We start from the raw sequence: 57,671 nt of genomic DNA on the forward strand, positions 1-57,671 counted from the left end.
GAAGCTCCATTTGTTGCCGCGCTGCTGATCGTCGACGACGAGATTGCCGTTCTTCAGGCCGATCTCGTTGAGGTTCTGCCCGTCGAGGCCGGTCATGCTGAGGCTGTCGAGCCAATCGAGACCGGCGAGCAGCCCGCTCTGAGCCGAATCGGACGCGCCCGCGGAGGGCTCGGCGGCAGCTGGCGGCGAGGCAACCGGCGGCGGGGCTGCGGGTGTCGGACGCGGGAATGTCGGCGGCATCCCCGCCTCCCGCTTGGAGGCAACGCCGGTGGCCAGCGGTTTTGCGGTGTCACCGGCGGACACGGTGACATTGCCGTCCGGCGTGATGCGCACCGACAGCTCCGCGTCGACCAGATTGAGGCTCTCCGCCCGCAACTGGCCCATCAAGAGCGCGGTTCCCGACAGGCGCACTTCGGCCTTGGGCGCGCTCGCAACCACCGCATGGTCGCGGTCGCGGACGATGATGTCGCGGATGCGCACCGCGATCCTGACGCGGCCGGCGCGCTCGATCTGCGTTCCGCCGACCTCGACCGTGTTGCCGTGGCCGATGTTCTCCTCGATCGCCGCGGCGAGCCACGGCGTCGCCATGTCGAGATTGATCGGGCCGGCGCCGAGCCGCCACCACAGCCCGCCGAAGCAGGTCGCGAACATCGCGATCAGCACCACGAGGACCAGTCCGATGCGACGGATCCAGCGCTCGCCGTTCAACCAGCGCCGCATGCCGGAGCAGAAATCGGTGAAGCGATGCAGGTTGGTGTGGGAACGCGCCAGCAATTGCCGCGCACGGTTGCCCGCCGCCTCATCCTGCTCGTCCCACGCAGCGTCGTCCTCCCATTGCGAGAGGTCAGCCCCGGCGCGCGGATTTGGACCCTGCGGCGACGTGTTCCTTGCCATTGCCTCTCGGTGCTGATGGCGAAGCTGATCGCCGCCATCGGGGCGCCCGTCGATCCGTATCGAGCGCTCCTGTGCCGGCATCGCCGCCTATCCTCGCCTAATCATGTTACTCGCCGATGGCCCCCAGAGCGGACCAAACCAACCAATCAAAAGCCAATTCAGCAAGCGGACGGGTCACGCGTCGAATTCCTTGTCACCATACTCCGTGGCCATCAAACTTGCCCAGCGGCCGGTGCGAATCCGGCCGCCGCCAATAAGACCGCAATACCCCAATGGTTGAGCTTCGGAAAGCGACGAAAGGAAGGCGTATGTCCAAGAAAACGCGCAAGAAATCCTCCAACACAACCGGGAAGCGGGTCGCAACAAAGGTTGCGCGCGCTGCAAGCGCAAGCACTGGGAAGTCCGCGACGAAAACCCGCACGGCGGTTGCGAAGAAGGCAGCCAAGAAAACGACCAAGGCGACCGCAGCGGGTGTTCGAAGCAAAGCCTCGCACAAGGCGGCATCGAAACCGTTAAAGCGAGAGCCGGCCGCGACCGTGACCAGTTCGTCCGCCGTCACACTTGCCGAGGGCGCCGCGGCGCCTGGCTTCAACCTGCCGCGCGACGGCGGGGACAGCGTTTCGCTGAAGGATTTTGCCGGCAAGAAGCTGGTGCTGTTCTTCTACCCCCGCGCCGACACCCCCGGCTGCACCCGGGAGGCGATCGATTTCACCCGGCTCAAAAGCGAGTTCGTAGCGGCAGGGACCGAAGTGGTCGGCATTTCCGCCGACACGGTTAAGGCGCAGGAGTCATTTCGAAACAAACACCAGCTGTCGGTGCCGTTGGTCTCGGACCCAGCCCACCAGATGCTGGAGGCCTATGGCGCCTGGGGTGAAAAATCCATGTATGGCAGGACCTTCATGGGAATTATTCGCATGACGGTTCTGGTCGATTCCGGTGGAAAAATTGCCCGGATCTGGCGTCATGTGAAGGTCGACGGCCACGCCGAAGCGGTATTGGAGGCTGCCCGGGCGCTCTGATCGGACGGGTTCCGTTTCCTGAAAATTAACCATGACGGGCTCAAATCGGCCCCGCAAATTAGCCGTACGGAGCTTGGTCCGACCGGCCGCGGGAGTACCGATGTCGAGCCGGTCCGGACACCACAAACACCATCATCCGCAGGACCATGGCCGGACGCCGGTACGCCGTCCGGCAGCCCATCACCCCGCACCTGCCGCCGCGGCGGTGGCGGCCTCCGGCGAGGGCTATACACTGGTCCATGCCGGCAAGCAGGTCCGGTTCGGGCCGGTGGTGTTCTGGATCATTGTCGGCACCGTGGTGCTGCTCGGCATGTGGTCGGCGGCGACCGCGACCTATTTCGCGTTCCGCGACGACGTGCTGACCCGGCTGATCGCGCGCCAGGCCGAGATGCAATACGCCTATGAGGACCGCATCTCGGAGCTGCGCGCCAAGGTCGACCGCACCACCAGCCGCCAGCTGCTCGACCAGGAGCAGTTCGACCAGAAGCTCGACCAGATCATGAAGCGGCAGTCGACGCTGGAATCGCGCGCCACCGCGCTCGGCGCGATGCCTGACGTCACCAGCACCGGATCGATCAAGCCGCAGGGCCGCGCCGAGGCGGCGCCGTCCTCGGGCACCCTGAAACCCTCCCCGATCAGCGACACCGTGATCTTCGTGGCGCCGCCGGATCGCGAGGCACGGCTGGAATCGCGCGCGCCACTGATCGCCAAGACGCAGCCGAACCAGTTCGCCAAGGCCCAGGGCGTCGACAACGTGCTGGTCCGCCTGCAGACCTCGCTTGACCAGGTCGAGCGGCGCCAGGTTGCCGCGCTCGCCTCGGTCGAGGACAGCATCGATTCCAGGGTGCGCCGGATGCGCGGCGTGATCTCCGATCTCGGCCTCAACATGGCGCAGCTCGAGGCGGCGACGCCGCGCTCCGGCATGGGCGGGCCCTTTGTCCCTGTGAAACTCTCTGCCGACGCCGGCGCGTTCGAACGCCAGCTCTATCGCATCAACATCAACCGGGCACAGATGCAGCGACTGAACCAGACGCTGGCGCTGGTGCCTTACCGCAAGCCGGTGGTCGGTGAAGTCGAATTCACCAGCGGCTTCGGCGTGCGCTCCGACCCCTTCCTCGGCCGGCCGGCAATGCATACCGGCCTCGACTTCCGCGCCGCGCAAGGCGATCCGGTGCGTGTCACCGCCAACGGCAAGGTGGTGTCGGCGGGCTGGGCCGGCGGCTATGGCCGCATGGTCGAGGTCGATCACGGCAACGGGCTCTCGACCCGCTACGGCCATCTCTCCGAGATCGGCGTCAAGGTCGGTGAATACGTCAAGATCGGCCAGGTGATCGGCGCCGTCGGCTCGACCGGCCGCTCCACCGGTCCGCATCTGCACTATGAAACCCGCATCGACGGCGAAGCGGTCGATCCGCAGAAATTCCTCCGCGCCGGCGTCCGGCTCAGCGCCGGCTAGCTCAATCTCACGATGATCGATCTGAAGATCGGCGCAAGCGGTCTCGCTTGCGCCGATCTTGTTTGTGGTTTCAGCGGCGGCCGCCGCCCATGCCGCCGGGCGGTCCGCCACCGCCGAATCCGCCGCCGGGCCCGAACGGACCACCACCGCCGCCGCCAGGGCCGTTGCCCTGGTCGTTGCCGCGCTTCTTGACCTGCGCGCCCGCGAGCGACGTTCCGGCAAGCCAGAACGCTGCCAACAGCGCGCGGCGCGAAATGACCGGCGGGCGCTTCACGCTGCACCGCCTTCGTCGGCATCGTCATCGACCGGACCATCCGGCCCCTCGCGGTAGATGTAGATGCCGAAATTCAAGCGATAGTCGCCGCCCTTGTCTTTTGCGAGCGCGCGGTTGGCCTCGCGGTTGGCGACCTTGAGCGCCTCCATCGCCAGCTCGCGCGAGCGGCCCTCGAGCCGTTTCGCCAGCTTCGCCGACAGGCCGTCGTAATGCACCGCGCGTTCGAGGAAGCGCGGCGCGGCCGACGACACGTTCATCTCGGCGGCCGCCACGTGATCATGCAGGTTGCGGCCGAGATAGTGCCATTTGCGGTCGTCGTCGCCATGCGGCACGAAGGCCTCCTCGACCAGCATGATCTCGTCGTCGTCATTGATGGTGACGAGCTTGCGGTCGAGCCATTCGTCCAGCACGGCGCGCGGCCGCACATCCTTGGTGATCGATTCGACCAGCGTCTCGAACGACGGCGCGCCTCCGTCCGCGGTGCGCGGCAGCGGCAGCGGATCGCCCTTGGCATCGGTGAACTCGGGCCCGGCCAGCCAGCGCGCGATGATCGCGCTGGTGCGCGACAGCGTCGCCGGCACCGCATTGACCGGCGCGCCGGCGCCGCGCAGCCGCGCCACCTCCTTGCGGTGGATGCCGGTCAGCAGGCTGACGCGGCTGTCGGTCTGCTCCTTGCCCTCGAGCGCGAAGTCGTGCTCGGCGACGTTGACATAGAGCTCGCGCAGGAGCTGGGTCAGCGCCGGAAACGTCATGCCGCCGCGGATGCAAAGCCGCACCAGCGGGCGCAACATCCGCGCCAGCGGCGCATGCAGCTTCGCTGCGGCGATCGGAGCGAACGATCCCACCTTCGACTTCGGGGCCTTGGCATTCATGCCTAACTTTTAGCCGTCCGCGCCGTGGGACACAATCCCACCTCACTTGACGTGTGATATTTTCCCACTTGTGGGAAACAAAATCATCTCCGGACAAGGTTCGCGCGCTCGCCAGCGGGTGTCACGGAGTCCGGCACTGCCGCCATCGCCACGGACCGCTCCATGACGTCTGCCCGATTCGACCTTGCGATCGCGGAAGCCTGCCGGATCGCCCAGGTTCCGTTTGAGGAGTTCGTGTCGACGGTGATGGCGGGCGGCTATCCCCGCCTGCCGGGCGTTGCGCCCGGAACGCCGCGCCGCTTCGACGAAACCGACCTGCTCGCGCTCTATCGTTACCTCGATGAAACAGACATGAACTCGCCGATCATGCGGGGCGGCCTGCGCCGCACCGTCGACTGGTTCAAGCACAAGCTCAACGCGGCGACCTCGCTCGAATTCATCATCGCCTTCCTGCGCTCGATTCATCTGCTGCCGACCAGCGTTAAGCTGATCGAGAACCGGACCGAGGGCCTCGAATACATTCCGACCGACTTGCGCCATCTCGAATTGTTCGGCGATTTCCTGCTCGAGCCCGGCTTCTACAGCTATCAGGACACCTCGGCCCTGACCCGGTTGCCGCCGCCGCGGGTCGATGCGCGCGACTACGACGTCATTCTCGTCGACACTCCGACCCGGGTTGCGATCCAGCGCCGCCCGGGCGCAAAGGTGATTTGCGTCGTGCACGACCTGTTGCCGATCACCGATCTCGAGCTGGACGACATCGCGACACGCCTGTTCCTGTCGCGTCTTTACACCAGCGTGAATCAGGCTGACGAGCTCGCCTTCGTCTCGAACTACAGCATGAACCGCTTCCGCGCCCTGCTCCCGCAATATGCGCACATTCCGGTGTGAGTGGTCTATCCGCGGACCCGTTTCGACGTCGCGGAAGCGCCGCTTGCGGCGGCGCCAACCGCCGTCCCGGCACGGCCGAGCTTCGTCGTCATCGTTTCAAACGAGCCCCGCAAGAACCTCGCCGCCGTCATCCGCGCCTTCCGCAAGTTGCCGGAGGCCGATCTCGTCGTGATCGGCTATGCCGGTGGCGCCAACCAGGCGCGCAACCTGCCGAAGAACGTCCGTTTCTCCGGCTATGTCGACGAGCACGAGAAGGCGGCATTGATCGCGGACGCGCACGGCCTGATCATGCCGAGCCTCGCCGAAGGCTTTGGCGTCCCGATCATCGAGGCATTCGCGGCCAACACTCCTGTGCTGTGCTCCGATATTGCCGTGTTCCGCGAGGTCGCGGGCGAGCTTGCCGACTATTTCGATCCGTTCTCGACCGACTCGATCTGCGCCTCGGTGCGACGCGTGCTGGCGCAGCAGGAGCAATGGCGCGACCGGATCCGCGCGCGGCGGGCCGAGCTGGCCGAGCGCTTCGGCCACCACACCCAGGCGCGCGACCTGCTGTCGCATCGTGCTGCCCCGGACGTCGCGGCCGCTGCTGCGGCGCTCACCGCCGCTATGGCGACCTTCAACGGTGCAACCGCGCACGGCGTGTAACCGGTCATGAGCACCGATTCCGACGCCATTGGTCTCGCAATCGAACCGCCAGCACGATGGCGCGATCGCGTCCGCACCTGGTCCGCCTCAGTCGCCTATGTCCGCGCCACCGATACCCTGATCGCCCTGGCCACGGCGTCGCTACCCTGGTCGACCACGGCACTCGCCGTCTTCATGCTGCTCTGGCTTGTCGCCGTGATCCCGACCATCGACTGGGAGCAGTTCGTGCTCGACCTCGCGCGGCCTTCCTTTGCGTTGCCGATCGCGCTGGTCGCACTCGCCGTGATCGGTGTGGCGTGGTCGGAGACGAGTTGGGCCGAGCGGCTGCAGGGCATCAAGCCGCTCGGCAAGCTGCTGCTGCTGCCGTTCCTGCTCGGCTACTTCCAGCGCTCGCAGCGCGGGCTCTGGGTGTTCCTGGCCTTCCTGGTGTCCTGCACGGTGCTGATGATCCTGTCCTGGATCGTGCTGGCGCTGCCGCAGCTCAAGCTCGCGCACACCGCATCCGACGGCGTGCCGGTCAAGAACTACCTCGACCAGAGTCAGGAGTTCGCGCTCTGTGCGTTCGCGCTGGCACTGCCGGCATTGACGACGCTGCGGGCCCGGCAATGGCGCTTCGCTGCCGGCGCCATCGCGCTGATGCTGCTGTTCGTCGCCAACATGCTTTATGTCGTCTCGGCGCGGGCCGCGCTGGGCTACATGCCGGTGCTGTTGATCCTGTTCGCGTCGCTGCATCTGTCGCGGCGCGCCACGCGGCTGCTGTTCGCCGGCGTCGCGGTCACCAGCCTCGTGGTCTGGACCACGTCTCCCTACCTCCGCCAGCGCATCGCCGACGTCGGCATCGAGTATCGGGCCCACGATACGTCAGGCATCGCTTCCACGGCGCAGCGCCTGACCTATTGGCGGAAGTCGGTGAAGTTCATCGGCGAGGCGCCGTGGCTCGGGCACGGCACCGGCGCGATTAGGCGCATGTTCACGCAGGATGCCGTCGGACAAGCCGGCCTTGAGGCCGAGCTGATCAACAACCCGCACAACCAGACCCTTAATGCGGGGGTCCAGTGGGGGCTGATCGGCATCCTGCTGCTCTACGCGATGTGGATCAGCCACGTCAGGCTGTTCGCCGGCCGCGATCTCGTGAGCTGGATCGGACTCGCTGTGGTCGTGTAGAACATCACAAGCTCGCTGCTCAATTCGCATCTGTCCGATTTTCACGAGGGCTGGATGTACGTGATCGGCGTCGGCGTCGCCGGCGGCATGGCGCTCCGCGCCCGCCGGCCGGAAAGGATTTTGGCGGACAATGCCGCGGCAGGCGGGTTGAAGCGGCTTGTATAATCCGGAGCTGCATCTGCTCGCGCCGTGTGTGCCTCACCGGTGGCGCAACAAATTCAGCGTCGTCCCGGCGTAGGCCGGGACCCATTACCACCGAAGACGATTGTTGCGCGACGCTAGGGCCACAGCTTCCTCACCAACCCAATCCTGTGGTTATGGGTCCCGGCCTACGCCGGGACGACGGTGGTGTTTGCCGAGCGAGCATCGGCTTCATCACTCCCCGCCTACCGCGACGCTTCGTGCCCGACCTCACCGGTGATGACGTCACCGAACAGCTCCCACGCATCGCCGTTGAAGCGCATCAGCTGCATCTGCTCGATCGGGAAGTAGTCGTCGGGAGAGGTGTTGACCATGACGCCCGGCAGCATCAGGTCGGAGTGGAAGTTCTTCAGGTTGGCGGCCTGCTTCATCACGTTCTCGCGCGTGAGATTGTCGCCGCATTGCTTCAGCACCTGCATCATCGCCTCGGCCTGGACATAGCCATAGAGGTTGTTGGCATTGGCCTTGTCGCCGTCGGGATAATACTTGTCCATGAAGGCGCGCCAGCTTTGCACCGCCGGATCCTTGTCCCAGGTCGGATCGGTCGGGTCCTTCAGGTAGGCGGTCGAGATGATGCCCTTGGAGAACTCGAGGCCGGCCGGTTTCAGCACCGAGGCGACCGAGGTCGCGGTGTTGGCGAGGAAGAATTTCGGCTTCCAGCCGAGCTCGCCCACTTTCCGGATCGCCTGCGCCGAGCCCTTCGGCGCCGCCCAGGAGAAGAAGATGTCGGCGCCGGAATCGTGCAGCGCGACGATCTGCGAATCGATCGAGGGATCGGAGACCTCGTAGGACTTGTCGGCGATGATCATGCCGACCTTGTCGCCGAGCCCGTCCTTCAGGCCCTTGAACTGATCCTTGCCGGCATCGTCATTCTGCCAGAACACCGCGATCTTGCTGTCGGGGAATTTGTCGCGAATGTACTTTGCGTAGATGCGGCCCTCGCTCTGGTAGTTGGGCTGGAAGCCCATCGTCCAGGGAAAGTTCTTGGGATCACCGAACTTGGTGCCGCCGGAGGCGACGAACAATTGCGGCACCTTCTTGGCATTCATGTATTTCATGATTGCCGAATTGGACGGCGTGCCGAGCGGCTGGAAGATCAGCAGCACCTCGTCGCTCTCGACCAGCTTGCGCGCCTGCTCGATCGCCTTCGGAGGCGAATAGGCGTCGTCGTAGCTGATAAAGTTGATCTTGCGGCCGTTGATGCCACCCTGCTCGTTGGTCATCTTGAAGAACGCGGCCTCGGTCTTGCCGATCACCCCATAGGACGACGCCGGGCCGCTGTATGGCATGATGTTGCCGATCTTGATTTCGCCATCACTCGCGCCGGGATCGTATTTCTTCTGCGCGGTGGCCGAGGTCGCGATCAGTGCCGCACTTGCGAACGCCGCGATTGCGCCAATATATCCGAAACGAGCCGGCATCGTTTTCTCCCGATTTTTGTCGTTGGTTTTGGCGGCAAGTCTCGCAAGAGACGCATGTGCTGGCAAGCGCTGGGTTTTTCCGTTGGGCGAAACGGCATTGTTGCCTGGCGCTATTTATGATTGAAGGCGATCTGGGGATCACGAGTCGAGGCGTTCTGATTGCGTAAACCGGACATCCGTACCGGTCCGCGGCATCCGCATCTTGCGGCCGCGGGCTATGAGATCACGCGCCGCCTCAGCGAGTCTGCGCTGGCGAAGCGTGGCCTGCACAAGGCCAATGGCGCGTTCGCGCAGCGCACGATCGCCTCGATCCGCGAAAAGCTGCAGCGCGGCGAGACCGTCTATATCGCAGGCCTCGCCTGCCCCGGCACGCACAATACCGGCGTCGCGCTGGTCGAGATCACCCAGAAGGACGGACCGCGCCTGATCGTCAACAACGAGGAAGAGCGCTTCTCCGGTAACAAGCACACCAACGAGTTCCCGCAACACGCGCTCGACGACATGCGCAAGGTGTTGCAGCGGATGGGCCGCGACATCGGCGATATCGCCGCCTTCGTCACGACATGGGACTATCCGGCGCTGCTGGCGATGCTGATCCGCACCTCGCTCGAGGAAGCGCCGGCCAGCCTCAAACTGCTGCGCGCCCCGATCGCACCGGCGATCAATCTGCGCCAGCTGGATCAGGTGCGGCGGCTGTCGCACCGGCTCGGCAGGATGTACGGGCTCGACAAGCAATTGCCGCTGATCTGCATGCCGCATCACGACAATCACGCCTGGTACTCGTTCACGGCCTCGCCATTCGCCGATGCGCGCGAGCGTGTCGCGATCGCGGTGCTCGACGGTACCGGCGACGTCGGCTCGATCTCGCTCTATGTCGCCGAGAACGGCGAGATGAAGCAGCTCTATTGCAACGAGAGCCTGTTCGACTCGCTCGGTGCTTTCTACACCGTGATCTCATCCAGCCAGGGCGGCTGGACTTGGCTGTCCAGCGAGGGACGCTACATGGGCGCCGCCGCCTGGGGCGACATGAACCGCGCCACCAATCCGTATTATCAGCGCTTGAAGGCGGTGCTGCAGCTCGGGCCCAACGGCAGCGTGCAGCTCAATCGCGCGATGGCCAATTGGTACGCCGATCCCGCCGACAATCCCTATCGTCAGCCGCTGATCGACATTCTCGGCCCGCCGCTGCGCCCGGACCAGCTCTGGAATCCCGACGCCGTGCTGCGCGTCGAGGACATCAATCACCGCCCCGACACCAAGGACCGCGTTGATAAGGCAGCCGCGACGCAACTGGTGTTCGAGGACGCGATGATCCATGTCATCGACCATCTCCTGCGCACCACCGGCACCGACCGCCTGGTGCTGACCGGGGGCGTCGCGCTGAACGCGCTCGGCAACATGCGGCTGCTCGAGCATTTCGACGAGGCGTGGTTCGAGCGGGCGCAGCAGCGCAAGACGCGACTGCATATGTGGGTGCCGCCGGTGCCCGGCGATCCCGGCGTGCCGATCGGCGCCGCCTGGCTGTTCGCGCATATGGCGGGCGCGCCGCGCGGCGCGCCGCTGTCGCACGCATTCTATTGCGGCCTGCCACCCTCGAACGCCGGCATCACCGCGGCGCTGCATGCCGACGACATCGCCTCGACCGAGATCGGCAATGTGGCGACGTCAGAAGGGCGCGATGCGGTTGCCGACCTGATGGCATCCATGGTCGCGCAAGGCGGCGTGATCGCGATCTATCAGGGCGCCGCCGAAACCGGCCCGCGCGCGCTCGGCCATCGCTCGATCCTCGCCAATCCCTGCGATCCCGAGGTGCGCGAGCGGCTCAACGAGCGGGTCAAGTATCGCGAGGCGATCCGGCCGCTGGCGCCGATGGCGACGCTGCAAGCTGCGCGCGATTATTTCGAGCTGGAAGACGGCGCCTCCGACGCTGACTACAACGCCTATAACTACATGGTGCTCACGGCGCATTCGAAGCCCGAGGCGCGCGCGAAGATTCCGGCGGTGGTGCATGCCGACGGCACCGGCCGCATCCAGATCGTGCGCGAGGCCGACGATCCCCTCACCTATGCCTATCTGAAGGCGCTCGGCCGTCATATCGGCGTCGAGATGTCGGTCAACACCTCGTTCAACGTCGCAGGTCCGATCGCGCAGACGCCGGCGCAGGCGATGGACACGCTGCGCCGCTCCAAGGGGCTCGATGCCGTGGTGTTGGTCGCCGACGACGGCACCGCCTACGCCGCCTGGCACGGCGGCGAGCGCGACAGCGGCCGCTTCAGCGGATGGTATGCGGCGTGGAAGCAGGCGCGCGGCTGAACCAAACCAGCACGCGGCCGTCGATCAAGAGCAGCGCGCTCGCGATCACCAGCGCGCCGATCACCTCGCGCAGTGCGATCGGATCGCCGAGCACGAGATAGCCGAGCAGCATCGCGGTGACCGGAATCAGCAGCGTCACCAGCATCACATTGGTCGCTCCGGAGCGCTGCAGGATCTGAAAGAACACGATATAGGCCAGCGCCGTCGACAGCGCCGCGAGCCCGAGCACGGCGAGCCATGTCGCGGGATGCGGCATCGGCAACAGCCACGGCCGATCGACGACGGCGGCGATGGGCGCCATCAGCACCGCCGAGGCCATCATCTGGAACGTCGCGGTGCCCAAGGGCGGCACGCGCTGCGGCAGCCGCCGTCCGACCAGCGCCGCGATGCCGTAGCTGAAGGCGCCCGCGAGGCACAGCAGGATGCCGATGCCCTGCCGGCTCTCGAAGCCGAGCGCATCGCCATGCAGGATCGCAACCCCGATCAGCCCGACCAGAACGCCCGCCACGCGGCGCGCTTGCAACCGTTCCTCGCCGGCCGCCGCCATCACGACCACCGCGAACAGCGGCGTCGTCGCGTTGAGGATCGAGGCCAGCCCGCTCGGAATATAGGTCTGCCCGAACACGATCAGCGCGAACGGCAGCACATTGTTGAACAGCCCCATCGCAACGAACGGCGCCCAGCCGGACAGGCTGCGCGGGAATTCGATTCCGGCGGCCCGCAGCAGCGGCAGCAGGATGATCGTGCCGAGCACGACGCGCAACAGCACCAGGGTCAGCGGCGGCAATTCGCGCAGGATCACGCCGTTGAAGAAGAACGAGCCGCCCCAGAGTACCGACAGCAGGACAAGCAGCCCCCAGTCGCGGCGATCGATCCAGTTGTCGGCGGAAGGCATGTCGGGCACTCACCTGCAGTCGGACAGGTGACTAGGGCAGCGCCGCGAATATTCCCACCCGATTTCCGACAATGGCGGCCCGCCTATTTCGGCCGCGACACGATCTCGATCATCTGGCCCTCGTCGGCGTCGGGCGCATGGGCCTTCGCCTTGTCGTAGGCGGCGAGCGCGGCGCGGCTCACGGGCACGCCGGGCAGCAAGGTCTCGGCGAGCCGCACGGCGTAGTCGGCATCCTTGTGGCGCAGCGCCGCGGTGAACGATGCGCCGGAGAAGTTGCGGTCGATCATCCGCTTGGAGTGGCGGATCACCTGCGGGCTCGCCACCGCGCCGGTCGCCAGCGCCTCGGCCACCAATTGCATGTCGAGGCCCGCCTGCTCGGCGATCGCCACGCCCTCGGCGAGGCTTGCGATCTGCACCGCGCCGATCAGGTTGTTGATCAACTTGAACACAGTGCCGGTGCCAACCGCGCCGAAATGGCGGATCGTGCTGCCAATCGGCGCTAGGAACGGCCGCGCCCGATCGAGATCGGCGGGATCAGCGCCCACCAGCAGCGTCAGCTTGCCGGCCGCCGCCGCCTCCGGCAGGCCGGTGACCGGGCAATCGATGTAGACCAAGCCACGGCTCTGCAGTTCGCGCGCCATCTCGACCGTGTGCTGGTACGAGACCGTGGAGCATTCGATCGCGAGCGTGCCGGCCTTCATGTTGGCGGCGGCGCCGTCCCTGGTCAGCCAGACCGCGCGCGAGGCTTCGTCGTCGGCGACCATGGTCACGACAGCATCGGCGTCGATTGCGGCATCCTCCGGCGAGGTCGCCCACAGCGCGCCGCGAGCGATCAGGTCCGCGGCCTTGGCCTTGCTGCGGTTCCACACGGCGACCGTGAAGCCGGCATCGAGGTAACGGCCGGCCATGCCGTGGCCCATGCGTCCCAATCCGATGAAAGCGACGCGCGGCATGGGCTAATCCACATCCTCAACGGAGCCGGGCCCGGTGCCGAAGGCACGCTGCGCCAAGGTCGCCGCCATGAATTCATCGAGGTCGCCATCGAGCACCCCCGACGTGTCGGAGGTCTGCACACCGGTGCGCAGGTCCTTCACCATCTGATAGGGCTGCAACACATAGGAGCGGATCTGGTGACCCCAGCCGATGTCGGTCTTGGCGGCCTGATCGGCGGCAGCCTGCTCCTCGCGCTTCTTCAGCTCGATCTCGTAGAGCCGCGCGCGCAGCATGTCCCAGGCCTGCGCCCGGTTCTTGTGCTGGGAGCGGCCGGCCTGGCAGACCACCGCGATGCCGGTCGGGATGTGCGTCAGGCGCACCGCCGACTCGGTCTTGTTGACGTGCTGGCCGCCAGCGCCGCCCGACCGCATGGTGTCGGTGCGAACATCGGACTCCTTGATCTCGATCTTGATGGAGTCGTCGATCACCGGGAAGATCTGCACCGACGAGAACGAGGTGTGCCGCCGCGCGTTGGAATCGAACGGCGAGATGCGCACCAGGCGATGCACGCCGGCCTCGGTCTTCAGCCAGCCGTAGGCGTTGTGGCCGCTGATCTGGATGGTGGCGGACTTGATGCCGGCCTCTTCACCCTGGGATTCTTCGAGGAACTCGATCTTGAAGCCGTGCTTCTCCGCCCAGCGCGTGTACATGCGCAGCAGCATCTGCGCCCAGTCCTGGCTCTCGGTGCCGCCGGCGCCGGCATGGACTTCGAGATAGGAATCGAACTTGTCGGCCTCGCCCGACAGCAGCGCCTCCAGCTCGCGCCGGGCGACCTCCTTCTTGAGATCCTTGAGCGCCTTCTCGGCCTCGGCGACCACGCCCTCATCGTTCTCGGCCTCGCCGAGCTCGATCATGCCGATATTGTCCTCGAGCTCGCGCTCGACCTTGCCGATGCCTGAGAGCGCGTCCTCCAGTGAGGTACGCTCCTGCATCAGCCGCTGGGCCTTCTGGGGATCGTTCCAGAGATTGGGGTCTTCTGCGAGCTTGTTCAGCTCAGCGAGGCGTGCCGTCGATTGTTCGACGTCAAAGATGCCTCCTCAGCAGCCCGACTGACTGCTTGATCTCTTCAACAAGGCGTTCGATTTCCGCGCGCATGGTCTTTCAGGTGTTGGCTAAAAAGGTTCCGGGGGATGTAGCGACCGGCGCGGCAAAGCGCAATCGACTTGGCCGCACTATCCCGGCGATTTGGCCGGACAGGCCGCTAGTAAAGCCCCCCGGTTCCCGGACGCATGAAGAAGCCGCCATCCGGCTGCGCCCCATTCTGCGACGGCTGCGGGCCAGGCGCAGGGCCGCGCCCATCGGCATCGGCGACGCCGATGACCGAATAGTTCTCCGGCGGCGCGGTGCCCGGCTTGAAGGCTTCGAGGATGGTGTTGCCGCCGTCGCCGGGACCGGCGCGCATGCCGGTCTTGGCGTCGACGCGGATCAGCTTGATGCCGGCCGGAACCTTGAACGGCGTCGGCGGCTTGTCGGCGAGCGCAAGCTTGAGGAAGTCGCGGGCGATCGGCGCTGCGACGTGGCCGCCGGTGGCGGCGCGGCCGAGATTGCGCGGCTTGTCGTAGCCCATGTAAACGCCGACTGCGAGATCCGGCGAGAAGCCGACGAACCAGACGTCCTTCTCGTCGTTGGTGGTGCCGGTCTTGCCGGCGATCGGCTTGCCGACCTCCTTCACGACGGTCGCGGTGCCGCGCTGGACCACACCTTCCATCATCTCGGTGATCTGGTAGGCGGTCATCGGGTCGAGCACCTGCTCGCGGCGGTCGACCAGCTGCGGCTCCGGCTGGCTCTTCCAGCCCCCGGGCGCGTCGCAGCCGCGGCATTCGCGGGTGTCGTGCTTGAAAATGGTATGCCCGTAGCGATCCTGGATGCGATCGATCAGCGTCGGCTTCACCCGGCGGCCGCCATTGGCGAACATCGAATAGGCCGTGACCATGCGCATCACGGTCGTCTCGCCGGCACCCAGCGCATACGACAGATAGTTCGGCAATTCGTCATAGACGCCAAAGCGCTTGGCGTATTCGCCGACCAGCGGCATGCCGATGTCCTGCGCGAGCCGCACCGTCACGGTGTTGAGCGAGCGCTGCAGCGCGTTGCGCAGCGTGGTTGGGCCGTAATACTTGCCGGTCGAATAGTTTTCCGGACGCCACACGCCGGCGCCCTGCCCCTGATCGATCTCGATCGGCGCGTCGATCACGGTGGTCGACGGCGTATAGCCATTGTCCAGCGCCGACGAGTACACGATCGGCTTGAACGACGAACCCGGCTGCCGGTAGGCTTGCGTCGCGCGGTTGAACTGGCTCTGGTCGAACGAGAAGCCGCCGACCATCGCGAGCACGCGGCCGGTCCACGGATCCATCGCCACCATGGCGCCGGACACTTCAGGCAATTGCCGCAGGCGATACTGGCCTTCGACCGCGTTGCCGTCCTTGGTCACCAGCGGATCGGCGTAGATCACGTCGCCCGGCTGCAGCACCTGCGAAACGGCGCTCGGCGCCTTGCCCTTGGTCTTGGCCCAGCGCACGCCGTCCATCGTGATGATGCCGGTCTGCCGCTCCTTGCTGACCGCGCCGCCGAGCTCGCGGCCCGGCTGGAAGCCGATCCGCGCCGACTGATCGCTGGTCTCGAGCACGACAGCCATCCGCCACGGCGAGATGTCGGAGAGCGACTTCACGTCGGCAAGCTTGACGCCCCAGTCACCGGAAATGTCGAGCTTGTGCAGCGCCCCGCGCCAACCCTGCGCCTCGTCGTAATTGACGAGCCCCGCGACCATGGTCTTGCGCGCCATCACCTGGATCTTGGGATCGAGCGTGGTGCGCACCGACAGACCACCCTCGTAGAGCTTCTTTTCGCCGTAGCGCTCGAAGATGTCGCGGCGGACCTCCTCGGCGAAATATTCGCCGGCGAAGATATGCGCGCCGTTCGAGCGGCTGGTGACGTTGAGCGGGTCCTTGCGCGCCTTGTCGGCGTCGGCCTGCTTGATCCAGCCGTTCTCCAGCAGACGATCGATCACATAATTGCGGCGCTCGATCGCGCGGTCGCGGTTGCGCACCGGATGCAGCGCCGCCGGCGCTTTCGGCAGCGCGGCGAGATAGGACGCCTCCGCGATCGTCAGCTCGTTGACCGACTTGTCGAAATAGACCAGCGACGCCGCCGCGATGCCGTAGGCACCGAGGCCGAGATAGATTTCGTTCAGATAGAGCTCGAGGATGCGGTCCTTGGAATAGGCGCGCTCGATGCGCATCGCCAGCAAGGCTTCCTTGATCTTGCGGCTGAACGAGACCTCGTTGGTGAGCAGGAAGTTCTTCGCGACCTGCTGGGTGATGGTCGAGGCGCCCTGCGGGCGACGGTTCGAGCCGTAGTTCTGCGCATAAAGGATCGCGGCGCGCGCCATGCCCTGATAGTCGATGCCGCCGTGCTCGTAGAAGTTCTTGTCTTCGGCGGCGAGGAAGGCGTTGATCACGAGCTTCGGCACCGCCTGGATCGGCAGATAGAGCCGGCGCTCCTTGGAGTATTCGCCAAGCAGCGCGCCGTCGGCGGCATGCACGCGGGTCATCACCGGCGGCTCATAGTCCTGCAGCTGCGAGTAGTCGGGCAGATCCTTGGAGAAATGCCAGATGGCGCCAGCGACGGCGGCGACACCGACCAGGAACACGACGGTTCCGGCGGCGAACAAGAAACCCATAAACCGCACGAGCAGGCGCATTATCGACGTTCCGTTCCTACCCTCCGGCGCTCAGTCGTCAGAAGCGCCTGTCCAAAAGTGCGAAAGCCTCACACAACGAAGCTTCGGCCCAGCGAGCCACCTTGCGCACGCGAGTATACAAGAGCCGCCGGACAATATGGTCGATTCTGCGGACCTGCGGTCCATTGTCTATACCGTCGCGGCTGTGGCCAAACTAGGGCTTCGGCGCAACGGCCCCGGCTTTTCAGCGAGCCGATTTCACTTTGCCGACCCGGCAGTTGCCAGCCGTTTGGCGAAGAACGTGTCGATCGCCTGCACCATCGAGCCGACCGCCTTGTTCCGCCAGCTCTCCGAGACCAGGTGCTCGAGGTCCCCCTTGTTGGAGACGTAGCCGATCTCGACCAGCACGGACGGCACGTCGGGCGCCTTCAGCACCCGGAAGCCGGCCGATTTGAGCGGATGCTTGTGCATCCGCACCGTGGTCTTCATCTCGTCCATCAGAAGACGGGCGAAGCGATTGGAAAACGTCTTGGTTTCACGCTGCGCGAGGTCGATCAGGATGTCGGCGACCTCGGTCGGTTCGTCGGTCAGGTTCACCCCGCCGATGGCGTCGGCCTTGTTTTCCGCCTCCGCCAGCCGTTCGGCCTCGGCGTCGGAGGCCTTGTCCGACACCGTGTAGATCGTGGCGCCCTGGGCATCGCCCTCGCGGCGCGGCAGGGCGTCGGCGTGGATCGAGACGAACAGCGCCGCGGACTGGGAGCGCGCGATCTTCACCCGATCGTTGAGCGGGATGAAGGTGTCGTCGGACCGCGTCATGACCACCCGATACTTGCCCGACTTCTCGATCCGGTCGCGCAGGGCAAGGCCAAAGCCGAGCACCAGGTTCTTCTCGGTCTGGTCGCCGGATTGCGTGCCGTTGTCGATGCCGCCGTGACCGGGATCGATCACGATCAGCGGGCGCGCGTCGGTGACCGCGACCGGCGGCAGCGCCGCCGAGGTGACGGCCGGAATGGTGGCGGTGGTGAATTCGGAAATCGCCGGTTTCGATTCGGGCCGGCTCGCGGGCGCCAGCGACTGCACGAAGCTGGTGCGGTCGACCTCCTCGAAGTCCAGCACCAGCCGCGGCGGCTGGCCGTTGGCGGCGTCGAGTACGTAGGAATTCGCGATCTTCACCGGTCCGGTCAGGTCGAACACGATCCGCGAGCCGCCGGGCATCACGAGGCCATAGCGGAACGCCTTCACCAGGCCCCGCCCCGCCGAGCCGGTGCCGGCCGCGAGCTGAAAATCGACCTGCGGGATATCAACCACGACGCGGTAGGGGTCAGCCAGCGGGAAGGCGCGAAATTCGATCTTGCGGTCGAGGTCGAGGATGAATCGGGTCTGCTTGGCGTCGCCGGCGAGCCTGGCGCCGGATGCGACCGGGAAATTTGGGGCGCTCGCGGCCGGTGCCGGCGGGCCGTTCTGCGGTCCCTCTGCGGCGCTCGGGGCGCCGGCAATGGCAAACACCGATGCTGCGGCGCACAACAGCCCGCATCCCAGAAAAACAAGGTGTTTTGCGCGGTTCGCCACCCGATTCGTAGCCTCCCAGCTGCTTCTTACCGCATTAGAACCACACGGTTAATCGCCCCCTAATGACGCTCCGGCGAAAAGAACCGAGTGTTGCGGCGGCGTGACGCTTCCCTTGCACGCGGCGGTCAATCCACGTATGTACGAGGTGCTGACGGCTAGTACTCCCGGTTGTGTCGCGTTCAGCCTCCCGGTGCAGCGGTGGAACCTTCCTGATCGAAGATCCCGCCGTGTTTTTCCGGTCCCTCCCCAGCCAGCGCCGCGCGCGGCTGACACGGAGTGGCGGATTCAAGCCCGAGCGGCGTCCGGTCCCAGGCACACTCCCTCGCCAGAGGGACGGTTTGAGACACGGCATAACCGATTATCCGGTCCCTTGGGGCCTCGATATGCGATGGCCGGCAGGCGCTTCGGCGCCAGACGGGGCTTTCAGCAAAAGATACGGCGGTATTTTTCGCCGCCAACATGTTTAGACGGGCCGACGCTTAATGCGCCAGACTGCATTGCCGACCAGGATCCCCCGAATGATCGCGCTGACGCGAGGTGAAAACTTCGCCCGTCGCATCATCCCGGTGAGTTCCCGTCCGGCGCTGCGCCGCGAGATGCGTTTCGGCCTTCCCCTCACCCCCGAATCAGGTGGACCGTCGCGTCACCGGGCGGCGCAGTTTGCGCGCGCCATGATCCGCGCCCGCCGCCGTCAAGAGCTCCAAAATGCCCAACAAGATGTTGATCGATGCCACCCACCCGGAAGAGACCCGGGTCGTTGTGGTCCGTGGCAATCGCGTCGAAGAGTTTGATTTCGAGACCGCCCAGCGCAAACAGCTGCGCGGCAACATTTATCTCGCCAAGGTTACGCGCGTAGAGCCGTCGCTGCAGGCCGCCTTCATCGAGTATGGCGGCAACCGGCATGGCTTCCTGGCCTTCAGCGAAATCCATCCCGACTATTACCAGATCCCGGTCGCCGACCGTCAGGCGCTGATCGAGGCCGACGAGCGCGCCCATCGCGAGGCCGAGGAAGAGCACGAGAACCGCGGCCATCGCCGCCGGTCGCGCCATCGCAATGCCCGTCGCCGCGGCCATGGCGAGCGCGTCCAGAGCGAGGTGATCGAGGGCGCGAACGACACCCAGGCGCTGCCCACCATCGAGGCCCACGAACATCCCGTCGATGCCGAGCATCATGAACATGATGCCGGGCACCACGATCACGGCGTGGTCGCCCACGAAGGCCACGAGCATGAGGCGCATGATCATGCGCATCACGAGGACCATGAGCATCACCATGATCATGACCACGACGATCATGGCGACCACGATCATGGTCACGACGACCATCACGACCACGATCATGCCCATGATCACGACCACGCCCCCGAGGTGAGCGAGGCGGCGGTTGCCGACGCCCCCTCCGACCCCGTCGTTGCGGTGGTCGAAGCCTCCGCCGCGTCGGCCGCGCCCGAGACCGTCGAGACGGTCGAGGTCAATCATGAGCCCGAGCGCGCCCATGAGGAGCAGATCGAGGAAAACGCCGCGCATGCCGACGACGCGCCGCATGTGGCTTCCGACGAGGTTCACGCCGATGAGCACGCGGTCGCCGAATATGGCGCGCTCGCCGAGGTGGTCGCGCCCGAGACCGGGCCTGGCGACGAGGCCGGCGAAGATGACGAAGAGGATGAGGGCGAGGAAAGCGAGGAAGAGGACGTCGTCGAGTCGGTCGGCGGCGACGACGTGCTCGAGGAGGTTCCGGAGCGCCCGTTCCGCCCGCGCCGCCAGTACAAGATCCAGGAAGTGATCAAGCGCCGGCAGGTGATGCTGGTGCAGGTCGTCAAGGAAGAGCGCGGCAACAAGGGCGCCGCGCTGACCACCTATCTGTCGCTCGCCGGCCGCTACGCCGTGCTGATGCCCAACACCGCGCGCGGCGGCGGCATCAGCCGCAAGATCACCTCCGCCCAGGACCGTTCGCGGCTGAAGGAAGTGGTGCAGGATCTCGACGTGCCCGAGGGCATGGGGATCATCCTGCGCACCGCCGGCGCCTCCCGCAGCAAGCCGGAGATCAAGCGCGACTTCGAATATCTGATCCGGATGTGGGAAACGGTGCGCGACCTGACGCTGAAGTCGCAGGCGCCGACGCTGGTCTACGAGGAAGGTTCGCTGATCAAGCGCTCGCTCCGCGACCTCTACAACAAGGAGATCGACGAGATCCAGGTGGCCGGCGAAGCCGGCTACCGTGAAGCGCGCGACTTCATGAAGATGCTGATGCCGGCCAATGTGCGCGCGGTGAAGCAGTATCGCGACGGTCAGCCGCTGTTCTCGCGCATGGGCGTCGAAAGCCAGCTCGACGCAATGTTCTCGCCGACCGTGCAATTGCGCTCCGGCGGCTACATCGTGATCAACCAGACCGAGGCGCTGGTCTCGATCGACGTCAACTCCGGCCGCGCCACGCGCGAGCACCATATCGAGGACACCGCGCTCAAGACCAATCTGGAAGCGGCGGAAGAAGTCGCGCGCCAATTGCGCCTGCGTGACCTCGCCGGCCTGATCGTCATCGACTTCATCGACATGGACGAGAAGCGCAACAACCGCGCGGTCGAGCGCAAGCTGTCCGACTGCCTGCGCCAGGACCGTGCGCGGATCCAGGTCGGCCGCATCTCGCATTTCGGCCTCTTGGAAATGTCGCGCCAGCGCATCCGCGCCAGCGTGCTCGAAAGCTCGACGGAGCCCTGCCCGCAATGCGGCGGAAGCGGTCACGTCCGTTCGGTCTCGTCGGTGGCGCTGCAGCTGTTGCGCGGCATCGAGGAAATCCTGATGAAGGGCGCGACCCACAATCTGGTAGTCCGCACCCGCACCGACGTCGCGCTCTACGTGCTCAACCACAAGCGCGGCCATCTGCGCGACCTCGAAGACTCCTTCCGGGTTTCGCTGTCGATCGTCGCGGACGCCACGGTGCATGGCCAGCAGTCCTACATCATCGACCGCGGCGAGCAGGTGCATACGCTCGAAGCCGCCAAGGCGCTGCTCGCTGCGCAGGCTGCCGCTGCGCCGGCCCAGGCCGAAGAGGCCGATGACGAGGAAGAACTGTTCGAATACGAGGCCGAGCTCGAAACCGACGAGACCGAGGGCCTCGCCGACGAGCGGGCGGCCGGCGATGAATCGGGCTCCGCCGAGGGCGAAGGCGACGGTCAGCGCCGCAAGCGGCGCCGCCGGCGCCGCGGCCGCGGTGGCGGCAGCGAGGCGCGTGAAGGCGCCCAGCAGCCGCGCGAGGACGGCGATCTCATGCATGTCCTGCCCGAAGGCACCGAGGCGGTTGCCGCCGCCGATGCCGAAGGTGATGAGGACGAAGGCGACGAGCAGCAGAGCGCTGCCCGCGACGACCAGGCCGGCAATGGCGATCGCCGTCCGCGGCGCCGCGGACGCCGTGGCGGCCGGCGCCGGCGCGGCAGTGGCGGACCGGATGACGGTCTCGCCGGATCGATCTCCGATGAGTTGAGCCCGGCGGCGACGTCGGAGGCCTCCGACGCAGTCGCCGATTTCGATAGCCATGATATGGAGCCGGCTCCCTCGCTGGCGCAGCCCGAACTGGTCGCCGAGCCGCCGGAGTGGCAGCCGACCGAGGTCGCGCCTGTCGAGCCGGTCGCGGCACCCGAGCCCGAAACCCCCGCGGCGTCTGCCGCCGAGGACACTGCCGAAGGTGACCGCGCGCAGCGTCGCCGCTCGACGGTGCGCGAAAAGGTCAACTTCGCATCGCCCCCTCAGCCCGAGGCATCAGCGGCGCTGGTTCAAAGCCCGCCGGAGGAAGCTGCCCCTGAGCCGACCGCGGCTGCTCCGGAGCCGGCACCGGCCGCTGCGGCCGAGGCTCCGGCCCGCAAGGGCTGGTGGTCGCGCCGCTTCGGCGGCGGCAACTAGCACCACCTGCAAGTCAGAACGCCCGGCTCACGCCGGGCGTTTTTATTGAACAGGCAATCCGTTCGTCAGACGCCGGCGTAACGAAGCCTGACGGAGACGGATCCCAATGCAAAGCGCGATCGTTCTTGGCGGCGGCATGGTGGGCGTCAGCACGGCGCTGCATCTGCAGCGCCGCGGCTGGTCGGTGACGCTCGTCGACCGCAAGGATCCGGGCCGCGAAACCAGCTACGGCAATGCCGGCATCATCCAGAGCGAGGCGGTGCGGCCCTACCCGATGCCGCGCGATCCTGCCGTCCTCGCCCGGATCGCAATGGGGCGCACCAACGACGTGCGCTACCGCCTGGCTTCGCTGCCGCAGCACGCCGGTCCGCTGCTGCGCTATTGGTGGAACTCGACGCCCGAGCGGCACCGTGAAGCCACCATCGCCTGGGCGCGCCTGATCGCCTACGCCACCGCGGAGCACGACACGCTGATCCGCGATGCCCATGCCGACAATCTGATCCGCCGCGCCGGCTATCGCCTGCTACATCGCGACCCGGCCGCGCTCGAACAGGCCATTGCGATCGCCGAGGAGAACCAGCGCGACTTCGGCGTGACGTTTCGCGTGCTTGATGGCCGCGAGCTCGCCAAGGCGGAGCCGTTGCTGCGCGACGACCTGCCCGGCGCCATTCACTGGCTTGGGCCCTGGACCGTGTCGGACCCCGGCGGGCTTGTTTCCGCCTATGCCGGACTGTTCGAGCGTCTCGGCGGCACGCTGTTGCGCGGCGATGCGCAGACGCTGACGGAGACGACGTCCGGCTGGTCGGTCGACACCAGTGGCGGCCGGATCGATGCCGCCCATGTCGTGGTCACGCTCGGCCCGTGGTCACCGCAATTGCTCCGCAAGTTCGGCTACCGGATCCCGCTGGTGCGCAAGCGCGGCTACCACATGCACTACCAGGGCGGCCGCTCGCTCGACCTGCCGCTGGTCGACACCGCGAACGGCTATGCGATGGCGCCGATGGCCAAGGGCATCCGCATCACCACCGGCGCGGAGCTGACCAGTCCCGACGCACCGGCGACGCCGATCCAGCTCGGCTACGCCGAAGTGGCCGCGCGCGAGCTGATCGAGATCGGCAGCCGCGTCGAGCCCGAGCCGTGGTTCGGTACCCGCCCCTGCACGACCGACATGCTGCCTGTGCTCGGGCCGGTGCCGCGGCATCGCGGGCTGTGGGTGAATTTCGGCCACGGCCATCAGGGCTTCACGCTCGGCCCCGCGACCGCGCGGGTGCTGGCCGAAACGATGAACGGCGAGGCATCCGCAGTGGACACCTCGCCGTATCGGCTGGACCGGTTCTGAGACGTCGAAGCAGACTTAGAGCGTTTTCGAGCGAAGTGGATACCGGTTCGCGTGAAGAAAACGCGTCAAAACAAGAATCTAGAGCCCCGTTCCGATTCCATCGGAACCTGAAAAGCTCTAGTCCGTCGTCAACGCGGTCTCCATGTCGGTTGGGTCGACCTGTTTGGCGAGATTGGCATTGAGCTTGTCGCGGTCGAGCTCACCCTCCCACCAGGCGACGATCACGCAAGCCACGCCGTTGCCGCACAGATTGGTCAGCGCGCGGCACTCGCTCATGAACTTGTCGATGCCGAGCACGATCGCCATGCCCGGCACCAGCCGCGGATCGACCACCGCAAGCGTCGCCGCCAAGGTGATGAAGCCGGCGCCGGTGATGCCGGAGGCGCCCTTCGAGGTCAGCATCGCCACGATCAGGATGGTGATCTGCTGGCTGAAGGTGAGATCGAAACCCAGCGCCTGTGCGATGAACAGGGTCGCCAGCGTCATGTAGATGTTGGTGCCGTCGAGGTTGAACGAATAGCCCGTGGGCACCACGAGGCCGACCACCGATTTCGAGCAGCCGAGCCGTTCGAGCTTCTCCATCAATGACGGCAGCGCGCTCTCGGAGGACGAGGTGCCGAGCACGATCAATAGCTCGTCCTTGATGTAGGCCAGGAACTTAAAGATCGAGAACCCCGCGATCCGCGCGATGATGCCGAGCACCACGAACACGAACAGCGCGGCGGTCAGATAGAACGTCGCGATCAGCCCCATCAGGTTGAGGATCGCGCCGGTGCCGAACTTGCCGATGGTGAAGGCCATCGCGCCGAACGCGCCGATCGGCGCCGCCCGCATCACGATCGAGATGACGCCGAACACGGCGTGCGCGGCGTCGTCGATGAACGAGCGGATGGTGTGGCCGCGCTCGCCGAGGCCCATGATCGCGAAGCCGAACAGCACCGAGAACAGCAGCACCTGCAGGATCTCGCCCTGCGCGAATGCACCGACCACGGTGTCCGGAATGATGTGCAGCACGAAGTCGACGCTCTTCTGCGCCTCCGCCTGCTTGGCATAGCCGGCAACCGCCTGCGCGTTCGCCGCCGCATTGCCGAAGCCGGCACCGGGCCTGACCAGATTGCCGACGAGCAATCCGATCACCAGCGCGAAGGTCGAGACGACCTCGAAATACACCAGCGCCTTGACGCCGATGCGGCCGACCTTCTTGGCATCTTGTATATGGGCGATGCCCGATACCACGGTGCAGAAGATGATCGGCGCGATCACCATCTTGATCAGCTTGATGAAGCCGTCGCCGAGCGCCTTGATCCACTCGTTGGTGGCAAGGCCCGGCCACAACCAGCCGACCAATGCGCCGAGCACGATCGCGATCAGGACCTGGACATAGAGAACTTTATACCACGGCTTGCTGCCGGCGCTCGCCGGCGCAGCCGTGACAACGGTTGCCGTTGCCATGTGTCACTCCCCCTCAGAAATGGCGGAAACAGCCAAGATCAACTTGGCGGTTCAAGTCAAATGGAACTGTGTGGGCCCTGCCGCTTATCCGCGATGATCCGCCCGCCACAGTGCCGGCGAAACCACGGCACTGCGCTGCGAAACCGATCCGAAAGGCAAAGCGAACGCCGGAAGGCTCTTGATGGCTCTTGGAGTTTGAAGGCTCCTGGAGTTCGCGGGCTATTTAAGCCAATGCGCGATCCGTGCAACTGCTTCCTGCATCTCCGCGGCCGAGCGTGCATAGGAAAAACGGATGAAGGCGCGGCCGTGGATCGGATCGAAATCGACGCCGGGGGTCGCCGCGACATGCGCCTTCTCGAGCATCTCGCTGGCGAAGGCGAAGCTGTCGGAGGTGAAGTCGGAGGCGTCGGCATAGAGGTAGAACGCGCCGTCAGCGGGGAGGAATTTGGTCAGGCCGGCCTTCGGCAGCCCTTCGATCAGGATGCGGCGGTTCTCCTGATAGCCGCGCTTGATCGCCTCCATCTCCTCACGGCCTTCGAACGCCGCTTCGGCCGCGATCTGCGACAGGGTCGGCACCGAGATCGACAGGTTCTGCTGCAGCCGCTCGATCGGCCGCACCAGCACGTCGGGCACCACCATCCAGCCGACACGCCAGCCGGTCATGCAGAAGTACTTCGAGAACGAGTTGATCACGAGCGCGTTCGACGACAGTTCGGCGGCCGTCACCGCAGGGAAGGCGTAGTCGAGCCCGTGATAGATCTCGTCGGAGATGAAGCGGATGCCGGCGCTGTCGGCGGCCGCCATCAGGCTCGACAGCGCCTCGCGCGACATCATGGTGCCGGTCGGGTTGGCAGGGCTGCCGACCAGCACGCCCTTCAGCGGCGCCTTGCGATGGGCGGCGAGCAGCGCCTCGCCGGTCAGGGCATGGCGGGTGTCGCCGGAGGTTTCGATCAGCACCGGCTCGCAGCCCAGCGCGGTCAGGATATGCCGGTACGGCGGATAACCCGGCACGGTCACGGCGACCCGGTCGCCCGGCTCGAACATCGCAAGGAACGCCAGGATGAACCCGCCCGACGAGCCGGTCGTAACGATGATGCGTTCCGCGTCGACCGCGCAACCATACGTGTCGCTGTAGTGCCGGGCGATGCGCGCGCGCAGCGAGGGAATGCCGAGCGCCGAGGTGTAGTCGATCCGCCCGTCCGCAAGCGCGGCCTGCGCGGCCGCGATCGCCGGCCTCGGCGCACCTGCGGCGGGCTGCCCCACCTCCATATGGATGACATGGCCGCCGGCGGCCTCGATTCGCGCGGCCGCCGCCATCACGTCCATCACCATGAACGGCGGAACATCGCTCCGTCCGGACGCTGTCAACAGGCTGCTTACACGGTCTCTCGGTGTCGCTTCACGCATGGATTTCTGCTATTGCACGGCCGCTGCCGAATTCGGGTTCCCGTTACCGGCTGCCGCCCCAGACTGGCCGCATTCGGTGGCTCCTTATAACGCTTTCAGGCCTAGTGAATACCCGGTTCGCGTGAAGAAGAACTGCAAAAACAACAGACTGCGCCACGCGCCTGATCCGGTCGGGCCCGGAACACGGACTTGTGCCGGCGCGGCCAGTCATCGCCGATAGATCGCCCATGCTGTTCCGCCTCGCGCTTCGCACCAGGACCTTCAAGCTGACCGCGCTCATGACCGCGGTTGCGCTCGCGGTCGGCCCCGTGGTCCCTGCGCGAGCCCAGCAAAAAGGCCCGCCGGTGCTGCGCGACACCGAGTCCGAGCAGCTGTTGCGCGAATACACAAGGCCGATCCTGCGCGCCGCCGGTCTGGAGAAGCAGAACATCCAGATCGTGATCATCAACGACGGCTCGTTCAACGCCTTCGTCGCCGACGGCCGGCGCATCTTCGTCAATTACGGCGCGCTGCTGCAATCGGAGACGCCGAACCAGATCATCGGCGTGCTGGCGCACGAGACCGGCCACCTCGCCGGCGGCCATCTCGCCAAGATGCGCGAGCAGCTGGCGCAAGCCCAGACCCAGATGATCATCGCGATGCTGCTCGGCGTCGGCGCGCTTGCCGCGGGTGCGGGCGGCCGCGGCGGCGGCAATGGTCTCTCCAGCGCCGGCGCCGCGGCGATCTCGGCGCCGCAAGCGGTCATTCAGCGCACGCTATTGTCCTATCAACGCCAGCAGGAAGAGAACGCCGACCGCGCCGGCGTCAAGTTCCTGAATGCGACCGGACAATCCGCCAAGGGCATGTACGAGACGTTCAAGCGCTTCACCGACGAGAGCCTGTTTGCCTCGCGCGGGGCCGATCCCTATCTGCAGTCGCATCCGATGCCGGTCGATCGCGTCTCCGCGCTGCAGGAACTGGCGCGCTCCAGCCCCTATTGGGACAAGAAGGACGATCCGGCACTGCAGCTGCGCCACGACATGATGCGCGCCAAGATCTCGGGCTTCATGGAGCGGCAGGACACGGTCTACCGCCGCTATCCGCTGTCCAACACCAGCCTGCCGGCGCGCTATGCACGCGCGATCACGACCTATCTGCACGGCGATCTGCGCTCGGCGATCGCGCAGATCGACGGCTTGATCCAGGTGCAGCCCAACAATCCCTATTTCCATGAATTGCGCGGCCAGGCGCTGCTCGAAGGCGGCCGGCCGGCCGAAGCCATCGCGCCGCTGCGCCGCGCGGTACAGCTCTCCAGCAATTCGCCGTTGATCGAGATGCTGCTCGGCCAGGCGCTGGTCGCCTCGGACAACAAGGCCTACACCGACGAGGCGATCAACATGCTGCGTGCCGCGGTGGCGCGCGAGCCCGAGGCGCCGCTCGGCTATACCCAGCTCGCGATGGCCTACGGCCGCAAGGGCGACTATGCCCAGGCCGACCTCGCCTCGGCGCAGGCCGCCTATCTCCGCGGCGACACCAAGACCGCCCGCGATCTTGCGTCACGCGCCAAGACGCGGTTCGCGATCGGCACGCCCGGCTGGGTCAAAGCTGACGACATTGTGAGCGCCAAGCCCATGCCGGGTCAGAAAAACAACTAGAAATAAACCGTAGTTCCATACAACGATCACCGAAACCGGCTCACGGCCCCGCCGTTTTTTTGAGCCACCGCGAACAAGGATTTTGTCATGCCAGCGCTTCGTTTTCTTGCCCCTGCCCTGCTCGCGCTCGGCGTTTGCGCCGCGCCGCTTCCGGCGTCCGCGCAGAGCTTCACCGACACCCAGCGCGGCGACATCGAGACCATCGTGCGCAACTATCTGATCGCGCACCCGGAGGTGCTCGAGGAGGCGATGAACGAGCTGAGCAAGCGGCAGGCCGCCGCCGAAGCCGAGAAGCATGAGCAGAGCGTCGCCAAGAACGCCGACACCATCTTCAATTCGCCGCGCGGCGTCATGCTCGGCAACAAGGACGGCGACGTCACCTTCGTCGAGTTCTTCGATTACAATTGCGGCTACTGCAAGCGCGCGATGTCCGACATGCTCGATTTGATGAAGGCGGATCCGAAGCTGAAGGTCGTGCTGAAGGAATTCCCGGTGCTGAGCCAGGGCTCGGTCGAGGCCGCGCAGGTCGCGGTCGCCGTGCGCATGCAGGATCCGACCGGCAAGAAGTATCTCGATTTCCACCAGAAGCTGCTCGGCGGCCGCGGCGCCGCCGACAAGACGCGCGCGCTGGCGGTCGCCAAGGAGGTCGGTCTCGACATGGCGAAACTCGAGAAGGATATGGCGAGCCCCGAGGTGAAGGCGACCATCGAGGAGAACTTCCGCCTCGCCGAATCCATGGGCATGAATGGCACACCGAGCTACGTGATCGGCAAGCAGGTCGTGATCGGCGCCGTCGGCGTCGACAACCTCAAGGAAAAGATCGGCATCGCCCGCTGCGGCAAGGCGACCTGCTGATCGCCGCTCCGACAGCGCTCATCGCGCACAAGATCCGGCTGCGATGCAGCCGGATTTTTTGTTGCCGCCACCCGAACCGATTCCGCGCGGGTCGCAACCAAGGGCCGTCACCAACGACGCGAAGCCGAAAATATAGCGCGACCTAATCTCGAGATCGAAGAGCATTTCGGCGGCTTCAATTTCGGCGGCGGCAACGGCCAGCTCGATCATGCGGGCGCGGAGTTCGACTGGGCCTGCGGTTGAAGCAGCCGCGCATTCATCTCGCGCGTTCATCGCGCATTCACCTCAAGAACAAACCGCAAGGAACCGCAAATCAACAGGAACATCGCACATGCTCTCCCGTTGTCGGCGCGGGCAATGCTGAAAAACGAGGAGGAATTACGATGTCTAACCGCTTTCTGATTTCGGTCGCCGCAGCCGCTTTGATCGCCGGCACCGGTTTCGCGAACGCACAGGGCGCCGGCGGCGCCAACAAGGAAACCGGGGCCGGTGGTGGTGCGACCACGCAGCAGTCTGCACCGTCCGGTGGTGCGTCATCGGGCACCATGCAGCATGACAAGAGCGGCATGAAGGGTTCCGAGCATTCGACGACCGGTGAGTCGAGCACCAAGGGTGCGGAGTCCGACAAGTCCGGCACGGCCACCAAGGGCGCGCAGGACAGTACCCAAAAGTCGAAGGGCATGAGCTCGGAGAACGAAGCGACCAAGGGCTCCAAGGAGGGCTCGAAGGACATGAAGGCCGAAGGTCGCGACAAGAGCGGCAACATGAAAGCCGAGGAGCGTGACAAGAGCGGCAAGATGAACGCCGAGGGCCGCGACAAGAGCGGTGCCGGTGCCACGACCAACCAGAACGCTCAGACCAAGAGCCCGGCCGACCCCAACCGCGCGCAGACCAACGACACGAGCCGCACGCAGACCACGACCGGTAACGCGGCAACGTCGGCCACCGCGGCTCCGCCGGCCGAGAAGCGCAGCCAGATCACGACCGCGATCAAGTCGGAGCACGTGACCGAAGCCACCAACGTCAACTTTAACGTGTCGGTCGGCACCCGCGTTCCGGCTGACGTTCACTTCTACCCGGTGCCGGAGCGGGTCGTGACGATCTACCCGCAGTGGCGCGGCTATCAGTTCATCCTGGTCAAGGGCCGCTACGTGATCGTGCAGCCTGAGACCCATGAGATCGTCTACATCATCGAGGGCTAAACCGGCCTCGGTGCGAGGGCGCCCAAACGGGCCCTCGCCTTCATCTCGACCCCGCCCCCTTCGGGGCGGGGTCTTGCTTTCGGCCGCACCCCGCATCACGCAGTGGATGGCGGGCCGGAGCGCCCGCCAAGGGCAGCTTCCGCAAGATTGGTTAATCAGCATTTTCCGCAGGTTAGGACAGTCATCTAACAGGGTGGAGGAAGTTGTTGAAGACGTTCTGATTTCACCTAAAGACTTCCCCTTCGGCCGGTTGTTACCTATAACCCGGCCCACTCCACCCCTTGTCGGACCCCCTCTCGGAACCTTTGGCCGGAACTCTTGGCAGGAAACTCTGGAATGGCTGCTGCCGGAACGATCTATGTGCTGAACGGCCCGAACCTCAATCTGCTGGGGACGCGCGAGCCGGAGACCTACGGCCATGCCACCCTCGCCGATGTCGAGAAGCTGTGCGCGGACACCGCGCGCCAGTTCGGGCTGAGCGCCGACTGCCGGCAGTCCAACCGCGAGGGCGAACTGATCGACTTCATCCATGAGGCCCACGCCAAGAAGGCGGTCGGCATCATCATCAACGCCGGTGGCTACTCTCATACCTCGATCGCGCTGCATGACGCGCTGATCGCGGTCAAGATCCCCGCGGTCGAAGTTCACGTCAGCAACATCCACGCCCGCGAAAGCTTCCGACACCACTCGTTCACTGCTAAAGCCGCCTTCGCGTCACTTTGCGGCTTCGGCATCGACGGCTACCGGCTTGCGATCATCGGCCTCGCCACCAGGATCGGCGTCAAGATCGACGCCAAGCCAAAGACTTAATCGTCAATCCTGACGTTCCCCGTCACCAGACAAAGATTTTGGATCACAGAGCATGGCGCGCCAGCCAGACGACAAATCAGCCGCAAAAAAGAACGACTCCAAGAGCGACGACAGCGCCCTCATTCGCGAGCTCGCGCTGCTGCTTGCGGAAACCAATCTGACCGAGATCGAGATCGAGCGTGCCGGCCTGCGTGTCCGCGTCGCGCGCAACATCAGCATCGCGGCCTCGGTGCCCGCCGCCTCCGTGGCGGGCGTTGCCGCACCGGCCGCCATTGCCGTCCCGGTGGCTGCGGCTGCGACCGATCTCGCCAAGCACCCGGGCGCCGTGCCGTCGCCGATGGTCGGCACCGCCTATTGGGCGCCCGAGCCGGGCGCCAAGCCGTTCATTGAAGTCGGCACCAAGGTCTCCGCCGGCCAGACGCTTCTGATCATCGAGGCGATGAAGACGATGAACCAGATCCCGTCGCCGCGCGCGGGCACCGTGACGCAGATTCTCGTCGAGGACGGCCAGCCGGTCGAATTCGGCGAGCCGCTCGTCATCATTGAATAGCTTCCGTCAACACCAGGCGCTGCGATGTTCGACAAGATCCTCATAGCCAATCGCGGCGAGATCGCGCTTCGCGTGCTGCGCGCCTGCAAGGAGCTCGGCATCTCGACCGTCGCGGTGCATTCCACCGCCGACGCCGACGCCATGCATGTGCGGCTCGCCGACGAGAGCGTGTGCATTGGCCCGCCGCCGTCGAAGGATTCCTATCTCAACGTGCCGGCGCTGCTCGCGGCCTGCGAGATCACCGGCGCCGACGCCGTGCATCCCGGCTACGGCTTCCTGTCTGAGAACGCGCGCTTCGCCGAGATCCTCGCCGACCACAATCTGGGCTTCATCGGACCGAAGGCCGAGCACATCCGCCTGATGGGCGACAAGATCGAAGCCAAGAAGACCGCCAAGCGCCTCGGCATTCCCGTGGTGCCCGGCTCGGACGGCGCGGTGACCTCGGAGGCCGACGCGCTCGCGATCGGCAGAGACATCGGATTCCCGGTGCTGGTCAAGGCGGCGGCCGGCGGCGGCGGCCGCGGCATGAAGGTCGCCCATACCGAGGCTGACCTCGCGCTCGCGCTCTCGACCGCGGCCAACGAGGCCAAGTCGGCGTTCGGCGACGCCTCGGTCTACCTGGAGAAATACCTGCAGAAGCCGCGCCACATCGAGATCCAGATTCTCGGCGACGGCCGCGGCGGCGCCATCCATCTCGGCGAGCGCGACTGCTCGCTGCAACGCCGTCACCAGAAGGTCTGGGAGGAAGGCCCCTCGCCCGTGCTCGCGGCGGCGGCGCGCGCCAGGATCGGCGAGACCTGCGCCAAGGCGATGCGGGACATGAAATATCTCGGCGTCGGCACCATCGAATTCCTCTACGAGGACGGCGAGTTCTATTTCATCGAAATGAACACGCGCATCCAGGTCGAGCATCCCGTCACCGAAAGCATCACCGATATCGATCTCGTGCTGGAGCAGATCCGGATCGCCGCCGGCGGCGACCTTCCGGCCAAACAGGACGACATCGCGATCATCGGCCACGCCATCGAGTGCCGCATCAATGCGGAGAACCCGCAGACCTTCCGTCCCTCGCCCGGACGGATCACGCAATTCCATCCGCCTGGCGGCCTCGGCGTGCGGATCGATTCCGCCGTCTATCAGGGCTATGTGATCCCGCCCTATTACGACTCGCTGGTCGGCAAGCTGATCGTGCACGGCAAGACCCGCGGCGAATGCCTGATGCGGCTGCGCCGGGCGCTGGACGAGATGGTGGTCGACGGGATCGAGACGACGCTGCCGCTGTTCCGCGCGCTGGTGCGCGAGCCCGACATCATCGAGGGCGACTACCACATTCACTGGCTGGAGCAGTACCTCGCCGGCCAGCCATCCGACGCCGCAAAATAGTTCGGAACTCCGTGGAACCCAGCCCTTCCTCAAACGTACTATAGGGTTATTGGCTTTCCACGGGGACGCGTTGAATCCCACTCCCATAGCGAGATCGTCGTGACGGTCGTTTCACGACGCCGGTCGACGTTACAGATCCTCCTGCTGTCGGCGGGATTTTTCGTGCTGGTCGCGGTCAGCGTGGCGTCCGTCCTGCTGGTCAACAAGGCGCGCGAGGACAACGCCTGGGTGATTCACACCGTCGAGACCGACAGCCAGATTGCCAACCTGCTGCTCGACATCAGGCGCGCCGAAAGCGCGACCAGGGCGTATCTGCTGACATCAGCACCACAATACCTGTCCGAGTACCAGTCCGCGGCAGCAGGAGTCCCGGCCGCGCTCAACCATCTCCAGATGATGACCGTGGATAATCCGGCGCAGGTTGCCAATGCCGCGAAGCTCAAGGCCGCCGTCGAGCAACGGCTGGCCGAGTTCGCGCTCAGCATCGAGCGCGTCAAGAACAACGACACGGCGACCAGCATCGACGTCCTGCGCAAGACCACATCGACCGATGCGGTCGAGGCGATCGTCCGGATCGCCCGCGACATCCGCACCGAGGAGGATCGTCTGCTGGTGCTGCGCACCGCGACGGCGGACAAGACCCAGGTGCTGGCCTCCTCCGTCACGATCGCCGGCTCCTGCATGGTGCTGGCGCTCGCCGCTCTCTCGGTGGTGCTGCTGCGGCGATCGTCGCGGGCGCGCGACGAGGCCGAGGCCAGGTTGCGCGACAGCAACGTCAATCTCGAAACCATCGTTGACGAGCGCACCTCCGACCTGCGCGAGGCCAACGAGGAAATCCAGCGCTTCGCCTATATCGTCAGCCACGATCTGCGCTCGCCGCTCGTCAACATCATGGGCTTCACCAGCGAGCTCGAGGAACTGCGCGGCGACATCTTCAAGCGGATCGCCACGCTCAATCGCGCCGCCTCGCTGGCGCCGGCGATGCCGGAAGACGCGACCGATGTGGCCGAGCCAGAGCTCGAAGGCTCCGACAAGCAGCTATCCGACGACTTCAATGAATCGCTCGGCTTCATCAAATCGTCGATCGCCAAGATGGATCGCCTGATCAGTGCGATCCTCAATCTCACCCGCGAGGGCCGCCGCGAGTTCAAGCCCGAACGCATCGATCTGCACGAGCTGATCGACGGCATCGTCAAGACGATGGCTCACCAGGCCGTCGAGGCCAACGCGACCGTCGAGGTCGGCGCGCTGCCCAATATCGTCAGCGACCGCCTCGCGCTGGAGCAGATCTTCTCCAATCTGATCGACAACGCCCTCAAGTACCTCAGGAACGGCGTTCCCGGCGAGATTTCGATCGAGGGCCGCACCAAGCTCGGCTTCGCGATCTTCGAGGTCACCGACAACGGCCGCGGCATCGATCCGAAGGACCACCAGCGCATCTTCGATTTGTTCCGTCGGGCCGGAACCCAGGACAAGCCCGGTCAGGGCATCGGGCTTGCCCATGTCCGCGCACTTGTGCGCAGACTGGGCGGCACCATGTCGGTAGCATCGGAACTTCACAACGGCAGCACCTTCACGATCACGCTGCCTATCAATTGGTCAGGCAAGAACCGGGACAAAGTGACATGAGTGATCCAGTCACCATCATCATGATCGAAGACGACGAGGGCCATGCCCGCCTGATTGAGCGGAATATCCGGCGCTCGGGTGTCAACAATGAGATCATCCCGTTCACCAACGGTACAGAGGCGGTCAACTACCTGTTCGGCAAGGATGGCAGCGCCGTCGAGCGCAAGGGCCAGGCCCTGCTGATCCTGCTCGATCTCAATCTGCCCGACATGACCGGCATCGATATTCTGAGGCGGGTCAAGGAGAACAAATATCTCAAGTCGACGCCGGTGGTCGTGCTGACCACGACCGACGACTCCCAGGAGATCAAGCGTTGCTACGAGCTGGGTTGCAACGTCTACATCACCAAGCCGGTGAACTACGAAAGCTTCGCCAACGCCATTCGTCAGCTTGGCCTGTTCTTTTCCGTGATTCAGGTGCCGCCGGCTGCCGTATGACCAGCGCAACGCCGACACTGCTCTACATCGACGACGACGCAGCGCTGGCGCGCCTCGTCGAACGCGGGCTGACGCGCGCAGGCTACAAGGTCGTGCACGCCGCAAGCGGCCAGGAAGGCCTCGATCGGCTCGCCCAGGGCGGCATCGACGTCGTCGCGCTCGATCAGTATATGCCCGGCCTCGACGGGCTGGAGACGCTGGAGCAGATCCTCAAGATACCGGACGCTCCGCCGGTGGTGTTCGTCACCGCGTCGCAGGATTCGGCGATCGCCGTCACCGCACTGAAGGCCGGCGCGGCGGACTATCTGGTCAAGGACGTCAGGGGCGAATTCATTCCCCTGCTCCAGGTCGCGGTGAACGGCGCGATCCGGCAGGCCGCGCTCCAGAAGGCGCGCGACGAAGCCGAGGCCGAGGTGCACGCCTCGCGCGACCGCTATGCCGCGCTCGCCGCGGAGCGTGAGGTTCTGCTCCGCGAGGTCAACCATCGCGTCGGCAATTCGCTGCAGATCATCGCCTCGTTGCTGCATCTGCAGGCCAACTCCGCGAGCCAGCAGGATGTGAAGGCCGCGCTCACCAACGCGATGGGGCGCGTCGCGGCCGTCGCACAGGTGCACCGCCGCCTCTACACCTCGCACGACTTCAAGACGGTGATGCTCAACCAGTATCTCGAGGCGCTGCTCGAGGATCTCCGGCGATCGGCCGAAGGCAACAAGATGTCGCGGCTGACCTTGAAGGCCGACCCGATCGAGATCGATCCCGACCGCGCGGTAGCGATTGGCATCATCGTCAACGAGCTGGTGATGAACGCCGTGAAATACGCCTATCCCGACGGCGCCGGCCCGATCCATGTCGAGCTGAAGCCGCAAGGCGACGATCTGCAGCTCGCGATCAGCGACGACGGGGTCGGCTTTTCCGACACGGCCGATCCGCGCGGCACCGGCATGGGCCAGCGGATCGTCAGCGCGATGGCAGCCAAGCTCGATGCCAGCGTCGAGCGCGACCCCGGCCACAAGGGCACCCGCTTCGTGGTGCGGTTCGCCCGCGTCAGCCCGGCGCTCGACAAATCGACAAGCGCCGCCGCCAGCTAATGCCGCCAATTTCAGCAAATTCGATTGATTTGTCCGGTTCGTTTTAACGACTGCGTCATGCTGTTGATCGATCGCTACCCGCCAGGCCTGACCGTTTAAGAAAGTTCTGGGCGTCCCTTGCGATGCTTGTGCCGACTGCTTGGCGGGAGCGGCACGCGATGTTCGGGCGCAGGCCAATTTTTGGAAAGAAGCAAGAGACGACCCAAGAGACAAACTCGGGCGAGCTCAAGGAGACCGTGCGTCCGGCGCCGGCCGCCGAGGGCGCGACGCCGGCTTTTCACAAGCAGCAGTGGGATCACCCGCTGATCGGGTCGATGCTGCGCGATGCAGGCTTCGCGCCTGATGGCGAAGCCAGCATCGTACCGACGGCAGACAATCGCCTTGCCGTGTTCGCTGCGGCCAGCAAGCGATTGCAGGACCGTACCGAGACCTTCAACCGCGACATGACGGCGCGGCACGGCCACTGCCACGCGGTGCCGTTCCTGGTCATCGACCAGAAAATCTGGGATGGACCGCAAGGCGCGTTTCTCTACGCGCAGATGGGGCTGATCGGCTACGACGAGTGGAACGTGATCATGCTGGCAGAAGACCCGCAGACCACGGCGTCATGCAGCCTCGCAGGCCATCCCGGCTTCCTTCCATCCGTGACGCAAGTCATGACCGAGCATGTGATCGCGTGGAAGGCGCGGCACAACGCCCTGCTCGAGACGTTCGGGATCACCGCGACCGGCGGCCGGGATATCTCGCACGAACAATACGAGATGGAAAAGGACACCTTGCGCAACGAAATCATCGACAAGGCCGGCTGGATGAAGCTGCGCATCATCGACGAGCTCTTGCGCAAGGCCTAGAGGCATCAAGCCTTTGCGAAGCGCCTCACTCGTGCCTGCCGCGGTGCCGGCGTGCGCGATGCGGACGGCAGTCCTGGCACGGCGCGCCAAACACAACCTGCGACGGATAGGGTCGCGCGGAATGCCACGGCGTCGAGCCGAACAGGCCGGCCGCACCGAACCCCGCGCTGAAGGGATCGGCCGCGAAATTGCCGGGGAAATAGCCGTTGCTGCGAAAATCCCGGTCGTCGTCCCTGCCGTCGAAATACGCGCCGCCGGCGCTGCCGTAGCGCAACGGCCGCTGCTGGGCCGATGCCGCGGCTACGCTGAGCGCGATGGCGGCGCAGGCGATCAATCCTCTCATGGCGATCATGGCCAGAACCCTCATTGCGGAAGGGTGCCCCAGTCGCCCTTCCAGGCGATCAGGCGTCCCTTGCCGAATTGCAGATAGAGCCCGTCGCTGCGCCTCGACAGCACGCTGCCCCTGACATTGGGCAGCGCGACGAACAATTCATTGCCCGGCGTGCCGCGCACGTAATTCAGGGGAACGCCGAGCGACCGGCTGGCCTGGTCGGCGCTCATGCCGAAGGCGAGCGGAACGCTGTTCGGTGGCCGCTGCTGCGCGCGGGACGCGCCGGTCGATGCGCCGAGCCCGATGACGAGGGCAACGAGGAGTGTCGCGAAACGCTGCATGGCTGACCTCATGGCACTGCCGCCGCCAGCGTACCGGCGGGCGTCCAGCCGCCGCCGAGCGCCTGGAACAGGCTGCTCGCCGCGAGCAGCTTGTTGAGCCTGACCGTGACCAGATTGTTCTCGGCGGTGAACAGCGTCTGCTGCGCCTGCAGCACCGTGATCAGGTTGACCGTGCCGCCGCGCAGCTGCGTCTCGGCGACCTCGAACGCCTTGCGCGAGGCGGCGACGACGTCGGACTGCAGGCGCTCCTGCAATGTGTACTTCTGCGACGCGATCAGCGCCTTCTCGACATCGGCGAAGGCCGACAGCACCGCCTTGCGATAGGCCTGCAGGTTTTGCAGCTGCTGCCCCTTGGCGAGCTTGAGCTGGCTCTCCAGCAGAAAGCCGTCGAACAGCGGCTGGGTCAGCCCGGCGGCGAGCGTGTAGTACCAGGCGCCGGGCGCGAACAGCGCGGCGAGCGCCGCGCTCTGGAAGCCGGTAGTGCCGGTCAGCTGGATCTGCGGAAAGAATGCCGCGCGCGCCGCGTCGACGCTGAAATTGGACGACGCCAGCTGCGCCTCGGCCTCGCGGACGTCAGGCCGCTGGTAGAGCAATTCCGACGGCAGTCCCGGCGTGACGCGCGGCACCGCGATCTGCGTGGTGGACCCGCCGCGCACCTTGAAATCGGCCGGCGCGCGCGCCACCAGCACGGCGAGCGCCGCGGTGTTCTGCCCGACCGTTACCTCGAGCGGCGGGATCGCCGCGCGCTGCGTGGCGACCAGCGCCTCCTGCTGCGACAGATCCAGCTGCGAAGCGGTGCCGCCCGCAAATTGCGACTTGATCAGCGCAAGGATGCGCTCGGCCGCCGCGAGGTTGCGGCGGGTGACCTTGATCTGGTCCTGCGCCGCCAGCAGCTGGAAATAGGTGTTGGCGACCGTCGCCATCGTGGTCAGCGCGACCACCTCGCGATTGTAGCGCGCGACGGTCGCGCTCTCCTCGGAGGCCGACAGCGTCGCGCGGTTCTTGCCCCAGAAATCGACGATGTAGCTTGCGCTCAGCCCCAGGCTGTACTGCGAGAAGGTGCCGCTGGTGCCGAACGACGAACTGGATCCCGTTGCCACGCGCTGACGCTCGGCATTCGCCGATCCGGAGATGGACGGCAGCAGCGCGGCGCCGGACACGCCGACCTGGGCGTCGGCCTGCACGATCTGGGCGATCGCCACCGCGATGTCGAGATTGTAGAGCTGCGCGGACTCCATCAGCCCGGTCAGCTCGGGCGAGCGGAAGCCGCGCCACCAGGCGAGCGCCGGAACAGCCGCGTCGGCATCGCCTTTGGCCGCAGTCTTGTAGCTCGCCGGCACTTCGAGGCTGAGCTCCGGCTTCTCCGCCCCGGGAATACAGCCGGACAGACCGAGGCTGAGGCCGCCGAACGCCGCCACGCGCAGAAACCGGATCGGCTTGCGCATCAACTGAAGATTTCGCAACGCTGTACCTGTCGGCATTTACTCGCCCGGTTGAAGTGAGGAGCCCGGCGTCCGCATCGCGCCGCCACGGCGCGCGCGCTGGGCCCACAGGCGGAACCGGTCGAGATAGAGGTAGATAACCGGCGTCGTGTAGAGCGTGAGGACCTGGCTCAGGATCAGGCCACCGACGATGGCGATGCCGAGCGGCTGCCGCAGCTCGCCGCCGTCGCCCATGCCGATCGCCAGCGGCACCGCCCCGAGCAGCGCGGCCATCGTCGTCATCATGATGGGGCGGAAGCGCAGCAGGCAGGCCTCCCGGATCGCCTCGAGCGGCTCCAGCCCGCGCCTGCGTTCCGCCTCCAGCGCAAAGTCGATCATCATGATGGCGTTCTTCTTCACAATGCCGATCAGCAGGATGACGCCGATCAGCGCCATGATACTGAACTCGGTCTTGAATGCCATCAGCGCCAGCAAGGCGCCCACACCCGCCGAGGGCAATGTGGACAAGATGGTCAGCGGATGGATGTAGCTCTCGTAGAGCATGCCCAGCACGATGTAGATCGCCACCAGCGCGGCCAGGATCAGGAACGGCTGGTTGCTCAGCGAGTCCTGGAACGCCTTGGCGGTACCCTGGAAGGTGCCGCGGATCGTGGCCGGGACCCCAATCCGGTTCATGGTCGCCTCGATGCTGCCGACCGCCGTGCTCAGCGACACGTTCGGCGGCAGGTTGAACGAGATGGTGTTGGCGACCAACAGACCCTGGTGATTGACCGCAAGCGGCGTCGCGCCCTGCTTGAATGCTGCAACTTCCGACAGCGGGATCATGGTCTCGCTGCTGGTGGAGACGGCCGATCCGGTCGAGGCAACGCCCTTCCCGGTCGAACCGATCGAGTTGGTGGCCTGGTTGCGCGCGGCCTGGGCGTTGGCTGCACTGGCCGCGCTGGAGTTGCCTGGGGCGACGACCGTGCCTGCCACCGCGTTGGTCGATTGCGAGCCGCCGACCGATCCGCCGGACGTGCTGATATAGACGTCCTTCAGCGTCTCCGGGTTCTGCCAGTAGCGCGGCGCGACCTCCATGATGACGTGATACTGGTTGCGCGCGACATAGATCGTCGACACCTGCCGCTGGCCGAAGGCGTCGTAGAGGGTGTTGTCGATCTGGCTCACCGTGATGCCGAGCCGGGCCGCGGCGTCGCGGTCGATCACGAGATCGGATTCCAGGCCCTTGTTCTGCTGGTCGCTGTTGACGTCGGCGAGATCAGGATCGCGCTGCAGGGCCGCCGCGATCTTCGGCGTCCATTCATTGAGCTCCTCCAGCGTCGATCCCTGCAGCGTGTACTGATACTGCGCGTTCGAGGCCCTGCCCCCGACCCGGATGTCCTGCACCGCCTGCAGGAACAGGCTCGCGCCCGGCACCACCGACATCTCGCGGCGCAGCCGCGCGATCACGCCGTCGGCGCCGATCTTGCGCTCATCAAGCGGACGAAGCGAGACGAACACGAAGCCGGAATTGGTCTGCCCGCCGCCGGTGAAGCCGACCGCCGTCTCAACCGCCGGATCGCGCTTGATGATGCCGACGAACCGCGCGAGCTTCTGCTGCATCAGCTGGAACGACACGCTCTGGTCAGCCTGGATCGAGCCGACCAGCCGGCCAGTGTCCTGCTGCGGGAAGAAGCCCTTCGGGATCACGTCGTAGAGATAGAAGTTGAGGCCGAACACCGCCGCCAGGATCAGCATCACCGACAGCGGATGCGCCAGCGCCGCGGTCAGCGTTCTGCGGTAGAAGTTCAGCATCGCCTCGAAGAACCGCTCGCTCGCCCAATAGAGCCGGCCATGGCCGCCGGTGTCCGGCTTGAGCAGCACGGCGCACATCATCGGCGTGGTCGCCAGCGAGACCGCGAGCGAGATCAGGATCGAGATCGAGATCACCATCGCGAACTCGCGGAACAGCCGCCCGACGATGCCGGCCATCAGCAGGATCGGGATGAACACCGCGATCAGCGAGATGCTCATCGACAGCACGGTGAAGCCGACCTCGTTGGCGCCCTTCAGCGCCGCCTCGAGCGGGCTCAGCCCCTGCTCGATGTAGCGGGTGACGTTCTCCAGCACCACGATGGCGTCGTCGACCACGAAGCCGGTCGCGACCGTCAGCGCCATCAGGGAGAGGTTGTCGAGGCTGTAGCCGAACAGGTACATCGCCCCGAAGGTCGCAACCAGCGACACCGAGACCGCCACCACCGGAATGAAGGTGGCCCGCGCATTGCGCAGGAAGGCGAACACCACGATGATGACCAGCAGCACCGCCAGAACCAGGGTTCGTTCGACGTCCCGGAGCGAGGTGCGGATGGTGGTCGAACGGTCGACCGCAAAGCCGATGTCGATCGCCGGCGAGACTGACGCCTGCAGCTGCGGCATCACCCCCTTCACGAGGTCGACGGTACTGATGATGTTGGCGTTCGGCTGCCGGTAGAGGATGATCAGCACCGCCGGCTTGCCGTTCGCGAGACCGGCATTGCGCAAATTCTCGACGCCGTCGGCCACCTCGCCGACGTCGGAGAGATGAACCGGCGCGCCATTGCGGTAGGCCACGATCAGCGACTTGTAGTCGCCGGCCTTGTTGGCCTGGTCGTTGGCGTAGACCTGGTAGCGCTGGTCGCCGACGTCGATGCCGCCCTTCGGGCTGTGGGCGTTGGCGCTCGACAGCGCCGCGCGGACGTCTTCCAGACCGATGCCGTATTTGTAGAGGGCCTGCGGGATCAGATCGACGCGCACGGCCGGCAGCGAGCTGCCGCCGACCACGACCTCGCCGATGCCCTCGACCTGCGACAGCTTCTGCGCCAGCACCGTGGAGGCGGCGTCGTAGAGATCGCCGCGCGTCAGCGTATCCGACGTCAGCGTCAGGATCAGGATCGGCGCGTCGGCCGGGTTGACCTTGCGGTAGGTCGGATTGCTGCGCAGGCTGGTCGGCAGGTCGGCCCGCGCCGCATTGATCGCGGCCTGCACGTCGCGCGCCGCGCCGTTGATGTCGCGGTTCAGCCCGAACTGCAGCGTGATGCGGGTCGCGCCCACCGAGCTCGACGACGTCATCTCGGTGACGTCGGCGATCTGGCCGAGATGTCGCTCGAGCGGACTTGCGACCGTGGTCGCGACATCCTGCGGGCTGGCGCCGGGCAGCGTCGCCTGCACCGAGATGGTCGGGAAATCCACCTGCGGCAGCGGCGACACCGGCAGCTTGAAGAACGCGACAATGCCGGCCGCCGCAAGCCCGAACGTCAACAGCGTCGTTGCCACCGGCCTACGGATGAAGGGCGTTGAAGGATCCATGGCTCAACGCGACCCGCTCGCCTCGCCGATCTCGTCCGCCCGCCCGGCAAATCGCAGCGCGAGGCGATCGAACCAGAGGTAGATCACCGGTGTCGTGAACAGGGTCAGCAGCTGGCTCACCAGGAGGCCGCCGACGATCGAAATGCCGAGCGGATTCCGCAGCTCGGACCCCGCGCCGCTGCCGAGCATCAGCGGCAGCGCGCCGAGCACAGCTGCCATCGTCGTCATGATGATCGGCCGGAACCGCAGCAGGCAGGCCTGATAGATCGCCTCCCGCGGCGGCTTGCCCTCGTTGCGCTCGGCATCGAGCGCGAAGTCGATCATCATGATCGCGTTCTTCTTCACGATGCCGATCAGGAGGATAATGCCGATGATCGCGATGATGGTGAGATCCTGTCCGGCCATCATCAGCGCCAGCAGCGCGCCGATCCCGGCCGAGGGCAGCGTCGAGAGGATGGTTAAAGGATGGATGAAGCTCTCATAGAGCACGCCGAGCACGATATAGACCGTGATGATCGCGGCGAGGATCAGGAACAGCTGGTTGGACAGCGAGGACTGGAACGCCAGCGCCGCGCCCTGGAAGCTCGTGATCATGCCGAGCGGCTGGTTGATGTCGGCCTGCGCCTGCTTGATCGCCGTCACCGCCCCGCCGAGCGAGGCGCCGGGCGCCAGGTTGAACGAGACGGTCGCCGACGGGAACTGGCCGAGATGCGAGATCTGCAGCGGCGCGGTCTCCACCCGCATCTTGGCCATCACCGACAGCGGCACCGGCGTCGAGCCCACCGATGACGGCAGGTAGATCGACGACAGAGAGTCCAGCGAAGTCTGCAGCGACGGATCGGCCTCGAGGATCACGCGGTACTGGTTCGAATTGGTGAAGACGGTCGAGACGATGCGCTGGCCGTAGGAATCGTACAGTGCGTTGTCGATCGTCGCCGGCGTGATGCCGAATCGCGCCGCCTGGTCGCGGTCGATGTCGACGAACACCGAAAGCCCCTGCGCCGAAATATCGCTCGTGACATCGCTGAGCTGGGGCAATTCCCGGAGCTTGTCGACCAGCTTCGGCGTCCATTCCGCAAGCTCGTTCGGATCGGCATCCTGCAGGATGAACTGGTACTGCGTCCGGCTCACCGTGCCTTCGATGGTGAGGTCCTGGACCGGCTGCATGTAGAGCGTGATGCCGGTCAGCGCCGCCGTGCTCGCCTTGATCCGGTCCATGATCGTCGAGACATTGGCCTTGCGCTGCTCATGCGGCTTCAGATTGATCAGGATGCGGCCGCTGTTCAGCGTGGTGTTGGTGCCGTCGACGCCGATGAACGACGACAGGCTCTGCACGTCCGGATCCTTCAGGATCGCGCTGGCGAGCCGCTGCTGCCGCTCGGCCATCGCCGCATAGGACACCGATTGCGGCGCCTCGGAGATCGCCTGGATCACGCCGGTGTCCTGCACCGGAAAGAAGCCCTTGGGGATAACGACGTAGAGCAGCGCCGTCAGACCAAAGGTGGCGAGCGCGATCAGCAGCACGAAGGTCTGGCGATCCAGCACCCAATTGAGCATCCGGGCGTAGATCGCAATGACGGCATCGAAGCCTTCGCGGCTGAGCCGCTGGAAGGTGTTTTCCCGCGCCATGGCCTCCGGCTTCAGTAGCTTGGCGCAGGCCATCGGCACCAGGGTCAGCGACACCACGGCCGAGATCAGGATCGTGACCGACAGCGTGATGGCGAATTCGCGGAACAGGCGGCCGACGACGTCGCCCATGAACAGCAGCGGGATCAGGACCGCGATCAGCGATACCGTCAGCGAGATGATGGTGAAGCCGATCTGCTCCGACCCTCGCAGCGACGCCTCGAGCGGCGACTCGCCCTCCTCGATGTAGCGCGAGATGTTCTCGATCACGACGATGGCGTCGTCGACCACGAAGCCGGTCGCGATCGTCAGCGCCATCAGCGACAGATTGTTCAGGCTGAAGCCGAACAGATACATCGCGCCCAGCGTGCCGACCAGCGAGAGCGGCACCGACAGGCTCGGGATCAGCGTGGCGCGGGTCGAGCGCAGGAACACGAAGATCACAAGCACGACCAGAATCACGGCGAGCGACAGCTCGTATTCGACGTCGCGCACCGAGGCCCGGATCGTGACGGTGCGGTCGGTCAGGATATTGAGGTCGATCGCGGCCGGCAGCGTGGCCTGCAGCTGCGGCAGCAGGTCCTTGATGCCCTGCACCACCGAGATGACGTTGGCGCCGGGTTGGCGCTGGATGTTGAGGATGATCGCCGGCGTCTCGTTCATCCAGGCGCCGAGCTTGTCGTTCTGCGCGCCGTCGACGACGTTGCCGACATCGCTGAGGCGGACCGGCGAGCCGTTCTTGTAGGCGATGATCAGCGAGCGGTAGTCGCTGGCATTGCGGATCTGGTCGTTGGCATTGATGGTGTAGGCGCGCATCGCGCCGTCGAAGTTGCCCTTCGGCGTGTTGACGTTGGCGTTGCCGAGCGTGGTGCGGAGATCGTCGATGTTGAGGCCATAGGCCGCGAGCTTGCGGATATCAGCCTGGATGCGCACCGCGGGCCGCTGGCCGCCGCTGATGCTGACGAGGCCGACGCCCGGCAGCTGCGAGATCTTCTGCGCCAGCCGCGTGTCGACGAAATCCTGTACCTGGGTCAGCGGCATGGTCTTCGAGGTCAGGCCGAGGGTCAGGATCGGCGCATCGGCCGGATTGACCTTGGCGTAGATCGGCGGCGCCGGCAGGTCCGACGGCAACAGATTGCCCGCGGCATTGATCGCGGCCTGCACCTCCTGCTCGGCGACGTCGAGCGAGATCGACAGGCCGAATTGCAGCGTGATCACGGACGAGCCCGCCGAGCTCACCGAGCTCATCTGGGTCAGATTCGGCATCTGGCCGAACTGCACCTCGAGCGGCGCCGTCACCGACGAGGTCATCACGTCGGGGCTCGCGCCCGGATAGAAGGTCTGCACCTGGATGGTCGGGTAGTCGACCTCCGGCAGTGCCGCGACCGGGAGAAATCTGAAAGCCAGCATGCCCGACAGCATGATGGCGATCATCATCAGGGTCGTCGCTACCGGCCGCAGGATGAATGGCCGCGACGGGTTCATTTCTTCTGCCCGTCCTCGGACCGCTTGTGGTGGCCGCCTCCGGGATCAGCGCCGTCCTTACTATCTCCCTTGCCGTCTCCCTTCGCCGCCCCCTTGGCCGCAGCGGCAGGGTTCGCGGCATCGGCGGCGGAGCGCACCACCACCTTCGCACCCTCGCGCAGCTTGTCGGCGCCGTCGATCACGATGCGATCGCCGGCCACGAGCCCGGACAGCACCTCGACCCGGTCGCCGTCGGTGACGCCGAGCTTGACCGGCCGAACCGAGACCGTGCTGTCGGCGTTGACGAGATAGACGAAGGTGCCGGGGACACCGCGCTGGATGCCGGCGGTCGACATCGTCGTCGCATCCTTGTGGGTATCGAGCAGCAGGCGGACGTTGACGAACTGGTTCGGAAACAGCGTGCGCTTGTCGTTCTCGAACTGCGCCCGCAGCTTGATGGTGCCGGTGGTCGCATCGATCTGGCTGTCGAAGGTCTGCAACGATCCCTCGGCGAGCTTGTTGGCGCCGCTGCGGTCATAGGCCGCCGTCGGCAGCACCGCGCCCTCCCTCAACCGCTTCGAGACCGCCTGCAGATTGTCCTCCGGCAGCGTGAACAGCACGCTGATCGGCTCGAGCTGCGTGATCACGACGAGGCCGTTGGTATCGCCGGGCGTCACATAGTTGCCGAGATCGACCTGGCGCAGTCCGACGCGCCCGTTGATCGGCGACACGATGTGACAATATTGCAAATTCACCTCGGCCGACTTCACCGAGGCGCGATCGGCCTCCACCGTGCCCTGGTACTGCGCGACCAGCGCGACCTGGGTATCGAGCGTCTGATGCGGCACGGCGTTCTGCGCGGCGAGGTTCTGGTAGCGGGTGAGATCGACCTGGGCGCCCTTCAGCTGCGCCTCGTCGCGGGCGAGCTGGCCCTTGGCCTGCGCCAGCGTCGCCTCGTAGGGGCGCGAATCGATCTCGGCGATCAGGTCGCCCTTCTTGACCTCATCGCCCTCCTTGAAATCGATCTTCATCAGATAGCCGCTGATCTGGCTCCTGATCGTCACGGTCGCGAGCGACGTCACGGTGCCGAGCGCATTCAGGCTGACGCCGATATCGCCCTTGCCGATCGTCTCCGGTACGATCGACATCGGCCCGGCGTTGCGCCCGCCACCGGCCTGCGGCGGCGCGGCCTGCTGCCGCGTCCACCAGACGATGCCGGCAAGCACCGCCAATACGAGACATCCCGTCAGAAACCCCCGCCAACGCGATCCTCGCCTGGTTCGCTCGGGCGCCACAATCGACGGGTCTTTGATCTGCTGGTCCATAACCTGCCCACGAAGAAACACGAATGAGCTCGCGCGGCTCTATGTGTCCCCTGAACTCCGCGCGCGCCACATCCGACGAAGCATTTTGAAGGCTTCTGCCGGACAAAGCGCGTTAAGAATTGTAAGGATAGCGGCTCTTCCCGGTCGGCCGCTGTTTCTCGCTGGATTGTGGCTATTTTACCCGATCATTTGTAACCAGGGCAACACGATCAGCAACAATCCGGCAAAGTAGATCAGGCCGAAGATCAGCCCGAATTTCCAGAAGTCGCCTTTGCCGATATAGCCGCTGCCGTAATACATCGGCGCCGGTCCCGTGGCATAGGGCGAAATCACGCCCATCAGGCCCAGCGAATAGACGCAGAGCAGCATCAAGGTCTGCACCGACAGGCCGGGAATGCTGGAGCCGACGGCGAGCACCACCGGCAGCACCGCGGCGGTATGCGAGGTGATGCTCGAGAAGAAATAGTGGATCCAGAAGAAGAAGGTGACGAGCAGGATCATCCCGACCAGCGGCGACGTGCCGGAAAGCGGCTTGGCATAGCCCTCGGCGACCCATTTGATGAAGCCGATCTCGTTGAGGCCGGACGACAGCGTGAGCAGCGAGGTGAAATAGAAAAATACCTCCCACGCACTCTTCTCCGCGACGATGTCCTCGAACGCGATCACGCCGGTCAGCAGCATCAGCGAGATCACGACGAACACGACCGTGGTCGCGTTGATGAAATTCGAGCCGAGCAGCGGCACGCTGATGTTGGGATTGGAGCCGCAGATCCACAGGAACATCGCGAGCACCACCAGCACCGCCATGATCCATTCGTGCCGCGACGGCGGCCCCATCTTGGCGAGCTCGCCCTCGCTCCAGGTCACGATCTCGGGGCTCTCCTTGATCTCGGGCCGGCAGACCAGATAGCTGAGCAGCGGCACCAGCAGCAGCAAGAGGATCCCGAGCGGCGCGAAGCCGATGAACCATTGCGACCAGCCGACCTCGATGTTGACGAGCTTCTTGGCGATCGAGAGCGCGGCGGCGTTCGGCGCCAGCGCGGTCAGGAACAGCGAGCTGGTGACGGCCGTGGTCGCGAACGCGGTCCACATCACGAAGGTGCCGATCTTGCCCGCGGTCGGGCCGGGCTCGGAGCCGTAGATGCGCGGGATGTTGCTGACGATCGGATAGATGGTGCCGCCGGAGCGCGCGGTGTTGGACGGCGTCGCCGGCGCCAGCACGAGATCGGAAAACGCCACCGCATAGCCGAGCCCGATGGTGCGGCGGCCGAGGCCGCGCACCAAGAGCAGCGCCAGCCGGCGGCCGAGCCCGCTCTTGCGATAGCCGATCGAGAACACGAAGGCGCCGACGATCAGCCACACCGTGCTCTCGGAAAAGCCGCCGAGCATCCAGCGCAGCGATTTGTTCGGGTCGTGCTCGACATAGCCGCCGATGCCGGCGACCGTCAGGCCGATCAGACCGACCGCGCCGACCGGCATCGATTCAAGGATCAGCCCGGTGATCACGGCGGCGAACACCGCGAAATAGTGCCACTGATTGGCGTTCAGCCCCGAAGGCACCGGGACCAGATAGATCACCAGCCAGACCAGCAACGGCGCAAACGTCCGCCATGACCATTTCATGCAGCGTCCCCCTCACCTGTGTCGATTGTCGGGCGCGCAAGCCGCCGTGTCCCGGCAGCGCCGCCATCTTTTTGTTGCAATCTAGCACGACCGCGCAGTCCGTCTCGGGAAACTGCTGCGGAACGGCGCGGCTTGTGGAGGAACCAGCGCGTTTCGTCAACACGTAGCGTCCCGGTGGCAGCCCCCATCGCAAGACCGCCCGCGCTTTGCTATCCTTGGCGGTATGACGTCACGCGACTCCGCCTCCTCCGAGATCACGCCCGAGGTGCTGCTGCGCGCCTATGCCTGCGGCATCTTCCCGATGGCGGAGAGCGCCGACGATCCGACCCTGTTCTGGGTCGAGCCGGAATTGCGCGGCGTGATTCCGTTCGACGGCTTCCGTGTCGCCTCCCGCCTGGCGCGCACCGTGCGCTCCGATGCCTTCACGGTCACCGTCGATACCGCGTTCAAGGCCGTGATCGCCGGTTGCGCGGCGCCGCAGCCCGGCCGCGACGACACCTGGATCAACAGGCGCATCCGCGATCTCTATGTCGGGCTGTACGCGTCGGGCCATTGCCACAGCGTCGAGGTCTGGCAGGACGACAATCTGGTCGGCGGGCTCTACGGCGTCAGCCTCGGCCGCGCCTTCTTCGGCGAAAGCATGTTTCACACCACGCGCGATGCATCGAAGGTCGCGCTGGTGCATCTGGTGGCGCGGCTGATCGCGGGCGGGTTCGAACTGCTCGACACGCAATATGTGACGGAGCACCTGAGGACGTTCGGCGCGATCGAGATCTCGCGGCGCCGCTATCGCGCGCTGCTCGACAAGGCGATCACGGGCGCGCCGGCGGATTTCCGCAGGCTCGACGCCACCCAGCCGGTCAAAGGTGCCGACGCGCTGGCAATCATCGCCGAGCGCAATTGAACGGTTGATCGCGTAGCCCGGATGAAGCCAACGGGTCGCGCGAACGCGCGCCCGATGACAGGCTCCGCGTAATCCGGGAAAGTCTCTCCGCGAAGAGAACCCGGATTTCGCTGCGCTCCATCCGGGCCGTGCTTGCTAGTTCCCAAACAATCCGCCGAACAACCCGCCCGGCCGCTGCTGTTGCTGGGGCGGCGGAGGTGGCGGCTGCTGCTGGTATTGCGGCTGTGGCGGCGGACGCGGTGCGGCCTGCTTCGGCGGCGCGCGCTTCTGGGCCGGCGGTGGCGGAGGCGTCGGCGCCTTCGGCGGATCGGGTGCGGCGGTCACGATGGTCTGGTCCGGCCCTTTGCAGTCGGTCAGCCAGATGTCGTAGATCGGATGCTCGACGCCGTGCAGGCCGGGGCTTGCCGCGAACATCCAGCCCGAGAAGATCCGCTTCACCTCGCCCTGCAGCGTGATCTCGTCGACCTCGACAAAGGCATCGGTGTTGGCGGCTTCCGTCGACGGCCTCGTGTAACAGGCATCGGTCTTCACCCGCAGCGCGCCGAACTGCACAGTCTCGCCGATATCCTCGTCGAAATTGATGATGCGCCCGGTGATCTTGTCGAGACCGGAGAAGCTCGCCTTCTTGTTGGTGATCTTGGTCGACGGCGGCTCCTGCACGACCTCGTCGCCCGGCTGCAACGTGGCAGGCGTCTGCGGCGGGGTGCCTGGGGGCGTGCCCTTGGGACGCTGCCCCGGCGGCAGCGGGTTGGCGCCGGGCGGCGTATTGGCGACGGCGGGACCGCCGGGTTGCGGCGGCTGCACCGCGACACCGGGCTGGGTGCCCTGCGGAGCCACCGTCGAGCCGGGCGGCGGCGCCAGCGGCTGCGACTGCACGCTGCCGGGCGGCGGCACCGCCTGGCCTGGCGGCAGCGCCCGCGGCTGTGTCGGCAACAGACGGCCGCGCGGCAATTCCGGCACTTCCTCGTCGTCGTCGCTGGGAGGGGCCGGCTGACCACGCGGGATCGCACCGGGCGGACGCGGCGCGGGATCGGAGAAAATCGTTCCGATCTGCGCGCGCGCGGGCGGCGCAAGCGAGATGGTTGAGGCGGCAACCAGGGCCGCAAAGCCAGTCAGGGCAACGGTTCGAAGCATCTCGCGCGGCTTTAAAGGGCGAATCGGGCTCGCGACAGTCTACCTTGATATCGGCCGCTCGCAGGCCACCGGTTAACACGCCGAATACGGCGGGGAAAGGGCACCCGGCCACCCCTCCCCGGTCCACTGGGCAGCCTCTGGTCACTCCTGGGAACACGTGTGATAGTCCTCACGCTGAAGGCACGCCGCCGCGCGTGAAAACCAGGAAAATCCGGATCGAACCGGACCAGCCAGAGGAAACCCACCATGCCCGATCGCATCAGGCTCGACGGCCGGGTCGCCGTCGTCACCGGGGCTGCCGGCGTCATCGGAACCGCCTCGCTTCAACTGCTCGCCGAACGGGGTGCGCGGATTGTCGCAGTCGACCGCAAGGGCGCCGATCTCAAGGCCGCCATCAAGGACCTGCCCGCCTCGGCCGAGGCCCTCGCAATCGAAGCCGACGTTACCGACGAGGACGAGGTCAAGGACTATGTCCGCGCCGCCGTCGACCACTTCGGCACCATCGATGCCTTCTACAACAACGCCGGCGTCGAGGGCGACATCAGGCCGATCCCCGAATATTCGCTGGAGAGCTTTCGCCGGGTGCTCGACGTCAATGTGGTCGGCGTCTTCCTCGGCATGAAGCATTGCTGCCGGTCATGCTGAAGCAGAACCAGGGCAGCATCATCAACACCGCCTCGATCGCGGGCCTGATGGGATCACCGATGATCGCGGTCTACAGCGCGAGCAAGCACGCGGTGATCGGGCTGACCAAGAGCGCGGCCTGGGAATGCACCGGCACCAGCGTGCGGGTCAATTGCGTCTGCCCCGGCATGATCGAGAGCCGGATGCTGAGCACGATCCTGCAGGGCCGCTCCGGCGGCAACGCGCCGCCGCCGATCGAGAAGATCGTCGACCGCATCCCGGCGCGCCGGCTCGGTCTCGCAAGCGAGGTCGCCTCCATCGTCGCTTTTCTTGCCTCCGACGAGGCGAGCTACGTCTCCGGCTCCGCCTACACCGTCGACGGCGGCCGCACCGCCGCCTGACACGACCGTCATTCCGGGATGGTGCGCAAGCACCAGACCCGGAATCTCGAGATTCCGGGTTCGATGCTTCGCATCGCCCCGGATTGACATCACCAAAAGAAGGTCCTCCCAATGCCCGTCGTTCTCGATCCCGATGCCGCTGCCGTCTACAAGGCGTTCCAGGAGGCCGGCCGTCCCGCCTATGAGACGCTGACCGCGCCGGAAGCGCGCGACTATTATCGAGCCGCCCGCGTCGTCTCCAATCCCGAGCCTCCCGCGTTGGAATCGAGCAAACCGCTCGCGATCCCGGCGCCGCACGGCACGATCCCTGCCCGCATCTACACGCCGAACACGCTGCGCAAGAAAGACGGGCTCGCGCCCTGCCTGGTGTTCTTCCACGGCGGCGGCTGGGTGATCGGCGACCTCGATACCCATGAGGTGGTTTGCCAGAAGCTTGCCCATGAGGGCGAGCAGATCGTGATCTCGATCGATTATCGGCTCGCGCCCGAGCATCGTTTCCCCGCCGCGGTCGATGACGCCATCACCGCGACCCGATGGGTCGCCGCCAATGCCAGGGATCTCGGCATCGACGCCGCGCGCCTGATCGTCGGCGGCGACAGCGCCGGCGGCAACCTCGCGGCGGTGGTTGCCCTGACCGCCCGCGACGGCGGGCCGAAGCTCGCGGCCCAGCTGCTGATCTATCCCGCGACCGATTTCTCGCGGAAGCATCCCTCGCATCGCGAGCCCGAGACCAGCATCCTGCTGACGCATTCGGTGATCGGCTGGTTCGCCAACCATTATCTCGGTGACGCCGACAACAACGACTGGCGTGCCTCGCCGGCGCGCGCGAAGGACTTTGCCGGCTTGCCGCCGGCCTATGTGCTGACCGCCGGCGCCGATCCGCTCCGCGACGAAGGCGACGAGTATGCGAAATTCCTCAAGGACGCCGGCGTGCCGGTGACCTACCGGCATTTTCCCGGCCAGTTCCACGGCTTCTTCACCATGGGCAAGCTGCTCAATCAGGCCAATATCGCGGTGACCGAGATCAGCGCCTGGCTGAAGACGCTGGGCTGAGCAATCGGACTCGCGGCGACGTGGCTGGCGTCGTTCCCGATCGGGGCTCGCGAGCGCATCGCGAGCCTCTTGCGGCGTTAGTGCGCCTTGAAGTTCCCCACGCCGCGCGATAGTGCCGCCGTCAGCGCTTCACGCCGCCGGGCACTCCAGCCATCGAGATCGACTTGCTCACGCCACTCCTCGTCTACGGTATCCCGCTCGATTTCATCCTGTTCGCGCTGACGCTGCTCGGCGTCGCGATCTTCCATCACCACACGCTCGCGGTGGCGCTGACGGGCCTTGCCGCGATCGTCGCCTACAAGCTGCTGTTCGCGGGCTTTGCGAAATTCGGCGCCGGCCTGCCCGGTCTCGCGCATCACATGGAGCATGAGTGGGTCACGCTCGCCAACCTGTTCCTGCTCCTGATGGGCTTTGCGCTGCTGTCGCGCCATTTCGAGGAGAGCCGCATTCCCGACGAGATGCCGGCGCTGCTGCCCGATGACTGGAAGGGCGGACTGATCCTGCTGGTGATCGTGTTCGTGCTGTCGGGCTTCCTCGACAATATCGCGGCCGCGCTGATCGGCGGCACCGTGGCCCGCCACGTGTTCCGAGGCCGCGTCCATATCGGCTATCTCGCGGCGATCGTCGCCGCATCGAATGCCGGCGGCGCCGGCAGCGTCGTCGGCGACACCACGACGACGATGATGTGGATCGACGGCATCAGCCCGCTCACGGTCGTGGAGGCCTATGTCGCAGCCATCGTCGCGATGCTGGTGTTTGCGGTGCCGGCCTCCCTGCAACAGCACCGCTTTTCCCCGATCGTGAAGGATGCACCGTCCGGCCTTAGAATCGACTGGGCGCGGGTTGCGATCGTGGCCGTGATCCTGCTCGCCGCGCTGACGGCCAATGTGACGGCCAATCTGAAGTTCCCCGCGCTGCTCGATACGCTGCCCGTGCTCGGGCTCGCGGTCTGGGCCGCGATCCTGGTCACCTCGGTGCTGCGGCGGCCGGACTGGTCGGTGATGCCCGAGACGCTGAAAGGCACCGTCTTCCTGCTCGCGCTGGTGACGGCGGCCTCGATGATGCCGGTCGAAAAATTGCCCACCGCATCGTGGCAGACCGCGCTCGGGCTCGGCTTCGTCTCGGCGGTGTTCGACAATATTCCCCTGACCGCGCTGGCGCTGAAGCAAGGCGGCTATGACTGGGGCTTCCTCGCCTACGCGGTCGGATTTGGCGGGTCGATGGTCTGGTTCGGCTCGTCGGCGGGCGTTGCGGTGTCCAACATGTACCCGGAAGCCAAATCGGTGGTCCGCTGGATCACCCAGGGCTGGCCGATCATGGCGGCCTATGTCGTCGGCTTCTTTGTGATGCTCGCACTGCTTGGCTGGCATCCCGACGCGCCACATTGACGCAACACAATGCTGCAGTGCACAATTGCGCTTACCTCAAAACTGTGGAAAATCGAGACAATTCCGTTGACATTGCTAAACTCCATTCGCCGTAACAAGTTATGGAGAGTTCGCATGAGTGTTAGTGCAGAAGTCCTCGCCCGCGCTCCGTCGGAGCAGATGGAGGACGAAATCAACACGGTGACTTCGCATCGACCACGCAGCAACATCCGGCCCCTCTCGCCGATGCCGGACTATGTCGAGCATCGCAACGGCGTCAACGAGGTGGGCAAGCTGTCGGCCGAGGCGGTCGTGCGCGAATATGAAGCGGCGGTGAAAGAGATCGAGGCCCTTGGATCGGAACTGCAACTGGCCGCCAAGAACTGCGAGGTCATGGTCGCAGGCGTTCATGACATGATCGCGGAGATCAAGGAGTTCGCTGCCGGTTACCGCGATCAGGGCAAGCGCTTCTTCCTGCAGATCGAAGCCGTCTCGCTGATGACCGCGGAGGTCAGGGATACCTGCGAAGCACTCAAGAAGAAGATCGCAACCGATACATTGGGCCAGTGATCTTTCGGTTGAAGCACGGTTCGCGATCAGAGCATCCGTGGATCTCTGCGATCGTGGGCTGATCCTGTATTGGTGAATGACTGCGCTATTCCGGCGCGGCGGAACCGTTAGTTCTATTCAAGACCAAGTCGCTCAAGACTAAGTCGTTCAACATCTTGCCCCGCTTCGGCGGGGCATTTTTTGTTGCGAGACGAGTGATCTCTGCACGAGCTGCGTCCTCGAACCGGCCGGACCTCCGTCCATGCCCTTAACGTGCGTCAGTTGCACGCCCGGTCATGTCCGTTGCCGGAGGCAAATCGGATATCGCGGACCAGCGATCGCTGAAATCCTTGGCCGGGAGCGTGTCCGTGCCGGCGACGGCAATGCCGTCGGTCCGGGGCGCGTGCGACTTGATGGTCGCGGCGGTCGCGGTGACAGCCAGCAGGGCGACAGCCACGAACCCGGTAATCGTTCGATGCTTTGTCATTAGAACCTCCTCGGGTCCCCAATGCCCACTTAACGTGGGTCACGGGAACCCTCGTCAGGTTCATCACTGCAAAGACGACATGGATCGCGTGAAATCGGACAACGAGCTTGTCCCAAACGCGCCTACCCGGCCCGCGCCGCACGCCGCAGTGATTGCGGCGGCTGGCCGAAGGCGCGGATGAAGGCGCGGCGCATCCGCTCAGGATCGCGGAAGCCGGTGATCTCGGCGACGCGCTCGATCGCCTCGCCCGACGACTGCACGCGCTGCCGCGCGACTTCGATCCTGAGCCGCTCGACCGCTTTCGACGGCGTCGTGCCGGTCTCCGCGATGAAGGCGCGGGTGAAATGCCGCGAACTCATCCCGGCCTTGTCGGCGAGGTTCTCGACCGTCAGCGGCGCATCGAGATGCTCGCGCGCCCAGGCGAGCAGCGGCCCGAACCGGCCGTTCGGCGTCTTCAATTCCAGCAGCGAGGAAAACTGCGACTGCCCGCCGCTGCGCCGATGATACAGCACGAGTTGCCGCGCGGTGTTCTGCGCGACCTCGTCGCCATAGTCCTCGGTGATCATCGCGAGCGCGAGGTCGATGCCGGCGGTGATGCCGGCCGAACTCCAGATATTGCCGTCACGGACGAAGATCTGGTCCGGCTCGAGCTTGATCTTCGGATAGGTCTTCACGAAATGCGGCGTGCGCTGCCAATGCGTGGTGGCGCGGCGGCCGTCGAGCAGGCCCGCCTCGGCCAGCACATAGGCGCCCGAGCAGACGCTGGCGACGCGGATGCCGCGGCCCGCCATCCGCCGCACGAATGACAGCGTGGCCGGACAGGTCGCCGGCGTGCGCACGCCGTTGCCGCCGGCAATGATCAGCGTCGTGATCGCCGTCGATGGCTTGAGGCCGCGCGCGAGCATCTCGACACCGGACGAAGAGCGCACCGGTCCTGCCTTCACCGCAAGCGTCCTGATCGCTGGCGCGTTGTTGGCGAAGCGCGCCGCGATCTCGAAGGCCGCGATCGGCCCGGCCGCGTCGAGCAGCTGGAAGTCGGGAAAGATCAGGATGCCGATCATCGCCAAATCCTCGCAGGTGACGTTACTTTCCTGGCAGCCCTCTCTCAGGAGCCTTCGTCCGAAAATGAGGGAAATACGCCATTTTGGACGAGAGGCCATCATGACATCGTGGTTCCGTCAAGCGCTATTTGGAGCCCCCGATGACCGAACCCCTGCAGATTGGATTGCTCGTCTTCCCGAAGGTGACCCAGCTCGACCTGACCGGTCCGCTGCAGGTGTTCTCCTCGGTCCCCGGCGCCAAGGTGCATCTGATCTGGAAACGCATCGAACCCGTTCCGACTGATTCCGTCATGGTCCTGACGCCGACCACGACCTTTGCCGATTGCCCGCAGCTCGACGTGATCTGCGTGCCCGGCGGCTTCGGCACCGACGACATGGTCGGCGACGAGGAGATGCTGGCCTTCCTGCGCAAGCAGGCCGAGGGTGCGAAATACGTCACGTCGGTCTGCACGGGATCGCTGGTGCTCGGCGCGGCCGGCCTGCTCAAGGGCTATCGCGCCACCACGCATTGGAGCTCGATTGATTTCCTGTCGGGCTTCGGGGCCATTCCGACCAGGACGCGCGTCTGCGTCGACCGCAACCGCTTCACCGGTGGCGGCGTCACCGCGGGCATCGACTTCGCGCTGACGCTGGTGTCGGAGCTCGTCGACCGCAAGACCGCGGAAGCGATCCAGCTCAGGCTCGAATACAACCCGGCCCCGCCGTTCAACGCGGGCTCGCCGGATACCGCACCGGCCGAGATTCTCGCTTTCATGAAAGAGCGGATCGCGCCGTCGCAGGCGCGCCGCGCCGACTTGATGGGCCGTGCCGCGGCACGGCTGTCCTGACCTGATCGCCGCAAAGAAAAAGGCCGCCCGGTTTCCCGAGCGGCCCTTCCTGTCTCACGGTAGCCTCACATTTGCGGGCGATTTCAGGACGTCTGTACCGGGGGCCTATCTCCCGGCCGCATCCAACTCGGAGGCCGCTGCACATCGGGACAGTCGCGATCTGGAGCCCGATCCGACGCGATGGTTTCCCATCTCCGTAAGATGGCCCTATTGAGCCGCGAACCCGCGCCCGGCGCAAGCGGGCAGCATCGGCTGCAGCCCACCTGTCCCCGCTGTTACCGTTGTTCACAGGCGCGCGCTTGCGCTGCCGGGCGCGTGTGCGATGCACGCGCGTCGTTACGCACGTGCAGGTCAGAACAACAATGCGTGAAAGTCAGCTTCCCGGCGTCCAGGCGTGATAGTCGCCGGTCGCCTTGGGGCGGCGGCCGCTCGCCAGCGTCGAGCCGGACGGGCGGTAAGCCTGCGCGGTGCCGGTCAGGTTCGGCAGATGCGGCTTCTCCCATTCGCGCGCCTGGTAGCTCTCCTCGGTCGGCGGCACATCAACCGTGTGATGCAGCCAGCCGTGCCAGCCGGCCGGAATGCGCGAGGCTTCGGCGTAACCGTTGTAGACCACCCAGCGGCGCTCGAAATGCAGCGTCGGATCGATCTCACCGCCCTTGGTGCGGTAATAACGGTTGCCCTGCTCGTCCTCGCCGACCAGTTCGCCGAATCGCGAGGTCCACAATTGCGTGCCAAAGGTCTGGCCATTCCACCAGGTGAAGAATTTCAGCAGGAATTGTTTCATGCGTGGCCGGTCGTCGGTTCGAGACTATGCGGCTCTGATGCCACCTCATTCCCCAAATGTCCAGCCGCCGCCAAGGTAGCCCCGCACCCCTCGGACAGCCCCCGGTTTATGCACCCGTTTGGCGACCAAATGACGCGCTCACGAGGAGTTTTGTTCAGGTGCCATACATGAGCCGCCGGCTACG

Annotated in this window: 47 protein-coding genes and 1 pseudogene (1 of these 48 only partly in view); 24 read left to right on the forward strand and 24 right to left on the reverse strand. The window is 65.6% G+C overall.

Annotated features, from left to right (window positions below):
* Window positions 1–975, reverse strand: partial view of a DUF3971 domain-containing protein gene (locus J2R76_RS08455; protein WP_253623909.1) — the 5' portion only. 2,727 nt of this gene lie to the left of the window's left edge; the window shows 975 of its 3,702 coding nt (coding positions 1–975); its start codon is at window positions 973–975; the stop codon falls past the left edge of the window.
* A 227-nt stretch (window positions 976–1,202) separates the two neighbouring features.
* On the opposite strand from J2R76_RS08455, the gene J2R76_RS08460 reads away from it, so the two are divergent.
* Complete coding sequence (locus J2R76_RS08460; RefSeq protein WP_253623910.1) at window positions 1,203–1,913, forward strand: peroxiredoxin; 711 nt, start codon at window positions 1,203–1,205, stop codon at window positions 1,911–1,913.
* Between the two features lie 100 nt (window positions 1,914–2,013).
* Complete coding sequence (locus J2R76_RS08465) at window positions 2,014–3,369, forward strand: M23 family metallopeptidase (protein WP_057020011.1); 1,356 nt, start codon at window positions 2,014–2,016, stop codon at window positions 3,367–3,369.
* 70 nt (window positions 3,370–3,439) lie between these two features.
* On the opposite strand, the gene J2R76_RS08470 is transcribed toward J2R76_RS08465, so the two are convergent.
* Entirely contained in the window at window positions 3,440–3,643 is a 204-nt protein-coding gene (locus tag J2R76_RS08470; protein ID WP_076832286.1) for a hypothetical protein, read from the reverse strand.
* Window positions 3,640–4,515 (reverse strand): DUF6502 family protein, encoded by an 876-nt coding sequence (locus J2R76_RS08475; RefSeq protein WP_057020009.1) that lies wholly within the window; start codon window positions 4,513–4,515, stop codon window positions 3,640–3,642. The genes J2R76_RS08470 and J2R76_RS08475 overlap by 4 nt, the downstream gene beginning before the upstream one ends.
* Window positions 4,516–4,677: 162 nt before the next feature.
* Here J2R76_RS08475 and J2R76_RS08480 point away from each other — a divergent pair, with 162 nt between their 5' ends.
* Genes J2R76_RS08480 through J2R76_RS08490 form a run of 3 tightly spaced genes read left to right on the forward strand, consistent with a single transcriptional unit; the run spans window position 4,678 to window position 7,215 of the window.
* The gene (locus J2R76_RS08480) at window positions 4,678–5,406 is read left to right on the forward strand and encodes a hypothetical protein (RefSeq protein WP_253623911.1); all 729 of its coding nucleotides are present in this window, start codon (window positions 4,678–4,680) and stop codon (window positions 5,404–5,406) included.
* A complete protein-coding gene (locus J2R76_RS08485) occupies window positions 5,407–6,051 on the forward strand; it encodes a glycosyltransferase (RefSeq protein WP_245311743.1) in 645 nt (214 codons plus the stop codon). It begins immediately after the preceding gene.
* 6 nt (window positions 6,052–6,057) lie between these two features.
* Window positions 6,058–7,215, forward strand: a complete 1,158-nt coding sequence (locus J2R76_RS08490; protein ID WP_253623912.1) for an O-antigen ligase — start codon at window positions 6,058–6,060, stop codon at window positions 7,213–7,215.
* Between the two features lie 386 nt (window positions 7,216–7,601).
* On the opposite strand, the gene J2R76_RS08495 is transcribed toward J2R76_RS08490, so the two are convergent.
* Window positions 7,602–8,837 (reverse strand): ABC transporter substrate-binding protein, encoded by a 1,236-nt coding sequence (locus tag J2R76_RS08495; protein ID WP_057020008.1) that lies wholly within the window; start codon window positions 8,835–8,837, stop codon window positions 7,602–7,604.
* Between the two features lie 159 nt (window positions 8,838–8,996).
* On the opposite strand from J2R76_RS08495, the gene J2R76_RS08500 reads away from it, so the two are divergent.
* On the forward strand, window positions 8,997–11,150 hold the full coding sequence (locus J2R76_RS08500; RefSeq protein ID WP_253623913.1) for a carbamoyltransferase C-terminal domain-containing protein: 2,154 nt from the start codon (window positions 8,997–8,999) through the stop codon (window positions 11,148–11,150).
* On the opposite strand, the gene J2R76_RS08505 is transcribed toward J2R76_RS08500, so the two are convergent.
* The 6 genes from J2R76_RS08505 to J2R76_RS40780 all read right to left on the reverse strand — a co-directional run bounded on the left by J2R76_RS08505 (window position 11,110) and on the right by J2R76_RS40780 (window position 19,636).
* A complete protein-coding gene (locus J2R76_RS08505) occupies window positions 11,110–12,045 on the reverse strand; it encodes a DMT family transporter (RefSeq protein WP_253623914.1) in 936 nt (311 codons plus the stop codon). The genes J2R76_RS08500 and J2R76_RS08505 overlap by 41 nt on opposite strands.
* A gap of 83 nt (window positions 12,046–12,128) precedes the next feature.
* The gene (locus J2R76_RS08510) at window positions 12,129–12,998 is read right to left on the reverse strand and encodes an NAD(P)-dependent oxidoreductase (protein WP_057020005.1); all 870 of its coding nucleotides are present in this window, start codon (window positions 12,996–12,998) and stop codon (window positions 12,129–12,131) included.
* A gap of 3 nt (window positions 12,999–13,001) precedes the next feature.
* A protein-coding gene (gene prfB / locus J2R76_RS08515; protein ID WP_141342568.1) for a peptide chain release factor 2 occupies window positions 13,002–14,133 on the reverse strand; the annotation gives its coding sequence in 2 pieces (ribosomal slippage) (window positions 13,002–14,063 and window positions 14,065–14,133; 1,131 coding nt in all).
* A gap of 106 nt (window positions 14,134–14,239) precedes the next feature.
* Window positions 14,240–16,741, reverse strand: a complete 2,502-nt coding sequence (locus tag J2R76_RS08520) for a penicillin-binding protein 1A (RefSeq protein ID WP_028332239.1) — start codon at window positions 16,739–16,741, stop codon at window positions 14,240–14,242.
* 237 nt (window positions 16,742–16,978) lie between these two features.
* Complete coding sequence (locus tag J2R76_RS08525) at window positions 16,979–18,289, reverse strand: N-acetylmuramoyl-L-alanine amidase (RefSeq protein ID WP_253623915.1); 1,311 nt, start codon at window positions 18,287–18,289, stop codon at window positions 16,979–16,981.
* Window positions 18,290–18,904: 615 nt separating this feature from the next.
* On the reverse strand, window positions 18,905–19,636 hold the full coding sequence (locus J2R76_RS40780; protein ID WP_199805339.1) for a hypothetical protein: 732 nt from the start codon (window positions 19,634–19,636) through the stop codon (window positions 18,905–18,907).
* Between the two features lie 69 nt (window positions 19,637–19,705).
* Between J2R76_RS40780 and J2R76_RS08530 the strand changes: the two genes are divergently transcribed.
* A complete protein-coding gene (locus J2R76_RS08530; RefSeq protein WP_309143567.1) occupies window positions 19,706–22,183 on the forward strand; it encodes an Rne/Rng family ribonuclease in 2,478 nt (825 codons plus the stop codon).
* A 106-nt stretch (window positions 22,184–22,289) separates the two neighbouring features.
* Entirely contained in the window at window positions 22,290–23,522 is a 1,233-nt protein-coding gene (locus J2R76_RS08535; RefSeq protein ID WP_253623917.1) for an FAD-binding oxidoreductase, read from the forward strand.
* Between the two features lie 117 nt (window positions 23,523–23,639).
* On the opposite strand, the gene J2R76_RS08540 is transcribed toward J2R76_RS08535, so the two are convergent.
* Window positions 23,640–24,974 (reverse strand): dicarboxylate/amino acid:cation symporter, encoded by a 1,335-nt coding sequence (locus J2R76_RS08540; RefSeq protein ID WP_057020000.1) that lies wholly within the window; start codon window positions 24,972–24,974, stop codon window positions 23,640–23,642.
* Window positions 24,975–25,193: 219 nt separating this feature from the next.
* Window positions 25,194–26,381, reverse strand: a complete 1,188-nt coding sequence (locus J2R76_RS08545; RefSeq protein ID WP_253623918.1) for a pyridoxal phosphate-dependent aminotransferase — start codon at window positions 26,379–26,381, stop codon at window positions 25,194–25,196.
* A 227-nt stretch (window positions 26,382–26,608) separates the two neighbouring features.
* Here J2R76_RS08545 and J2R76_RS08550 point away from each other — a divergent pair, with 227 nt between their 5' ends.
* Entirely contained in the window at window positions 26,609–28,015 is a 1,407-nt protein-coding gene (locus tag J2R76_RS08550) for a M48 family metalloprotease (RefSeq protein ID WP_057019998.1), read from the forward strand.
* A gap of 87 nt (window positions 28,016–28,102) precedes the next feature.
* Entirely contained in the window at window positions 28,103–28,870 is a 768-nt protein-coding gene (locus J2R76_RS08555; protein WP_253623919.1) for a DsbA family protein, read from the forward strand.
* A gap of 18 nt (window positions 28,871–28,888) precedes the next feature.
* Here J2R76_RS08555 and J2R76_RS08560 read toward each other — a convergent pair whose 3' ends face one another.
* Window positions 28,889–29,080: a hypothetical protein gene (locus tag J2R76_RS08560; RefSeq protein WP_253623920.1), complete on the reverse strand. Its 192-nt coding sequence runs from the start codon at window positions 29,078–29,080 to the stop codon at window positions 28,889–28,891.
* A gap of 173 nt (window positions 29,081–29,253) precedes the next feature.
* On the opposite strand from J2R76_RS08560, the gene J2R76_RS08565 reads away from it, so the two are divergent.
* From J2R76_RS08565 to J2R76_RS08600, 8 genes are all read left to right on the forward strand, one after another.
* A complete protein-coding gene (locus J2R76_RS08565; RefSeq protein ID WP_057019995.1) occupies window positions 29,254–30,072 on the forward strand; it encodes a DUF1236 domain-containing protein in 819 nt (272 codons plus the stop codon).
* Window positions 30,073–30,408: 336 nt separating this feature from the next.
* On the forward strand, window positions 30,409–30,882 hold the full coding sequence (gene aroQ / locus J2R76_RS08570) for a type II 3-dehydroquinate dehydratase (RefSeq protein ID WP_057019994.1): 474 nt from the start codon (window positions 30,409–30,411) through the stop codon (window positions 30,880–30,882).
* Window positions 30,883–30,934: 52 nt separating this feature from the next.
* A complete protein-coding gene (gene accB, locus J2R76_RS08575; RefSeq protein WP_168857929.1) occupies window positions 30,935–31,432 on the forward strand; it encodes an acetyl-CoA carboxylase biotin carboxyl carrier protein in 498 nt (165 codons plus the stop codon).
* A 24-nt stretch (window positions 31,433–31,456) separates the two neighbouring features.
* Complete coding sequence (accC, locus tag J2R76_RS08580; protein ID WP_028344933.1) at window positions 31,457–32,815, forward strand: acetyl-CoA carboxylase biotin carboxylase subunit; 1,359 nt, start codon at window positions 31,457–31,459, stop codon at window positions 32,813–32,815.
* 99 nt (window positions 32,816–32,914) lie between these two features.
* On the forward strand, window positions 32,915–34,444 hold the full coding sequence (locus J2R76_RS08585) for a CHASE3 domain-containing protein (RefSeq protein ID WP_253623921.1): 1,530 nt from the start codon (window positions 32,915–32,917) through the stop codon (window positions 34,442–34,444).
* Window positions 34,441–34,881 carry a response regulator gene (locus J2R76_RS08590; RefSeq protein WP_057019991.1) on the forward strand — a complete coding sequence of 147 codons (441 nt, stop codon included), beginning with the start codon at window positions 34,441–34,443 and terminating at the stop codon, window positions 34,879–34,881. Before J2R76_RS08585 ends, J2R76_RS08590 begins: the two co-directional genes overlap by 4 nt.
* Window positions 34,878–35,969 carry a sensor histidine kinase gene (locus J2R76_RS08595; protein ID WP_057019990.1) on the forward strand — a complete coding sequence of 364 codons (1,092 nt, stop codon included), beginning with the start codon at window positions 34,878–34,880 and terminating at the stop codon, window positions 35,967–35,969. The genes J2R76_RS08590 and J2R76_RS08595 overlap by 4 nt, the downstream gene beginning before the upstream one ends.
* Before the next feature lie 236 nt (window positions 35,970–36,205).
* Window positions 36,206–36,820 (forward strand): hypothetical protein, encoded by a 615-nt coding sequence (locus tag J2R76_RS08600; protein ID WP_229191253.1) that lies wholly within the window; start codon window positions 36,206–36,208, stop codon window positions 36,818–36,820.
* Between the two features lie 25 nt (window positions 36,821–36,845).
* Here J2R76_RS08600 and J2R76_RS08605 read toward each other — a convergent pair whose 3' ends face one another.
* The 7 genes from J2R76_RS08605 to J2R76_RS08635 form a co-directional block, all read right to left on the reverse strand.
* The gene (locus tag J2R76_RS08605) at window positions 36,846–37,172 is read right to left on the reverse strand and encodes a BA14K family protein (protein ID WP_229191252.1); all 327 of its coding nucleotides are present in this window, start codon (window positions 37,170–37,172) and stop codon (window positions 36,846–36,848) included.
* Between the two features lie 11 nt (window positions 37,173–37,183).
* Window positions 37,184–37,492, reverse strand: a complete 309-nt coding sequence (locus J2R76_RS08610) for a hypothetical protein (protein ID WP_168857925.1) — start codon at window positions 37,490–37,492, stop codon at window positions 37,184–37,186.
* An 8-nt stretch (window positions 37,493–37,500) separates the two neighbouring features.
* Complete coding sequence (locus J2R76_RS08615; RefSeq protein WP_253623922.1) at window positions 37,501–38,973, reverse strand: efflux transporter outer membrane subunit; 1,473 nt, start codon at window positions 38,971–38,973, stop codon at window positions 37,501–37,503.
* Complete coding sequence (locus J2R76_RS08620; protein ID WP_253623923.1) at window positions 38,974–42,258, reverse strand: efflux RND transporter permease subunit; 3,285 nt, start codon at window positions 42,256–42,258, stop codon at window positions 38,974–38,976.
* Window positions 42,259–42,261: 3 nt separating this feature from the next.
* Window positions 42,262–45,369, reverse strand: coding sequence for an MdtB/MuxB family multidrug efflux RND transporter permease subunit (locus tag J2R76_RS08625; RefSeq protein WP_057019984.1), 3,108 nt, complete (start codon window positions 45,367–45,369; stop codon window positions 42,262–42,264).
* Complete coding sequence (locus J2R76_RS08630; protein WP_375166486.1) at window positions 45,366–46,673, reverse strand: MdtA/MuxA family multidrug efflux RND transporter periplasmic adaptor subunit; 1,308 nt, start codon at window positions 46,671–46,673, stop codon at window positions 45,366–45,368. Before J2R76_RS08630 ends, J2R76_RS08625 begins: the two co-directional genes overlap by 4 nt.
* A gap of 177 nt (window positions 46,674–46,850) precedes the next feature.
* A complete protein-coding gene (locus J2R76_RS08635) occupies window positions 46,851–48,296 on the reverse strand; it encodes a DASS family sodium-coupled anion symporter (RefSeq protein ID WP_018271403.1) in 1,446 nt (481 codons plus the stop codon).
* 223 nt (window positions 48,297–48,519) lie between these two features.
* Here J2R76_RS08635 and aat point away from each other — a divergent pair, with 223 nt between their 5' ends.
* On the forward strand, window positions 48,520–49,200 hold the full coding sequence (gene aat, locus J2R76_RS08640; protein ID WP_253623924.1) for a leucyl/phenylalanyl-tRNA--protein transferase: 681 nt from the start codon (window positions 48,520–48,522) through the stop codon (window positions 49,198–49,200).
* A gap of 135 nt (window positions 49,201–49,335) precedes the next feature.
* Here aat and J2R76_RS08645 read toward each other — a convergent pair whose 3' ends face one another.
* On the reverse strand, window positions 49,336–50,334 hold the full coding sequence (locus tag J2R76_RS08645; RefSeq protein WP_253623925.1) for a DUF2155 domain-containing protein: 999 nt from the start codon (window positions 50,332–50,334) through the stop codon (window positions 49,336–49,338).
* Between the two features lie 246 nt (window positions 50,335–50,580).
* Between J2R76_RS08645 and J2R76_RS08650 the strand changes: the two are divergent.
* From J2R76_RS08650 to J2R76_RS08665, 4 genes and pseudogenes are all read left to right on the forward strand, one after another.
* Window positions 50,581–51,359 (forward strand): annotated as a pseudogene (locus tag J2R76_RS08650) (SDR family NAD(P)-dependent oxidoreductase).
* Between the two features lie 111 nt (window positions 51,360–51,470).
* The gene (locus tag J2R76_RS08655) at window positions 51,471–52,412 is read left to right on the forward strand and encodes an alpha/beta hydrolase (RefSeq protein WP_076832230.1); all 942 of its coding nucleotides are present in this window, start codon (window positions 51,471–51,473) and stop codon (window positions 52,410–52,412) included.
* Between the two features lie 164 nt (window positions 52,413–52,576).
* A complete protein-coding gene (locus J2R76_RS08660; RefSeq protein WP_076832228.1) occupies window positions 52,577–53,800 on the forward strand; it encodes an SLC13 family permease in 1,224 nt (407 codons plus the stop codon).
* 114 nt (window positions 53,801–53,914) lie between these two features.
* Window positions 53,915–54,349 carry a hypothetical protein gene (locus tag J2R76_RS08665; protein WP_229193149.1) on the forward strand — a complete coding sequence of 145 codons (435 nt, stop codon included), beginning with the start codon at window positions 53,915–53,917 and terminating at the stop codon, window positions 54,347–54,349.
* A 247-nt stretch (window positions 54,350–54,596) separates the two neighbouring features.
* On the opposite strand, the gene J2R76_RS08670 is transcribed toward J2R76_RS08665, so the two are convergent.
* Window positions 54,597–54,815, reverse strand: coding sequence for a hypothetical protein (locus J2R76_RS08670; protein WP_076832225.1), 219 nt, complete (start codon window positions 54,813–54,815; stop codon window positions 54,597–54,599).
* 122 nt (window positions 54,816–54,937) lie between these two features.
* Window positions 54,938–55,876, reverse strand: coding sequence for a GlxA family transcriptional regulator (locus tag J2R76_RS08675; protein WP_076832223.1), 939 nt, complete (start codon window positions 55,874–55,876; stop codon window positions 54,938–54,940).
* A 140-nt stretch (window positions 55,877–56,016) separates the two neighbouring features.
* Between J2R76_RS08675 and J2R76_RS08680 the strand changes: the two genes are divergently transcribed.
* Window positions 56,017–56,703, forward strand: a complete 687-nt coding sequence (locus J2R76_RS08680; protein WP_076832220.1) for a DJ-1/PfpI family protein — start codon at window positions 56,017–56,019, stop codon at window positions 56,701–56,703.
* A gap of 373 nt (window positions 56,704–57,076) precedes the next feature.
* Here the strand turns inward: J2R76_RS08680 and J2R76_RS08685 are convergent, their stop codons facing one another.
* The gene (locus J2R76_RS08685) at window positions 57,077–57,487 is read right to left on the reverse strand and encodes an NADH:ubiquinone oxidoreductase subunit NDUFA12 (protein ID WP_057019975.1); all 411 of its coding nucleotides are present in this window, start codon (window positions 57,485–57,487) and stop codon (window positions 57,077–57,079) included.
* Between the last annotated feature and the right edge of the window lie 184 nt (window positions 57,488–57,671).

The organism is Bradyrhizobium sp. USDA 4532 (genome assembly GCF_024171315.1).
GTDB lineage: Bacteria > Pseudomonadota > Alphaproteobacteria > Rhizobiales > Xanthobacteraceae > Bradyrhizobium > Bradyrhizobium australafricanum.

Excerpts from the sequence above, each read along its gene's own strand:
- J2R76_RS08460 (WP_253623910.1), top strand. The coding sequence starts at position 1,203 with ATGTCCAAGAAAACGCGCAAGAAATCCTCCAACACAACCGGGAAGCGG.
- J2R76_RS08465 (WP_057020011.1), top strand. The coding sequence starts at position 2,014 with ATGTCGAGCCGGTCCGGACACCACAAACACCATCATCCGCAGGACCAT.
- J2R76_RS08475 (WP_057020009.1), bottom strand. The coding sequence starts at position 4,515 with ATGAATGCCAAGGCCCCGAAGTCGAAGGTGGGATCGTTCGCTCCGATC.
- J2R76_RS08480 (WP_253623911.1), top strand. The coding sequence starts at position 4,678 with ATGACGTCTGCCCGATTCGACCTTGCGATCGCGGAAGCCTGCCGGATC.
- J2R76_RS08490 (WP_253623912.1), top strand. The coding sequence starts at position 6,058 with ATGAGCACCGATTCCGACGCCATTGGTCTCGCAATCGAACCGCCAGCA.
- J2R76_RS08495 (WP_057020008.1), bottom strand. The coding sequence starts at position 8,837 with ATGCCGGCTCGTTTCGGATATATTGGCGCAATCGCGGCGTTCGCAAGT.
- J2R76_RS08505 (WP_253623914.1), bottom strand. The coding sequence starts at position 12,045 with ATGCCTTCCGCCGACAACTGGATCGATCGCCGCGACTGGGGGCTGCTT.
- J2R76_RS08510 (WP_057020005.1), bottom strand. The coding sequence starts at position 12,998 with ATGCCGCGCGTCGCTTTCATCGGATTGGGACGCATGGGCCACGGCATG.
- J2R76_RS08520 (WP_028332239.1), bottom strand. The coding sequence starts at position 16,741 with ATGCGCCTGCTCGTGCGGTTTATGGGTTTCTTGTTCGCCGCCGGAACC.
- J2R76_RS40780 (WP_199805339.1), bottom strand. The coding sequence starts at position 19,636 with ATGGGCATGATCGTGGTCGTGATGGTCGTCGTGACCATGATCGTGGTC.
- J2R76_RS08535 (WP_253623917.1), top strand. The coding sequence starts at position 22,290 with ATGCAAAGCGCGATCGTTCTTGGCGGCGGCATGGTGGGCGTCAGCACG.
- J2R76_RS08540 (WP_057020000.1), bottom strand. The coding sequence starts at position 24,974 with ATGGCAACGGCAACCGTTGTCACGGCTGCGCCGGCGAGCGCCGGCAGC.
- J2R76_RS08545 (WP_253623918.1), bottom strand. The coding sequence starts at position 26,381 with ATGCGTGAAGCGACACCGAGAGACCGTGTAAGCAGCCTGTTGACAGCG.
- J2R76_RS08550 (WP_057019998.1), top strand. The coding sequence starts at position 26,609 with ATGCTGTTCCGCCTCGCGCTTCGCACCAGGACCTTCAAGCTGACCGCG.
- J2R76_RS08555 (WP_253623919.1), top strand. The coding sequence starts at position 28,103 with ATGCCAGCGCTTCGTTTTCTTGCCCCTGCCCTGCTCGCGCTCGGCGTT.
- J2R76_RS08560 (WP_253623920.1), bottom strand. The coding sequence starts at position 29,080 with ATGATCGAGCTGGCCGTTGCCGCCGCCGAAATTGAAGCCGCCGAAATG.
- J2R76_RS08565 (WP_057019995.1), top strand. The coding sequence starts at position 29,254 with ATGTCTAACCGCTTTCTGATTTCGGTCGCCGCAGCCGCTTTGATCGCC.
- aroQ (WP_057019994.1), top strand. The coding sequence starts at position 30,409 with ATGGCTGCTGCCGGAACGATCTATGTGCTGAACGGCCCGAACCTCAAT.
- accB (WP_168857929.1), top strand. The coding sequence starts at position 30,935 with ATGGCGCGCCAGCCAGACGACAAATCAGCCGCAAAAAAGAACGACTCC.
- accC (WP_028344933.1), top strand. The coding sequence starts at position 31,457 with ATGTTCGACAAGATCCTCATAGCCAATCGCGGCGAGATCGCGCTTCGC.
- J2R76_RS08590 (WP_057019991.1), top strand. The coding sequence starts at position 34,441 with ATGAGTGATCCAGTCACCATCATCATGATCGAAGACGACGAGGGCCAT.
- J2R76_RS08595 (WP_057019990.1), top strand. The coding sequence starts at position 34,878 with ATGACCAGCGCAACGCCGACACTGCTCTACATCGACGACGACGCAGCG.
- J2R76_RS08605 (WP_229191252.1), bottom strand. The coding sequence starts at position 37,172 with ATGATCGCCATGAGAGGATTGATCGCCTGCGCCGCCATCGCGCTCAGC.
- J2R76_RS08610 (WP_168857925.1), bottom strand. The coding sequence starts at position 37,492 with ATGCAGCGTTTCGCGACACTCCTCGTTGCCCTCGTCATCGGGCTCGGC.
- J2R76_RS08615 (WP_253623922.1), bottom strand. The coding sequence starts at position 38,973 with ATGCCGACAGGTACAGCGTTGCGAAATCTTCAGTTGATGCGCAAGCCG.
- J2R76_RS08620 (WP_253623923.1), bottom strand. The coding sequence starts at position 42,258 with ATGGATCCTTCAACGCCCTTCATCCGTAGGCCGGTGGCAACGACGCTG.
- J2R76_RS08625 (WP_057019984.1), bottom strand. The coding sequence starts at position 45,369 with ATGAACCCGTCGCGGCCATTCATCCTGCGGCCGGTAGCGACGACCCTG.
- J2R76_RS08630 (WP_375166486.1), bottom strand. The coding sequence starts at position 46,673 with ATGGACCAGCAGATCAAAGACCCGTCGATTGTGGCGCCCGAGCGAACC.
- J2R76_RS08635 (WP_018271403.1), bottom strand. The coding sequence starts at position 48,296 with ATGAAATGGTCATGGCGGACGTTTGCGCCGTTGCTGGTCTGGCTGGTG.
- aat (WP_253623924.1), top strand. The coding sequence starts at position 48,520 with ATGACGTCACGCGACTCCGCCTCCTCCGAGATCACGCCCGAGGTGCTG.
- J2R76_RS08645 (WP_253623925.1), bottom strand. The coding sequence starts at position 50,334 with ATGCTTCGAACCGTTGCCCTGACTGGCTTTGCGGCCCTGGTTGCCGCC.
- J2R76_RS08655 (WP_076832230.1), top strand. The coding sequence starts at position 51,471 with ATGCCCGTCGTTCTCGATCCCGATGCCGCTGCCGTCTACAAGGCGTTC.
- J2R76_RS08665 (WP_229193149.1), top strand. The coding sequence starts at position 53,915 with ATGAGTGTTAGTGCAGAAGTCCTCGCCCGCGCTCCGTCGGAGCAGATG.
- J2R76_RS08670 (WP_076832225.1), bottom strand. The coding sequence starts at position 54,815 with ATGACAAAGCATCGAACGATTACCGGGTTCGTGGCTGTCGCCCTGCTG.
- J2R76_RS08675 (WP_076832223.1), bottom strand. The coding sequence starts at position 55,876 with ATGATCGGCATCCTGATCTTTCCCGACTTCCAGCTGCTCGACGCGGCC.
- J2R76_RS08680 (WP_076832220.1), top strand. The coding sequence starts at position 56,017 with ATGACCGAACCCCTGCAGATTGGATTGCTCGTCTTCCCGAAGGTGACC.
- J2R76_RS08685 (WP_057019975.1), bottom strand. The coding sequence starts at position 57,487 with ATGAAACAATTCCTGCTGAAATTCTTCACCTGGTGGAATGGCCAGACC.